Source organism: Paraburkholderia sp. SECH4 (assembly GCF_030511745.1).
In the GTDB taxonomy this organism is placed as follows: domain Bacteria; phylum Pseudomonadota; class Gammaproteobacteria; order Burkholderiales; family Burkholderiaceae; genus Paraburkholderia; species Paraburkholderia madseniana.
On sequence record NZ_JALOCP010000009.1, the window covers coordinates 1 to 56,423 of the forward strand.

The 56,423-nt window shown below is 60.2% G+C and carries 57 protein-coding genes (1 of these 57 running past the window's edge); 34 read left to right on the forward strand and 23 right to left on the reverse strand.

Annotated features, from left to right (window positions below):
* The first annotated feature begins 397 nt into the window (after window positions 1–397).
* Window positions 398–820 carry a Tn3 family transposase gene (locus M0D67_RS14625; protein WP_266238975.1) on the forward strand — a complete coding sequence of 141 codons (423 nt, stop codon included), beginning with the start codon at window positions 398–400 and terminating at the stop codon, window positions 818–820.
* A gap of 142 nt (window positions 821–962) precedes the next feature.
* Here M0D67_RS14625 and M0D67_RS14630 read toward each other — a convergent pair whose 3' ends face one another.
* Window positions 963–1,472: a DUF1269 domain-containing protein gene (locus M0D67_RS14630; protein WP_266238976.1), complete on the reverse strand. Its 510-nt coding sequence runs from the start codon at window positions 1,470–1,472 to the stop codon at window positions 963–965.
* On the opposite strand from M0D67_RS14630, the gene M0D67_RS14635 reads away from it, so the two are divergent.
* The 3 genes from M0D67_RS14635 to M0D67_RS14645 all read left to right on the forward strand — a co-directional run bounded on the left by M0D67_RS14635 (window position 1,471) and on the right by M0D67_RS14645 (window position 3,064).
* Entirely contained in the window at window positions 1,471–1,914 is a 444-nt protein-coding gene (locus tag M0D67_RS14635; RefSeq protein WP_266238977.1) for a cytochrome b, read from the forward strand. The two genes, M0D67_RS14630 and M0D67_RS14635, sit on opposite strands and share 2 nt — an antisense overlap.
* Before the next feature lie 360 nt (window positions 1,915–2,274).
* A complete protein-coding gene (locus M0D67_RS14640) occupies window positions 2,275–2,616 on the forward strand; it encodes a DUF4148 domain-containing protein (protein ID WP_266238978.1) in 342 nt (113 codons plus the stop codon).
* Window positions 2,617–2,683: 67 nt separating this feature from the next.
* The gene (locus tag M0D67_RS14645; protein ID WP_266238979.1) at window positions 2,684–3,064 is read left to right on the forward strand and encodes a DUF4148 domain-containing protein; all 381 of its coding nucleotides are present in this window, start codon (window positions 2,684–2,686) and stop codon (window positions 3,062–3,064) included.
* A 206-nt stretch (window positions 3,065–3,270) separates the two neighbouring features.
* Here the strand turns inward: M0D67_RS14645 and M0D67_RS14650 are convergent, their stop codons facing one another.
* The 4 genes from M0D67_RS14650 to M0D67_RS14665 all read right to left on the reverse strand — a co-directional run bounded on the left by M0D67_RS14650 (window position 3,271) and on the right by M0D67_RS14665 (window position 5,354).
* Window positions 3,271–3,870, reverse strand: coding sequence for a lytic transglycosylase domain-containing protein (locus M0D67_RS14650; RefSeq protein ID WP_266238980.1), 600 nt, complete (start codon window positions 3,868–3,870; stop codon window positions 3,271–3,273).
* A gap of 136 nt (window positions 3,871–4,006) precedes the next feature.
* Window positions 4,007–4,243, reverse strand: a complete 237-nt coding sequence (locus M0D67_RS14655; RefSeq protein ID WP_266239136.1) for a hypothetical protein — start codon at window positions 4,241–4,243, stop codon at window positions 4,007–4,009.
* A gap of 597 nt (window positions 4,244–4,840) precedes the next feature.
* A complete protein-coding gene (locus M0D67_RS14660; protein ID WP_154559172.1) occupies window positions 4,841–5,050 on the reverse strand; it encodes a hypothetical protein in 210 nt (69 codons plus the stop codon).
* Window positions 5,043–5,354, reverse strand: coding sequence for a hypothetical protein (locus tag M0D67_RS14665; protein ID WP_266238981.1), 312 nt, complete (start codon window positions 5,352–5,354; stop codon window positions 5,043–5,045). Before M0D67_RS14665 ends, M0D67_RS14660 begins: the two co-directional genes overlap by 8 nt.
* A 331-nt stretch (window positions 5,355–5,685) precedes the next feature.
* Between M0D67_RS14665 and M0D67_RS14670 the strand changes: the two genes are divergently transcribed.
* Both M0D67_RS14670 and M0D67_RS14675 read left to right on the forward strand, forming a co-directional pair.
* A complete protein-coding gene (locus M0D67_RS14670; protein ID WP_154559174.1) occupies window positions 5,686–5,994 on the forward strand; it encodes a hypothetical protein in 309 nt (102 codons plus the stop codon).
* A 53-nt stretch (window positions 5,995–6,047) separates the two neighbouring features.
* Window positions 6,048–6,890 (forward strand): transposase, encoded by an 843-nt coding sequence (locus M0D67_RS14675; RefSeq protein WP_266238982.1) that lies wholly within the window; start codon window positions 6,048–6,050, stop codon window positions 6,888–6,890.
* 66 nt (window positions 6,891–6,956) lie between these two features.
* Here the strand turns inward: M0D67_RS14675 and M0D67_RS14680 are convergent, their stop codons facing one another.
* The 3 genes from M0D67_RS14680 to M0D67_RS14690 form a co-directional block, all read right to left on the reverse strand.
* Complete coding sequence (locus M0D67_RS14680; RefSeq protein ID WP_266239137.1) at window positions 6,957–7,829, reverse strand: ABC transporter substrate-binding protein; 873 nt, start codon at window positions 7,827–7,829, stop codon at window positions 6,957–6,959.
* Window positions 7,830–8,041: 212 nt separating this feature from the next.
* Window positions 8,042–9,004, reverse strand: a complete 963-nt coding sequence (locus M0D67_RS14685) for a substrate-binding domain-containing protein (protein WP_266238983.1) — start codon at window positions 9,002–9,004, stop codon at window positions 8,042–8,044.
* 34 nt (window positions 9,005–9,038) lie between these two features.
* A complete protein-coding gene (locus M0D67_RS14690) occupies window positions 9,039–10,409 on the reverse strand; it encodes a leucine-rich repeat-containing protein kinase family protein (RefSeq protein WP_266238984.1) in 1,371 nt (456 codons plus the stop codon).
* Between the two features lie 213 nt (window positions 10,410–10,622).
* Between M0D67_RS14690 and M0D67_RS14695 the strand changes: the two genes are divergently transcribed.
* The 6 genes from M0D67_RS14695 to M0D67_RS14720 all read left to right on the forward strand — a co-directional run bounded on the left by M0D67_RS14695 (window position 10,623) and on the right by M0D67_RS14720 (window position 14,432).
* Window positions 10,623–11,261, forward strand: a complete 639-nt coding sequence (locus M0D67_RS14695) for a methylated-DNA--[protein]-cysteine S-methyltransferase (protein ID WP_266238985.1) — start codon at window positions 10,623–10,625, stop codon at window positions 11,259–11,261.
* 161 nt (window positions 11,262–11,422) lie between these two features.
* Window positions 11,423–11,749 (forward strand): helix-turn-helix transcriptional regulator, encoded by a 327-nt coding sequence (locus M0D67_RS14700; protein WP_168435605.1) that lies wholly within the window; start codon window positions 11,423–11,425, stop codon window positions 11,747–11,749.
* A complete protein-coding gene (arsB, locus tag M0D67_RS14705; RefSeq protein WP_266238986.1) occupies window positions 11,746–12,825 on the forward strand; it encodes an ACR3 family arsenite efflux transporter in 1,080 nt (359 codons plus the stop codon). Before M0D67_RS14700 ends, arsB begins: the two co-directional genes overlap by 4 nt.
* A 20-nt stretch (window positions 12,826–12,845) precedes the next feature.
* A complete protein-coding gene (gene arsC / locus M0D67_RS14710) occupies window positions 12,846–13,268 on the forward strand; it encodes an arsenate reductase (glutaredoxin) (RefSeq protein ID WP_266238987.1) in 423 nt (140 codons plus the stop codon).
* On the forward strand, window positions 13,268–14,032 hold the full coding sequence (arsH, locus tag M0D67_RS14715; RefSeq protein WP_266238988.1) for an arsenical resistance protein ArsH: 765 nt from the start codon (window positions 13,268–13,270) through the stop codon (window positions 14,030–14,032). Before arsC ends, arsH begins: the two co-directional genes overlap by 1 nt.
* A gap of 94 nt (window positions 14,033–14,126) precedes the next feature.
* Window positions 14,127–14,432, forward strand: coding sequence for a panthothenate synthetase (locus tag M0D67_RS14720; protein WP_154559182.1), 306 nt, complete (start codon window positions 14,127–14,129; stop codon window positions 14,430–14,432).
* A gap of 96 nt (window positions 14,433–14,528) precedes the next feature.
* Here the strand turns inward: M0D67_RS14720 and M0D67_RS14725 are convergent, their stop codons facing one another.
* Window positions 14,529–15,386, reverse strand: coding sequence for a GNAT family N-acetyltransferase (locus tag M0D67_RS14725; protein WP_266239138.1), 858 nt, complete (start codon window positions 15,384–15,386; stop codon window positions 14,529–14,531).
* Window positions 15,387–15,629: 243 nt separating this feature from the next.
* Between M0D67_RS14725 and M0D67_RS14730 the strand changes: the two genes are divergently transcribed.
* Complete coding sequence (locus tag M0D67_RS14730) at window positions 15,630–16,232, forward strand: phosphatase PAP2 family protein (RefSeq protein WP_266238989.1); 603 nt, start codon at window positions 15,630–15,632, stop codon at window positions 16,230–16,232.
* An 18-nt stretch (window positions 16,233–16,250) separates the two neighbouring features.
* On the opposite strand, the gene M0D67_RS14735 is transcribed toward M0D67_RS14730, so the two are convergent.
* From M0D67_RS14735 to M0D67_RS14745, 3 genes are all read right to left on the reverse strand, one after another.
* Entirely contained in the window at window positions 16,251–17,243 is a 993-nt protein-coding gene (locus M0D67_RS14735) for a helix-turn-helix domain-containing protein (RefSeq protein WP_266238990.1), read from the reverse strand.
* Between the two features lie 55 nt (window positions 17,244–17,298).
* A complete protein-coding gene (locus M0D67_RS14740) occupies window positions 17,299–18,885 on the reverse strand; it encodes a S9 family peptidase (protein ID WP_266238991.1) in 1,587 nt (528 codons plus the stop codon).
* Window positions 18,886–19,150: 265 nt separating this feature from the next.
* Complete coding sequence (locus tag M0D67_RS14745) at window positions 19,151–19,858, reverse strand: dienelactone hydrolase family protein (RefSeq protein ID WP_154559186.1); 708 nt, start codon at window positions 19,856–19,858, stop codon at window positions 19,151–19,153.
* Between the two features lie 226 nt (window positions 19,859–20,084).
* Between M0D67_RS14745 and M0D67_RS14750 the strand changes: the two genes are divergently transcribed.
* From M0D67_RS14750 to M0D67_RS14770, 5 genes are all read left to right on the forward strand, one after another.
* A complete protein-coding gene (locus tag M0D67_RS14750) occupies window positions 20,085–21,050 on the forward strand; it encodes a hypothetical protein (protein ID WP_266238992.1) in 966 nt (321 codons plus the stop codon).
* 138 nt (window positions 21,051–21,188) lie between these two features.
* Entirely contained in the window at window positions 21,189–21,587 is a 399-nt protein-coding gene (locus tag M0D67_RS14755) for a hypothetical protein (RefSeq protein ID WP_266238993.1), read from the forward strand.
* 118 nt (window positions 21,588–21,705) lie between these two features.
* The gene (locus tag M0D67_RS14760; protein WP_308112576.1) at window positions 21,706–23,814 is read left to right on the forward strand and encodes a response regulator; all 2,109 of its coding nucleotides are present in this window, start codon (window positions 21,706–21,708) and stop codon (window positions 23,812–23,814) included.
* On the forward strand, window positions 23,811–25,823 hold the full coding sequence (locus tag M0D67_RS14765; protein WP_266238995.1) for a response regulator: 2,013 nt from the start codon (window positions 23,811–23,813) through the stop codon (window positions 25,821–25,823). Before M0D67_RS14760 ends, M0D67_RS14765 begins: the two co-directional genes overlap by 4 nt.
* Complete coding sequence (locus M0D67_RS14770) at window positions 25,820–26,452, forward strand: response regulator transcription factor (RefSeq protein WP_054040705.1); 633 nt, start codon at window positions 25,820–25,822, stop codon at window positions 26,450–26,452. Before M0D67_RS14765 ends, M0D67_RS14770 begins: the two co-directional genes overlap by 4 nt.
* 715 nt (window positions 26,453–27,167) lie before the next feature.
* Here the strand turns inward: M0D67_RS14770 and M0D67_RS14775 are convergent.
* Window positions 27,168–27,599, reverse strand: a complete 432-nt coding sequence (locus M0D67_RS14775; protein WP_054040707.1) for an Lrp/AsnC family transcriptional regulator — start codon at window positions 27,597–27,599, stop codon at window positions 27,168–27,170.
* A gap of 218 nt (window positions 27,600–27,817) precedes the next feature.
* Here M0D67_RS14775 and M0D67_RS14780 point away from each other — a divergent pair, with 218 nt between their 5' ends.
* On the forward strand, window positions 27,818–28,894 hold the full coding sequence (locus M0D67_RS14780) for an ornithine cyclodeaminase (RefSeq protein ID WP_266239139.1): 1,077 nt from the start codon (window positions 27,818–27,820) through the stop codon (window positions 28,892–28,894).
* A gap of 57 nt (window positions 28,895–28,951) precedes the next feature.
* On the forward strand, window positions 28,952–29,890 hold the full coding sequence (gene ctlX, locus M0D67_RS14785; protein WP_266238996.1) for a citrulline utilization hydrolase CtlX: 939 nt from the start codon (window positions 28,952–28,954) through the stop codon (window positions 29,888–29,890).
* 155 nt (window positions 29,891–30,045) lie between these two features.
* Here the strand turns inward: ctlX and M0D67_RS14790 are convergent, their stop codons facing one another.
* The gene (locus tag M0D67_RS14790) at window positions 30,046–31,767 is read right to left on the reverse strand and encodes a hypothetical protein (protein ID WP_266238997.1); all 1,722 of its coding nucleotides are present in this window, start codon (window positions 31,765–31,767) and stop codon (window positions 30,046–30,048) included.
* Window positions 31,768–31,844: 77 nt separating this feature from the next.
* Between M0D67_RS14790 and M0D67_RS14795 the strand changes: the two genes are divergently transcribed.
* A complete protein-coding gene (locus M0D67_RS14795) occupies window positions 31,845–32,003 on the forward strand; it encodes a hypothetical protein (RefSeq protein WP_266238998.1) in 159 nt (52 codons plus the stop codon).
* Between the two features lie 1,258 nt (window positions 32,004–33,261).
* Here the strand turns inward: M0D67_RS14795 and M0D67_RS14800 are convergent.
* Both M0D67_RS14800 and M0D67_RS14805 read right to left on the reverse strand, forming a co-directional pair.
* Window positions 33,262–35,178, reverse strand: coding sequence for an SMP-30/gluconolactonase/LRE family protein (locus tag M0D67_RS14800; RefSeq protein WP_266238999.1), 1,917 nt, complete (start codon window positions 35,176–35,178; stop codon window positions 33,262–33,264).
* 228 nt (window positions 35,179–35,406) lie between these two features.
* A complete protein-coding gene (locus M0D67_RS14805; RefSeq protein ID WP_266239000.1) occupies window positions 35,407–36,285 on the reverse strand; it encodes a LysR family transcriptional regulator in 879 nt (292 codons plus the stop codon).
* A gap of 115 nt (window positions 36,286–36,400) precedes the next feature.
* Here M0D67_RS14805 and M0D67_RS14810 point away from each other — a divergent pair, with 115 nt between their 5' ends.
* Complete coding sequence (locus M0D67_RS14810) at window positions 36,401–37,279, forward strand: NmrA/HSCARG family protein (RefSeq protein ID WP_266239001.1); 879 nt, start codon at window positions 36,401–36,403, stop codon at window positions 37,277–37,279.
* Window positions 37,280–37,313: 34 nt separating this feature from the next.
* On the opposite strand, the gene M0D67_RS14815 is transcribed toward M0D67_RS14810, so the two are convergent.
* Complete coding sequence (locus tag M0D67_RS14815; RefSeq protein ID WP_093637406.1) at window positions 37,314–37,460, reverse strand: DUF3096 domain-containing protein; 147 nt, start codon at window positions 37,458–37,460, stop codon at window positions 37,314–37,316.
* Window positions 37,461–37,499: 39 nt separating this feature from the next.
* On the reverse strand, window positions 37,500–37,925 hold the full coding sequence (locus M0D67_RS14820) for a hypothetical protein (protein WP_233464773.1): 426 nt from the start codon (window positions 37,923–37,925) through the stop codon (window positions 37,500–37,502).
* Window positions 37,926–38,190: 265 nt separating this feature from the next.
* Here M0D67_RS14820 and M0D67_RS14825 point away from each other — a divergent pair, with 265 nt between their 5' ends.
* The 6 genes from M0D67_RS14825 (at window position 38,191) to M0D67_RS14850 (ending at window position 44,315) form a co-directional block, all read left to right on the forward strand.
* A complete protein-coding gene (locus M0D67_RS14825; RefSeq protein ID WP_266239002.1) occupies window positions 38,191–39,105 on the forward strand; it encodes a LysR family transcriptional regulator in 915 nt (304 codons plus the stop codon).
* Between the two features lie 112 nt (window positions 39,106–39,217).
* Complete coding sequence (locus M0D67_RS14830; RefSeq protein WP_266239003.1) at window positions 39,218–40,408, forward strand: CaiB/BaiF CoA-transferase family protein; 1,191 nt, start codon at window positions 39,218–39,220, stop codon at window positions 40,406–40,408.
* A 13-nt stretch (window positions 40,409–40,421) separates the two neighbouring features.
* A complete protein-coding gene (locus M0D67_RS14835; RefSeq protein ID WP_154559199.1) occupies window positions 40,422–41,378 on the forward strand; it encodes a hydroxymethylglutaryl-CoA lyase in 957 nt (318 codons plus the stop codon).
* A 10-nt stretch (window positions 41,379–41,388) separates the two neighbouring features.
* Entirely contained in the window at window positions 41,389–41,775 is a 387-nt protein-coding gene (locus M0D67_RS14840; protein WP_154559200.1) for a VOC family protein, read from the forward strand.
* A gap of 102 nt (window positions 41,776–41,877) precedes the next feature.
* The gene (locus tag M0D67_RS14845; protein WP_266239004.1) at window positions 41,878–42,825 is read left to right on the forward strand and encodes a D-2-hydroxyacid dehydrogenase; all 948 of its coding nucleotides are present in this window, start codon (window positions 41,878–41,880) and stop codon (window positions 42,823–42,825) included.
* Window positions 42,826–42,857: 32 nt separating this feature from the next.
* Window positions 42,858–44,315: an MFS transporter gene (locus M0D67_RS14850; RefSeq protein ID WP_171925931.1), complete on the forward strand. Its 1,458-nt coding sequence runs from the start codon at window positions 42,858–42,860 to the stop codon at window positions 44,313–44,315.
* 167 nt (window positions 44,316–44,482) lie between these two features.
* On the opposite strand, the gene M0D67_RS14855 is transcribed toward M0D67_RS14850, so the two are convergent.
* Both M0D67_RS14855 and M0D67_RS14860 read right to left on the reverse strand, forming a co-directional pair.
* Window positions 44,483–46,285, reverse strand: a complete 1,803-nt coding sequence (locus M0D67_RS14855; protein ID WP_154559203.1) for an NAD(P)/FAD-dependent oxidoreductase — start codon at window positions 46,283–46,285, stop codon at window positions 44,483–44,485.
* Window positions 46,286–46,366: 81 nt separating this feature from the next.
* On the reverse strand, window positions 46,367–47,509 hold the full coding sequence (locus M0D67_RS14860) for a sigma-54-dependent Fis family transcriptional regulator (protein ID WP_154559204.1): 1,143 nt from the start codon (window positions 47,507–47,509) through the stop codon (window positions 46,367–46,369).
* Between the two features lie 233 nt (window positions 47,510–47,742).
* Here M0D67_RS14860 and M0D67_RS14865 point away from each other — a divergent pair, with 233 nt between their 5' ends.
* Window positions 47,743–48,057, forward strand: a complete 315-nt coding sequence (locus tag M0D67_RS14865) for a helicase (protein WP_266239007.1) — start codon at window positions 47,743–47,745, stop codon at window positions 48,055–48,057.
* Between the two features lie 90 nt (window positions 48,058–48,147).
* Here M0D67_RS14865 and M0D67_RS14870 read toward each other — a convergent pair whose 3' ends face one another.
* Complete coding sequence (locus tag M0D67_RS14870; RefSeq protein ID WP_154559206.1) at window positions 48,148–48,921, reverse strand: MBL fold metallo-hydrolase; 774 nt, start codon at window positions 48,919–48,921, stop codon at window positions 48,148–48,150.
* Between the two features lie 184 nt (window positions 48,922–49,105).
* On the opposite strand from M0D67_RS14870, the gene M0D67_RS14875 reads away from it, so the two are divergent.
* The 4 genes from M0D67_RS14875 (at window position 49,106) to M0D67_RS14890 (ending at window position 51,670) form a co-directional block, all read left to right on the forward strand.
* The gene (locus tag M0D67_RS14875; protein WP_171925991.1) at window positions 49,106–50,338 is read left to right on the forward strand and encodes an FAD-binding oxidoreductase; all 1,233 of its coding nucleotides are present in this window, start codon (window positions 49,106–49,108) and stop codon (window positions 50,336–50,338) included.
* 124 nt (window positions 50,339–50,462) lie between these two features.
* The gene (locus tag M0D67_RS14880; protein ID WP_266239008.1) at window positions 50,463–51,038 is read left to right on the forward strand and encodes an RNA polymerase sigma factor; all 576 of its coding nucleotides are present in this window, start codon (window positions 50,463–50,465) and stop codon (window positions 51,036–51,038) included.
* A 12-nt stretch (window positions 51,039–51,050) separates the two neighbouring features.
* On the forward strand, window positions 51,051–51,365 hold the full coding sequence (locus tag M0D67_RS14885; RefSeq protein ID WP_154559209.1) for a hypothetical protein: 315 nt from the start codon (window positions 51,051–51,053) through the stop codon (window positions 51,363–51,365).
* Window positions 51,362–51,670 carry a ferredoxin family protein gene (locus M0D67_RS14890; RefSeq protein ID WP_266239009.1) on the forward strand — a complete coding sequence of 103 codons (309 nt, stop codon included), beginning with the start codon at window positions 51,362–51,364 and terminating at the stop codon, window positions 51,668–51,670. The genes M0D67_RS14885 and M0D67_RS14890 overlap by 4 nt, the downstream gene beginning before the upstream one ends.
* Before the next feature lie 13 nt (window positions 51,671–51,683).
* Here M0D67_RS14890 and M0D67_RS14895 read toward each other — a convergent pair whose 3' ends face one another.
* On the reverse strand, window positions 51,684–54,482 hold the full coding sequence (locus tag M0D67_RS14895; protein ID WP_266239010.1) for an EAL domain-containing protein: 2,799 nt from the start codon (window positions 54,480–54,482) through the stop codon (window positions 51,684–51,686).
* Window positions 54,479–55,273, reverse strand: a complete 795-nt coding sequence (locus M0D67_RS14900) for an ABC transporter substrate-binding protein (RefSeq protein WP_266239011.1) — start codon at window positions 55,271–55,273, stop codon at window positions 54,479–54,481. The genes M0D67_RS14895 and M0D67_RS14900 overlap by 4 nt, the downstream gene beginning before the upstream one ends.
* Before the next feature lie 429 nt (window positions 55,274–55,702).
* On the opposite strand from M0D67_RS14900, the gene M0D67_RS14905 reads away from it, so the two are divergent.
* Window positions 55,703–56,423, forward strand: the beginning of a protein-coding gene (locus M0D67_RS14905) for an MFS transporter (protein WP_266239140.1). 788 nt of this gene lie beyond the right edge of the window; the window shows 721 of its 1,509 coding nt (coding positions 1–721); the start codon lies at window positions 55,703–55,705; the stop codon falls past the right edge of the window.

Consider the following 56,423-nt stretch of genomic DNA (forward strand, 5'->3'; position numbering starts at 1 on the left):
CCATCTCCTGCTCCTCAAACGCTCCCGGGTTCTCCGCATCCGGCCCCGGGTGGCGCGCCTTCCGGGTCGCGATCGCCAGTGGATCCGTTCGACGGCCGGCCGCTCGTCTATATCGGTCTACAGACCTATAATAGAAGTCGTCAGACCTAGATGCAAGCAGAGTTTATCCAGGTAAAACCCCCAACATACCCCTGTTCTTTGCCGAATCTTAATTGTAAGATATGAAAATTAAGAAAGTCATATAGGTTTTTAGACCTATATGAAGATGAGTCAAGTCAGGGGCTTCGATGAATACCTGAAGCCGTGCGCAGCGTTTGGCGAGCAGCACGGGACGAACCAACTGGGGCTGGCCGTCGAAACGTCAGCGGCTCGCTGTCTGGATGAACGCCTCGATCGTTTGCACGAAGCGCTCGATGAAACCCGTCGGCTCGTGGCAGCGGGCGAACCGCTTGATGTTGAGCTGAACGACAGAGGGCCCAGGATCTCGCCACTGGATGACGCAACGCTGACAGAAGCGAATGTGCTCAGGCCGCGGGCCTACGACCTGATGCCGCGCGTGAAGATCACGGATCTGCTGCTCGAGGCCGATCAGTGGACCGACTTCACGCGCCACTTCACGCACCTGAAGAGCGAGGCGAAAGCGCCCGAGCGGACGCTGCTGCTGACCGCCATCCTCGCCGATGCCTTCAACCTTGGCCTCGAGAAAATGGCCGATACCTGTGCGGGCACGAGCGCCGCAAAACTTGCATGGCTGGTCGCCTGGTATATCCGCGACGAGACCCACCGGAAAGGATTGGCAGAGCGGGGCAAATCTGCATAGCCTGCCCTTCGCAGCCTACTGGGGCGAGGGCACCACCTCGCAGCGCCGCCCCGCACGACAACGAGCTTTCTGTCGTTCATATTGGTCCGCACATCACGGCGGACCACGTCATTGCGATGGAACCAGATGACATTACGCGGCGTCACGGAAACGCCGGGATCGTCGGGTCCGTTCCCTGGATGTCGGCCTCGGCGTGACGCAGCTTGATCACTTCCTCGATTTCTTCGACGCGATCTTTTGCGACGTCGACCATCATCAGCAGTTCGCCTTTTTCTATAGCCTGTTCAAAGCGCTTGAGCCGCGTATTCGGTACATCGACACCAATCATCGTCGCCGTCCATGCACCAAAGCCGGCGCCACAGAGCGTGATCGCCACGACCGCGCCGCCTGCAATCGTCAGGCCGGCCGGCGGGAACGCCAGTGCGACAAGTCCGGCCAGCGTCCCCGTGAGGCCGCCCATCGCCGCCCCTCTCGCGAGGGCGGGCAACAGATCGCTGCGTTGCGCCAGGGTTGCTTCTGGCAAATCCTCGAGCGGCACATTGTGATTGGCGATCACGTGGATATGTCGCCACTCGACCCGCGATAACAGAAGTTCGTTGATGATCATCTGTGCACTATGCACATTCGGTAATAGCAAATAGATACGTCTCATGTCCTTCTCCCGAACGGTGGCTCACCAGTCCCGAAGCATCGGGAGGGTGTCTTGTCCATACCGGAACTCGAGTGAGGTTATTCCCGAAGGACTGGCGTGCTGGCAACCGACCGGGAATAGATCGCGCGTACTTGCGCCCAGCATTCCGAGGTGGCAAGCGTATTCTGCGAGCGTGTTGCACGGAACGCTGTACGTACTGCTGTTCCTGGTGCCGCTTGCCGGCTACGTGCACCGACTGGCGGGCGCACATCCAGTAAGTTTTTTTGGTTTGGTGGATATGCCGGTCTTCATCGGTCGGGACGAACCTTTGCGTTTGCCGACTGACACGCTGCACCGCGGGTTAGTGCCGACGCTTGCGCTCTTGATGATTGCGCATATCGCCGCCGCGTTGAAACACAAGTTCATCGACCGCGACGGCGTTGCTGGACGCATGGGAATTTGATCTACAGAAACTTCGCGGGAGGCGCCCTCTCCCGGCATCCTTCGAGATTTTCGTCAACGTAGGCTTGCTGGGCGACGCGGTCGCCAATGCATCATTTTTTTCCTGCACCCCTGGTAACTTTGGGAATAAACGGCGCCCGCTCCCTGTATACCGTAGTGTGAGCACGCTTGATGAAGACTGCGGCGTTCCATCCCCTCACATTGAAGCGAACAGAGAAAAGGGGAACGCGGTGTCCAACGTTCTGGATCACTGGGTTCCGGTCGGTTGCGATGCATGTGGTCCGACGGAACCCGGTTGAGTTTTCCGCGCGCTTCATGATGCAGAACCAGCAACTTCCTGTCATTTATATTGGAGTCCAAAGTGAATAAGCGAACCATTATATTCTCCCTGATCTTTGCCGCCGCAGCGGGCGTTGCGATCAACGCGCAGGCTCAAGAAAAGACCCGGGCGCAGGTACGGCAGGAGTTGATTGAAGCGGAACGAAACGGTCTGAATTTCGTGAGTGATACGTCGTACCCAGACGTTGCGCCGATCTTTGAACAGCAGGTCGCGCGGCTCAAGCAGCAAAACAGCGACAGTGGGATGGGTGTTGCAACGTCAGGCACAAGCGATGCCGGCCGCATCAAACGGGGGACGCCTCCTTCAGATCCGTCAGCCTGCGTTGGACCTGTCAGCTTCTGCACTATTTATTCCGGCTCTTGAGCCACACGTCAACGTGCTTCACTAGTTCCCCGGCAAACCGGGGTCTTTGTTGGAAGGAGTCACAATCATGAAAAAGCTCACCCTACTGGCACTGACGCTCAGTGCGGTCGTCATCTCCACATCGACTTTTGCGCAGTCAGCGTCCGTCCCGCTCACCAGAGCGCAGGTACGCGCCGACCTCATCAGGCTCGAACAGGCCGGATACAATCCGTCGGCCAGCGATGACGCGACCTATCCTGCCGATATCCAGGCTGCGGAGGCGAACGTAGCCGGCCAGGACGCTGAACAGCAAGCCGCCACACCCCAGCAGCAAAAAAGCGACAGCGGCATGGGCGCCGAAATGAAAGGCACGAGCGATTCCGGCCACAAAAAACAAGATATGCATCCCTCGAATCCGTCGACCTGCGTCGGCCCTGTCAGCTTCTGCGATATTTTCTTCGGCTCTTGAGCCACACGCCACCGTGCTACGCCAGAAGTGGTTTCATAAACGCCCCGTGCTAACTTCTCGTGTGCCGTGTTAGTTTGCCTGGCACGGCACGACGAGAAAAACTTGCAGAAGAGCAAGGGTACGAAGCTCATGGTTTTTTTCAGATGCTCATGGTCTTTCACTCTTACTTCTTGAACGCCATCAGCCGATCCCAAACCAAGCCGCGACTACAAACCGAGATCCGCTTTCATTGTGCTCATGTGATCCACTACGCGTCGCGCATAGCCCCTGGCGCCGCCGCTATAGCGATATAACGCGTTCTCGAGATTTCCATCCGCCGCTTTTATGTAGTTCTGAAGAATTTCTGACCCGATTTGGACATTCGTGCGCGCGTCAGTCAGATCGGACGTGCGAAGGACGCGGTCTCTGTGCTGAGATGGAAGCACTTGCATGAGTCCCGTGGCGCCAACCACACTTATCGCGAATCGGTCGAAACTGGATTCGACTGCGATCACTGCAAGTAATAAGAACGGCGAGATTGTGTGGCGCCTGGCTGCGTTCAGCACCGCGTGACCGATTTCCAATGCCTCGGGCAACCCAATATGAAAGCGGGCGCTCACAACAGTTGCGATTTCCTCTGTTGTGGGCGTGCCCTCTCGGGGCGCGTCGAAAGTGTGGGTGGGCGTTTGCCAAACCTGCGAATCAGCGCCATAACACAGTCCCGCTAGCGACCCGAAGACCACAATTGCCGCGAAGACAATACCGCGGAAGCGGTGCGCAATAGCGCGTGGCCAATCAATGAATTCTTCGCTCAGGTCCGCAAACATGGTCTATGTTCCTGAAAATTACTACCGCGCACCATGAGCATTCCCCAGGTAGGCACGGGGCTGCATTGACGGACACTTTCGTCGCTGACACACTCAAATGACGGCCGTCCAGCCGTTTGGCAGGCACAGGCATCATTCAATAGAATTTCGTCACCGGACGCGGTGTAGCTGGCGGAAAAACATTCCACGTACCGTCGATGTGCCTGAAGAACAAGAAGGAAACCCGTCGCTCCTGTCGCGACACCTCGACGCGCACGAAGCGCGTGCCGCCGATTGCCATTCGACTGAAGTCGCTCACTCGGGCAGGTGCGGCCGGCGTTGGCCTAAGCCATTTCTCCACCACAGAACGAAGCGATTGCTGCGCGAATCTCACACGCTCCGGTGCGGAATTCAATGTCATTGGGCTCATTTGGCTTGCCTCCATACCGACAGATAGTCCCCTTCCCCCTGGTACGCGAAATTTGCCGGGAACACTACGCCGAGTTCACGTACAGCAGGCCAAGGTTCGAAGATCGGACTTTCGCCAACAATCGACCCTGGTCTTTTTCGATTCATCGAATTTCGATGATGATCATTATGTTTTCCGCTTGTACAGTTTAGACTAGTTCAAAACTTACCCTACGTAAAGTATTGCGGGATTGGGACTATCCCTATGTGGCGGCGCCCTGCGAACACGAGAATCATCAGAGCTTTATCGTGAGCTGTGGGGACCGCACGGCCACGGCGAGCCAATCAAGCGGCAAAAAATGGGGACCTGAACAGGGGCGTTTAACCTCGACTGCGGCATGCAAGTAACGCCTTGATTCCTGGCACAGCATGCACGCTTCGTCTCTGCTCCCTACCCGCCCTGAGCCCACCACGCCGGTTGCCGCAATAACGTGCGAATTATCCAGGCTATGCTCGTCACTAAGCTGGGCGTAGAAGTCGCGGATCAGGTCGGCGTGCCTTGCGGAATATTGAAGTGCCGAAGTCAGTGCGCGACGCCGAAAAATGCTTCCGCACCTTCGGCCGGCGTGAGTCCCACTCTGAAATAGCCCTCAAGCCGTTCAGCCATCCCGTCGTTCAGGGTGAACGGCGGGTGGAGGAAACCGACCGAAACGGCATGGTCGTACCATGCCAACATCCATGCACGCAGACCTGCTTCGTCCGGCGAAAATTCATTCGACAGATCTTCAGCCATGCGCTGCCTCCTTCGCCATTGCCTCGCCGTTCTGCGACAACACGGCGGCGCTCATCGAAGGACGAGCGTCTCCGGGCGGAAACACATGCCAGATCCCATCGCTGTGACGAAAGAAAAACAGCGCGAGCGAACCACCCGGCCGTTGCACTTCGAGGCACACACGACGAGTCCGGCCAGATCGTGAGCGGTGTATCGACAGCACGCGGACCGACTGGCGGCATTCCGTACCAAGCAGCTTTCCAACCAGCCCACGCAACGATTTTTCAGCCACGATGTCCGCACTCCATGATGCAAGTGAAGTCATCGTAAGGTGCCTGAAGCGGAGGTTCCGTCGGGAGCGCCGGATAGTTCATTAAGGAAAGGCTGATTCGCATGTCAGGATTCCCCTAATCCAACCGCTGCGCTGATCAATTCAGCTTCCGTTATTCGGCGGCGAGGCGGCATCCGATCGCATAGTGGGTCAGTTCAGACTACCGTTGAGCCGAATCAACAGGGAAAACACAAGCAGCGCATAAGGATTTCCTGACACGAAGTTCAGCATCGACCGGCCTATCTTTCTTGATGTCCTGACAGCGCCGCGATAACTGTCCACATAGGATGAAGACACATCAATCGTCCTGTTCCCGAGTGTGGCCATGGTTCCGTATTTGTCTGAGCGAGAAAACGCGGTTGAGCATATCAACGCGAAGTGCATCCACCTGTTCGATCTGTGGTGCGAAAGCAGAAGCGTCGTGCCGCTGACGTATCTGTTAAAAGGCTGGCCACTGACGAACAGCGATCCCGAGGCCATCCGGCGCCTCGGCAACGCGCTACGCGATCTCCGACGACACCATCTGCATGACACCAACGCCGCGTCATTTCAGGAACTCTGCGAGTTATCGGATTGCGTCGAAGACCTGCTTGTTCTGTCGGCCATGACAACGTGGGCGATGAACAGCGGGTAGCGCGAACGGGGATATCGAACCCGCGTAACGCAACTGGTATGGGGGGAAACTGCGTGCAGTTCAATGAAATCAGTGACGAAGAGTGGCTTCTGCTGGCGCCCGTTCTGTCGGATGACGCCATCGTTCATGGGCAGCGCGGCCGGCCTCGCGCGCAAGTTCGTCTGGTGGCGAATGCCGTGCTGTGGGTACTGGTGACCGGCGAACCCTGGTCGAGATTACCGAACATCTATCCGTCGGTGCCGACGTGCCGGTCACGGCTCGAAAAATGGCGTACGAACGGCGCCCTTGCGGGAATGCACAGGCTTCTTTCGAGCCGCGGTCGCACCTTCCGTTGCGGTCCGGATGGACTGCTGGAATCGCAGCATATCCAGCCGCGCTCCATCGACCGTCAATCCAGGGACGAGGGCCTTCGCAAGGTGTTCTGGACAAGTCAGGCGTCCTGGCAAACACCGCACGGCGCACGCCGGCCACCCCATGCCGTGGATACGTTCACTCAAGTCGCACAGCAGCTCCAGGATTCTTCGCATGTAGTCCCTGATCGCGTCGAATCCCGCACCCCGATGAACGCCCCTCAATCCATACGCCGGCCTGCCTCGCCATGGATGGGCCTCGCCTCGCAAGGCAAGCGCGAATCCGACCCGCGTGGCTACGTCATATACGTTGCGGCCGATCGGGTGGCGAACGCCCGGTTCCGTGGATGGGCCGAGATCGTGAGGGACGCGCAGCGGGTCGCCCGTTCCGGGCTTATCGGTCCGAGCTTCACGAGCTTCGAGGCTGCGCAGCAGTACGCGTTCGAATGGGCCCGGCGGTGGATCGATGAGGAAAGCGACGTCGCAAGAGATGATGTCAACGCCGTGAAGTGCGATTCGTGGCAACGGAAAGTCCGGTCCGGGTGAGCAACGCATCGGCGCCGTGCCCGTGAGAGTTGCGCAGGCGCAATGGAGCAACAGTCCGCGGCGGCGTCAGCTCATCCAGTAGTCGTGCGGAATTCTGCGGTCCGCTTCTGAGAGGTAGGGATTGTCCAGCCGGAAGGTCTTCCGGAACGCGGGTTTTGTGCGCGCCAAGGCATCCTGAATGTAGGGATGGGAGTTGAACAGTTTCAAATAAGTGCCATCGCGATACGCCTGCACGAGTCCCTTCTCAATCGTCTTCGCCAAGGCTTCGTGGCCCGTCGCGACATAGAAAATAAAATCGGACCGATACTTCAGCATCAAACGATTCTCGACCACCAGATCAGGCTCACGGTGCTGGCGACCCTCGAGTTCGGCGAACGCTTCGACAACACCTCGTGGAAAATAGTCGACGCGCCCGCTCTGGACCATCTGGAACATCGTTTCGTAAGTCGAAGTCTGAACATCCAGACCCGTTGCTTTCAGGATATCGACGTCGATCCACCCTAGCCCCTGGCCACACGTGAATGCCTTCAGATCAGAGAAGCGCTCGACCTTGTCGAAATCCCGTTGCCGGTCTTTTCTTATGACGAACACGCGGTAGCCAATCAGCCCGCGATGGATTGGAAGCCGGACCACGTTCAGTCCGCGTTCGGCCGTCGCTTCCATGCTCGTCCAGTGCAGATTGATCGTATTGTGGCCGTTCGCAAGCTCGGCTAGCGCACGGCCACGTTCCATGACGATTTCGGCCTGCCGCGCCGTGTAGGCGGCATTCGCCGTTCTCATCGCCAGATCCAGGACAGCGAGCGCAAATGCGGCATGCACATCGCCGCCAGGACGAATACGCGGATAGACGATATCGAAGGGTTCTGCCGACACGGCGCGCGCGCCGACTGTGACGCCTGCAGCACCCAGCGCAGCCAGTACAAAGCGCCTGCGATGCATAAATGGTGATTTCCTGACACGGAATGATACGTCCGGATCGACGCATGTTCGCACAGGCTCCCACCTGAACGGCCTCCCATCGTGCCATGCCCGATGCATGCTGGCAAACCGTGTTTTCCCGCTGGTGCGGGAGATTCCTATCGCCGTCTCTTTTGTTGCTTTTTTCAATCCTGGTCGGCGCTATGTGCGCAGCGAGCAATGCATTCTTTACCTCAGTGATTCACGCCAGTCACCAGTTGCAGCGGCGTTTCAATGACCCGCGACAATTCACTCTGCTTCCTATGTTCAGTGACCGCCTTCAACGCCACGTCGACGCCGAACACAGCTTGCCGATCGGCAAACTGGTTCATCGTCGCGAGCACGCGGCCGTCGGCGAGCAGCGGTTTGAGCGCGTCGCTGCCGTTATACCCGGTGACATAGACACCGCCGGTTCTCCCCGCATCGCGAACGGCATCCACCGCCCCCATCGCCATATTGTCGTTGCCGCACATCAAAGCACGGATCTGAGGATAGTCACCCAGCATCTTCGATGCAGCGTCCCGTCCTTTCCCGTAGTCCCAGTCGCCTGCTTGTATCGCGACGATCTTCATGCCGGCCGCGTTCATTGCGTCCTTGCTGCCGGCCGTGCGTTGCTGCGCATTGCGGTCGGCGGAAATGCCCTCGATGATCCCGACCTGATCGCCCGCCTTGAGCTGCCCCGCAAGATAATCACCCACCTGCCTTGCGCCGTTGCGATTGTTCGGACCGACGAACGGCACGGAGATGTGGGCGGCATCCTGCGACGCATCATCGAGCGGGTTATCGATCGTGACCATGATGATGCCGGCCTTGATCCCCCGCGCCACGATCGCTGTCAGCGCCTTCGAGTCAGTCGGCGCGATGACGATCGCGTTCATCTTCGCTTTAATCAATTCGTCGACCATCCGGATCTGCACGGCAGTGTCGTGCTCCGTTGCCGTGCCGCGAATGGTCAAGCCGAACTGCGGCGCGAAGTGCTTCTGATAATTCTGCGCAGCGTTCGCCATAGCTACCGTGAACGGATCAGTCACCGACTTCAACACGAGGGCGAGCTTCAGTTTGCCGCCCTGCATGGCATCGACACGAGCCGTACCTGTCAGGCCTGCCGCAGCAAGCGTGCCGGCAACCAGCACGCGGCGGCGCATCCTCTGCGTCATTGATTTTCTCTCCTTGGACCACACAGACGAAGGATCAAACCGCCGCCAACGCTGCCGCGTCCCGATCGTCTGCGCCCGTTAGCTGCCGCAAAACGGCAGCGATTTCGTCGAACAGCGGCCGGCTGCCGATCTCCTCGCTCAGGCAATTCTCTCTCAACGCTACCAGCCGCGCCGCAATATCCGCTTCCGTGTCGACCCAGTCGCATCGGTCGATCAACTCCTCGAGCAGACAACCATACGCCCTGACTTCCAGCCGCTGCAGCGCGGAGCGGAAGTCTCGATCATCAGTCGCATAGAACGACGCCGCGCCAAAATCGCCCAACAATGCGCGGCCCTGCCCACAGTGCAGAATATTGTGTGCGTACAGATCACCATGCATCACACCTTGCCGATGCAGATGACACGCTGCCGACGCCATGCCGTATGCAATGCGTAACACCGAGGCCAACTCGAAGCGCGTGTCGGCATCGTAGACGTCGCGCGTGCATGACTCGAGGCTCGGCGGTCCGGCAAGGTTCGTGAATTGCGGGTCGATCAATTCCATCACCAGGCCATGCGCGCCCGCCGGATGGTCCTTCACCTTGCCCACCACCGGAATCAGATTCGGATGATCGCCGGCACCAATGCAGGCCGTCATCTCGCAGTCCGGCAATCCATCGCTAGTCACGGCGCCCTTGAACAACTTGACGGCCACAGGCCTCTTCGCATGTTCATGACGAGCAAGAAGCGCGGCACGATAAATGACACCGGAGGCGCCCTCGCCTAACCGCTGTTCGAGTCTCAACTCATCCCATCGAATATCGGCAATCGGCGTATCGGTAAGCGCCGCCGTCTCCAGCGCTTCGCTGAACGGATTGCCGGCGAACGCCAGCCAGGAAAGCCGTGGCAAACGCAACAGCCACGCAGGCAGCCCGCTGAGTTGATTCGCCGCGAGACGCAGCAGTTCGAGCCGCGAGCAGGCGGCCAATTCCTCGGGCAGTGTGCGCAACCGGTTACCGGCAAGCATCAACTTCTGAAGTTGCGTGCAGGCGCCGATTTCCGCAGGCAGTGCCTCGACCTCGTTGTCGGTGAGAACCAGCCAGCGCAGCAGCGGCGGCAGCGATTGACCCGACACCTTGCGAATGCGGTTCGCCTTGAAGCCGACCATGCTCAGTTGCGAACACTGCCCGAGGACTTCCGGCAATTCGGTGAAGGGGTTGTCAGACGCAAAAATGATGCGCAGCTTGCGCAGCCGTGACAAATCATCGGGCAGCCTCGAGAGTGCATTGCCCGATAGATCGAGAATTTCCAGCGTATCGGCCAGATCGAAAATCTCGCGTGGAAATTCGCTCAGCCCGCACGCCAGTTTGAGTCGGCGAGTACCCGCCAGTTGTCCGGCTCGCAGTTGTTCGAGGGTGGTTGTCACAGTCGTAGAGAAGAGTTCCGGTTGCCAGTGAGCGATGCGCCGAGGGTATCAATTCTACTGAGTCGCGGGCCGCGCGCGGAATTGGATAGCAAGATCCGGCGTGACCTCTGCGAGGGCGAGGGTTAAGCTGTCAGGTATCGGAGCCATGGCAGAGCGCGTTCGCAGCCTCGCATGAAGCCATCTCAGTCTCCAGCCAGTCAGGAACCCAGCAAAGTGACATACGCATACAAGTTAATGAATTCGCCCGTCGGCGAGCTGAAACTCGTGGCAAACGGCAATCGGCTCGCCGCCATTCTGTGGGAAAACGACAAGCCGAACCGGGTGCACCTGCCGGAAATGATCGAGGCGGATGAGCGCCCGATCCTGATTGAAACCGAGCGGCAATTGAACGAATATTTCGCAGGGACGAGAGACCGGTTCGACCTCGAACTCGACTTCCAGGGAACGGACTTTCAGAAGAAAGTTTGGGCGGCGCTCCTGACGATCCCGTTCGGCGAGACGCGCAGCTATTCGGACATCGCTACGCAAATCGGGAACATCAACGCGGTGCGAGCCGTGGGCGCGGCGAACGGCAGAAATCCGATCTCCATCGTGGCGCCGTGTCATCGCGTGATCGGCGCGTCCGGCGATCTGACCGGCTTTGCCGGCGGACTGGCGAACAAGATGTTTCTTCTGTCGCTCGAAGCCGGGCAGACTTCGCTGGAAGCGGCTGCGGATTCGAATGCCGCTGCGACTGCCACAGCGGCTGCTGCTTCAAGCGCGACTCCGGGAACGGTCGTCCGGGAAGCGCCGGTGAAACCAGCACGCCCGGCGCCGAGCCGTGGGACGCAGCACTCGTTGTTCGGCAACTGAGCGGATTAGATGGAACGGTCGTGACATCACGAGGCGGCGTTCAACGCCGCCTGATGCGCCACATCACCTAATGCAACCAAGCCTCGCTCGCCTATGCGCTCATCGGTCATATCATTTCAACAATACTTGAAATGTGAAAACGATCAGCGTATCGTTCGGCCATGGACTCGAACCTTGTTGTACGCGCCCTTGGCGCGCTCGCTCATGAATCGCGGCTGGCGATCTTCCGTTTGCTGGTCGTCGCTGGGCCGGATGGCATGGCCGCCGGTGAAATCGCGCAGCAGCTCGGACTTTCCCCATCAAGCCTCTCCTTCCACCTCAAAGACCTGTCACATGCCGGGTTGGTGACACCCCGGCAGGACGGGCGCTTCATCATCTATTCGGCGAATTTCGACGCAATGACGGGCCTCATCGGCTTCCTGACCGAAAACTGCTGCGCCGGCGCACCATGCGCCGCGAGCGACCTCCCCGGCTGCTGCGAAAAATGAGCACCACCAGCACAGTGGCGCGCGGCGCACGGCCGGCGATTGGATTCTTCGAGCGTTACCTGACCGTCTGGGTGACGTTGTGCATCGTATGCGGCATCCTGGTCGGGCAACTTCTTCCGCAACTCTTTCAGGCGATCGGCCGCATGGAAGTTGCGCAGGTCAATCTTCCAGTTGGCGTGCTGATATGGGCGATGATCATTCCGATGCTGGTCAAGATCGATTTTGCCGCGATGACGCAGGTGAAAAGCCAGTGGCGTGGCATCGGCGTGACCTTGTTCGTAAACTGGTTCGTCAAACCGTTTTCGATGGCGTTGCTCGGCTGGATTTTCATTCGGCATGTGTTCGCACCATGGCTTCCTGCGAATCAACTCGACAGCTATATCGCCGGTCTCATTCTGCTTGCCGCCGCGCCCTGCACGGCGATGGTGTTCGTCTGGTCGCAACTCTGCAAGGGCGACCCGTATTTCACGCTATCGCAAGTGGCGCTCAACGACGCCATCATGATCGTGGCATTCGCGCCGCTCGTTGCCCTCCTGCTAGGTTTGTCGGCGATTTCGGTGCCATGGGACACGCTGATCGTTTCGGTCGGCTTGTACATCGTCATCCCCGTCATCCTCGCCCAATTTCTACGCCGCCATCTGCTCGCCAAGGGCGACGCGTATTTCCAGCAGGCGGTCGCGCATCTCGCGCCCTATTCGATCAGCGCGTTACTGGCAACCCTCGTATTGCTGTTCGCCTTCCAGGGGCAGGCAATAGTCAAGGAACCACTGGTCATCGCGATGCTCGCGGTGCCGATTCTGATTCAGGTGTTCTTTAATTCCGGCCTCGCCTATCTGCTCAATCGCCGGCTTGGCGTCGCGCATTGTGTTGCAGGTCCGTCGAGTCTGATCGGCGCAAGCAATTTCTTCGAGCTTGCGGTGGCCACGGCGATCAGCCTGTTTGGATTTCATTCGGGCGCGGCGCTTGCCACGGTGGTCGGCGTGCTGATCGAAGTGCCGGTGATGCTGCTGGTGGTCGGCGTCGTCAATCGTTCGCAGCACTGGTACGAGGCAAAACACAGCGTTAAAGGACAATGAGGACAACGAGGACAACGTGTATGAGCGTTACGATCTATCACAACCCGGATTGCGGCACCTCGCGCAATACGCTCGCAATGATTCGCAATGCCGGCATCGAGCCGGAGGTCATCGAGTATCTGAAGAACCCGCCTGATCGGGCCACGCTGAAGGACCTGATCGAACGCGCCGGGCTCACCGTGCGCGCCATGCTGCGCGAGAAAGGCACGCCGTATGCCGAACTCGGCCTCGCGGAGGCGTCCTTGAGCGATGAGCAATTGCTCGATGCGATGCTGGCGCATCCGATCCTCATCAATCGCCCAATTGTGGTCACCCCGCTCGGCGTGCGTCTATGCAGGCCGTCCGAGGTCGTTCTCGATATCCTGCCCGCAGCGCAACAGGGGGCGTTTATCAAAGAGGACGGTGAGCAGGTGATCGACAGCGCAGGACGGAGGGTTCGTTGATGCCCGGGAATCTGCCTAACGTCAGCGCCCCACATTTCCACGCGCCGGATCTGCAAAAACTCGAACCGCACGCGGTTTCGCAGCACGCCCCGCGCATTCTGCTGCTGTACGGGTCGTTGCGTCCCACTTCGTTCAGCAAACTGCTCACCCTCGAAGCCGAACGCATCCTGCGCCAATTCGGCGCTGAAACACGGATCTTCGATCCGCACGGTCTGCCGGTCACGGACAGCGTAGCGGCCGACCATCCGAAGGTCGCCGAACTGCGCAAACTGTCGGAATGGTCGGAGGGACAGGTGTGGTGCAGCCCGGAGCGTCACGGTACGCTCACGGCGGTGTTCAAGAATCAGATCGACTGGCTGCCGCTCGAAAGCGGTGGCGTGCGCCCCACGCAAGGACGCACGCTCGCGGTGATGCAGGTATGCGGCGGTTCGCAATCGTTCAACGCCGTCAACGCGTTACGCGTGTTGGGCAGGTGGATGAGAATGGTGACGATCCCCAATCAGTCGTCGGTGCCGAAGGCGTATCAGGAATTCGACGCCGACGGCCGGATGAAACCCTCCGCCTACTACGATCGCGTCGTTGACGTGATGGAGGAGTTGTACAAGTTCACGTTGCTGGTGCGCGACCGTTCGGACTACCTGACCGATCGCTACAGTGAACGCAAGGAAGCGCATCCGGAACCGGCGAGCGCGTTGGCGGCCAACGCGATGGTTCATGAAGCAGCGGGCGCCAATGCCGACACCGACGACAGCGAAACAGAATGAGGACGGCGGCACTCGGCAGTGCTAACCCTGGCGCTCGCAGCGCATAAAGCTCCTATCCTTAAGATGCCCTTTGGGCATCAACCAGGAGGATGACATGCGCATGCTACTCAACGTACGTATTCCGCACGAACCGTTCAACACGCTAGTGCGCGATGGCACCGCCGGCGAAGTGATAGGACGAATACTTGAAGACATAAAACCGGAAGCCGCCTACTTCACCGAGCAGAACGGAACACGTGGCGCGGTACTCATCGTGAACCTCGACGATCCATCGGGAATTCCCGCACTCGCAGAACCATTTTTTCTGAAGTTCAACGCCGACTGCGAGTTCCGCGTCGTCATGTTGCCGCAGGACCTGATGAAAGCAGGACTGGAGAATCTCGGCTCAAAATGGAAGTAGCGTATACGTTCGTATCAAACGATGGACTTGCCGTCTGCGGTTCATAAGACGCACCCCAGACGGCAACGTACGCAAAGGCGCCGACGTGCGCTCCGATCACCCGAGTTCGAATGACGTCACGCCAAATACCTGTTCGATTTGAAGAGCGGGCGGGTCCTGCGTATACATCCGCGCGGTTTCAAAGACGCTTGTCATGCCATGCCGCTCGGCCAGCGCGACGGCAGCGGCATTGGTCTCCGGCACATCGAGGACGATGACCTCGCCCGGCATGCGCGCCGCCAACGCATCGAACAGATCGCTCGCGATCTCGTCGCTATCGGCGAAGAGCGGACCGATCTTGCATCCCGTTCTGCAACGACGCAGTACGCCGTATCCTGCAACCTGACCGTCACGAACTGCGGCCAGCGCCGTGGCGTCCGGTTGGCCCAGCCATGTCGCGAGAAAACGCTCACGCGCGGCGGGAAAGCACTGGCGATCGTAGTCAAGCAGCCGTTCGAACGGCAGCGCCGACGCATTCAAAATGTTCGAACCCGTCGCGTTCTGGACGGATGCCTGAACGACACCCTGAAAGCGAATGTTGCGATACGCAAGCCGAAAGCCGGACTTTCTGTAATTCGCCTGCTGAGCGACGACGCCGTCTAACCCAACATTGCGGTTACCCAGATAATCCATGCCGTGCTGCCAGACGCGCATGCCGAAGCCTCTGCCGCGAAACGCCGGCTTCACGATATACAGGCCGATAAAGCCGAAGTGCTCGCCGTAAGCGACCGCGGAAATGCAGGCAACCGGTTCGCCGCGCCACGCTCCGATGAAAAAACCGTTAGGGTCCCCGGCGCGAAAGCATTCGGCATCGTGCAGGCCGGGGTTCCATCCCTCCACCGCAGCCCATTCGACCGACAGCGCTGCTTCGTCGGCCGACATGGTGCGTACGATAAAATCACGGTGCTCGTCCAGGTTCATCACGATCGCCTCGCTCACTGCGCCTGAAGCATAGCGGCTACCGCAGTGGCCGCCACCTGGCTTCGTTTGATGTTTGCCTATGCCGGCGGCATGTTTGCCGACATGCATCGACAGATTACACGGCCCGGCGCCGGACGATTCTGTCAATCGTTTCCGCCCGCGCCTAAGCTTCCCCTAAGCCTGGCCCGCTAAGATCGGGGGCGCGATTCATCACACGTCCCTCAAAAACCTCACCGCATGAATACACTCGAAGCGTTCAATCAGGCGCTCTTTCTGATGATCAACGCCACGCCATCGACACCCGCCTGGCAAATCGACATGGCGCGAATGATTGCCGATTACGTCATTTATCTCGTGCCGCTGTCGCTGATCGCGATATGGCTCTTCGGCGATGCGCGTCAGCGTGAAGTCGCCGTGCGTGCATTTTGCGTAGCCATGCTCGCCCTCGGGCTCAGTCAGATTATCGGTCTGGTTTGGCCGCACCCTCGGCCATTCGTGATCGGAATCGGCCATACGTTCCTGGAGCACACGCCCGACTCGTCGTTCCCCAGCGACCACGGGACCCTCTTCGCCACCATCGCGCTGACCCTGTTGCTGGGCGGCGTGAGGCGCTACGGCATGGCGATCCTGCTGTCCGGACTTGCAGTGGCTTGGGCGCGCGTGTTTGTCGGCGTCCACTTCCCGCTTGACATGGTTGGCGCCGTCGCCGTGGCGTGCGTGGCGTTCCTGCTGATCGCGCCGCTGTGGCGAGTGGGAGGCGCGACGATGACACGCAGCCTTGTCACGGTGTACCGCAAGCTGCTGGCGTGGCCGATCGAGCGCGGCTGGTTGTCCTCATAGGGCGTTGTGAAACCGCGTCTACCGGGTCAGCGCCCGAAAATCACTCGGCGACATCTCGTACGCACGACGAAACGCGCGATTGAAATCCGACGCGCTATTAAAGCCCACGCCATAGGCGATCTCGACGATCGCCTTCCCCGGGTAGCGATGCAGTTCATCGGCCGCCTCACGCAGCCGCCGGTTGCGAATATAGGCAGCCAATCCACCTTCGGGTTCGAAGAGACGATACAACGTGGGCCGGGAAAGTTGCGACGCGGCGAGCACGCTCTCCGGCGTGAGATCCGCCTGCCCCAGATTGGCTTCGATATAGCGGCGCGCCGTCGCGAACATAGCGGTGCGAGCGGCCGTGCGTGCGTTGCCGGTTAGACGCGCCTCCTTGCCGAAGGCTGCAGCAATCAACAACGCGCAGGTGCGCATCGCGCGATACGCTTCGTGTCCATTCATCTTGTGCAGGTTCTGGGTAAGGTCGGCGAGATGGCCCGGAATCATGCGCGCGAGCGGCGAGTGGTATTCGATCGCGCTGCCATGAATCGACTCCGCTTCCGGCAGGACGGATTCCACCAGCGCACGCGGCAGAAAAAAAGCCTGCACACGGCACGCGCTACGCACCATATGCATCGGCTGGTTCATATCCAGCGCGAGAATGCCCGGCCTCGTTTGCAGCGCCTTGCGCTTCGGATACAGACCCGTTCCGGTCTCGATGCTGCCCTCGACGGCCACATGAAAAACGAACTGGCGGACCGAATCGGTTGAAATCCGCGCAACGGATCGCGCCTGCGATACCGGGTCTGTACGGCAATCCATGAACGTCAGATCGGCGGCCTTGTAGCTGTCAATCGTGCCGCTGAAACCATCGGCCAGTTGCCAGCGCGAGATCGGCACGTCGAGAAAGTGGCCCAGACGGTCCCGCCACGCGGGCAGTTGCTCGCGCGGCGCTTCGCGGTGCGTATCAAAGTGACTGTGAATGCACGCCGAGGGCGCCGCGTCCCCAGCCACGGAATCGGTCGTCAAAGCATTCCCCCGCGCAGTCTTGTTGTCTGCACATGATAGCCGCAGGCAGCAGCGCTCAAAAGTTCGTGAAGAAGGCCCGGGCGGCGACCATGCAGAACGACGCGACCAATTCACCGTGATAGGCCTGGAGCACAGCCGAGGCGCCACCGTCAGTCGCACCACCCGCTACGGCCTGATTCGCGAGCGTCGCCTTCGCACTCGCGAAACCCTGCTTGATGGGCGCGTACGGATCGTTAGGCCCGGAGATCGGAGAGTCCACGTCCAGCACGGACGTGAGCCCTGCCGGTACTTTGGCGTTCTGCCAGTAGGCCTGCTCGATGCGTGCGTTGAAGAAAAACACGGTGGGATCCGAGCCGCCGCCGCACAGCAGAACCGGCGCGCGCGGCAGCCAGTTGCGCAAGTCATTGCGCTTGAACGCCTGGCGCAGCGGATGCATGGGATTCGCGGCCGGCGTCAAGGCCACCGTGCTGTTGGGAAACGCGCCATCGGGATTGGCCGCAGCATCGTCCAGAAGACTCAGGCGATAGGCGTTGCGCACGAGATTGGCGTTGCCGAATCCGGCAGCAAACACCGGCGTCAGCGAGGGCGGTACGAGGGGCGGCGAAGTCGGCGGCGTCATCGAAGCATATTGCGGCGCAGGCGGAACGCTGCTGAAGAGTTGCGTCGAGGGCAGTTTCCCTTTCGAAAACAGCGTATCGAGCGGCTGCAGGCTCGGCAGGAGATTCTCGATACCCGGGGCATAGGCCGCTTCATAGAAGTCGCCGGGCTTGCGGTAGATGTTCTCGTAGGCATGCTGGTAGCCCGTCACGACCAAGGTCGTGAACAGCGTCGACCCCAGGTTCACCTCGCCTTCGATGAGCGCGTCCGCAGTGGCGGCAAGCGCATACGGACCCGATCCTGGTGCGGATGCCGTGACCTTGACACCGGCCGCCTGCAAAGCACGATGCGTCGCGAGAGCCACGAAGCCGCCTTGCGAATAGCCGGTGACGAAAAGCCTGCCGTTCTCGCGCGTCTTTCTCTCCGGCTTCACTCCACTCAGTACGGCCCGCGCTGCACGCAGCGAATCGACCACATCGGCGGATTGCTGGTCGGCATTCAGATAGGGGTGGTATGTGAGGTCGGAGCCGGCATAGCCCGCATAGTTAGTCGCCACCACGATATAACCCTGGGCCGCGTACATGGCGGCCACGCTAATGCCCTCCCCGGCGCCGTCGCCGTTGCCGGGATCGGTTTGGGTGATATCGGCGATGTTGTAGTTGCGGTACGCGGTCGTGCCGTGTGCGTAGAGCATCAGCGGACGCGGCCCGCTACATGCCGCCGACCGTCCGCCCGGAATCATCAATGCGCCACTGGCGGTGGTGGGCTCGCCCGCGCCGCCGATGGTGCGGTAGCGAAAGGTCACGATCTCCACCCCGCAGGCGGGTCTGCCGGCGATCTGCGCGAGTTGCTGACCGGATGCGTTCGATGCAAGCACTTTCGAAAACGCTGCGGCGCTGAGCCGAAGCGTGACGCGCTGTTCGAGTAGCTGGCCCCGGGCCTTGCATCCCTCGTCGCAACCGGAACTGGCTTGCACATAAGCACTGCCGCCCAACGTGAAACATGTCAGCAGCACGAGGGCCGCGTTCCGCATCGCTACAGGCATGTGAGGCTCCGTCTTGTTGGCTCTTCTTGGCGCTTGTTGGTATTACGGCGATTGGGCTGCCTTACATACAGAGTGAGAGGAGTATAGGTAAACAGATTGGCACGCCGCCAGCCTCATCCTTCACTAATATTGCAATGGAATGCCTCATGAGGTGTCCGGCCGTCAAGCCCGGTCGGCATGAGAAACGCCGACCGGCCTCGCCGCTGGCTGACGAGAACAGGTCGCGGCTTGCGTCCACCTTTCAATGTGGGTCCGTGCTTGCCGCTTACTTCCAGAGCGTGCGGCCGAAGAAGGTCAGCGTGCGGTCCCAGGCCTGCTGCGCCCAGACCGGATCGAACTGGGTCCTGGAGATGCGGCCCGGCCCGACTGCCGTTTCGTTCGCGAACGCGTGGTACGCAAGATAGCGATGGAACTCGACGTCGACGTTGGCCGCACTGAGCTTGGACTCCAATGCATCGACCGTTTCAGCCGGGAAGAATTCGTCTTGCGTCGCCCAGTGACCGAGAACCGGAACCTTGATTTTCGATGCGTCGATGTACTCGAGCGGGGGGCAGCCGTACCACACCACCCCGGCCGATACCTCAGGGATATTACATAGCGCAAGCAAAGTAAGCGCGCCGCCCATGCAATAGCCGGTCACGCCGACGTTCGCCGAGTGTTGCTTCAAATACTGGACGGCGCCCCGCACGTCCTGCGTCGCGGCATCGCCGAAGTCGAGTGCGCTCAGCAAATGGTTCGCCTCCGCCTCTTCAACCGTCGACTTGCCGCGGAAGAGATCGGGCACCAACGCCAGATAGCCGGCCTGCGCGAGCCGGTCCGCCACGCCGCGAATCTGGTCGTTCAAACCCCACCATTCCTGAATCACGACGATGGCAGGCGCGCCCTCCAGTTTCTGTGGCTTGGCCAGATAACCCTGGACGTCTTTGCCGTCAGGGCGGTTAAACGTGATCATTGATCCTGCAGTCCGTTGCATCAGTTGCTCCTCGAAGTAGCCGAAGCCGCTAGCATAGCGCCAGAGTGGCAGGTTCTGCTGAGCGCCCGGCAAGCTGATCAATACGACCTGTACGCCCCGACTTTGCGGCGATGATCTCTTTCGTCACCTCATTGCGATCCATGGTCCAATTCTTTATTGATTTTGGCCAAAGCGGCCCCTCGAACCCATACTGCGGCTTACTCGTCGTTTCCGGTTCAGGCTACTCATGTTCGTCCTCGATCACCTTGATGGAATCCGCCGGTTCAGATCCCGCGGACGCTTCAAACTATCAGTGGTGCTCTCCCTCATTGCCTGCGCCCTATTGAGCCCGGCCTTCGGCAGCGCCGGCGCGTCCGGCCCGTCGACCGTCGCCCTGACTCATGTGCGGATTCTTCGCCTATCCGGGGACGTGGTGAGAGAGGGCCGCTGGGCCTTTCTTATCACCGCGCTGAACCACACCGTAGCGGCCTACGGCCCATACGTCATCGACGCCTATTTTTCACCGATGTCGGCCCAGCGCGAGGTCGACGAGGTGATATCCGGCCGCCTCATCAATGTCCTCGCGAGCGAGCCCGGACACCCGGAACTCGACGCCGCGGCGATTCCGGTGCCGATCCCCATCGACCGTGGCCTGCTCGGCTATCGCGTGGCGCTGATCAATGAAGGCGAACAGGCGAAGCTCGACAGCATCCACGACCTCCAGGGTCTTCGCACACTCAGCATTGGCCAGGGTCAGGGTTGGGGCGACGTCCCCATCTACCGCGCGGCCGGCGTTCCACTCGTCACCGCAAGCCGCTACGACCTGCTTTTTCCGATGCTGGCTGACCACCGCTTCGATATGTTCCCGCGCGGCGTGGTCGAGATCACGCGTGAAATCAAGGCCTTTCAGCCGAGCTACCCGAATATGAGGATCGACTCTCACCTCCTGATCCGCTACCCGTACGCGCAGTTCTTCTATGTCAGCCAAACTGAGCCGCTGCTGGCGAAGCGGATCCGCGACGGCCTCGAAGCCATGCTGAAGGACGGGAGTTTCGAGGCGTTATTCCGCGAACACTTCGCGCAAGGCATCGCCGATCTGCACCTCGAGCGCCGCGTGCTGATCGATTTGAAGAATCCCTTGCTCCCGTCATGGGTGCCTCTCGATCGCAAGGAACTCTGGCTCGATCCGTTCGACGGCAAGAAACGGAATTGATGCGCGGGACGATAGACGTTAAGGATTTCCTGACCCAAAAATCAGGAAACCACCAGTCCATAGTCCGGACTACCTGACGGCAACACTCAAGCGCGGCGTTTAAAGTGGTTCATTACATACCATCGCCGGATCCCCGTTATGACCGACTACTTTTTGCCGCGCGAGAATACAGTCGAACGCATCGACGAACTGTGCATACGTCTATTCGAGCTTTGGTGTGAAGAAAGAAAACTGGTACCGCTCGCCTATCTTTTGCACTGCTGGCCGTTGACTGGTCACGATACGGTTGCGGTCAAGCGTCTGGCTGACGCCATGTCGGACCTGTGCCAGTTTCAGACGGCGAAACTCAGTACTCGTGAGTCGACCCTGATCCGCGAAATAATCGGCAACGCCCGCGAAATCATTGGCGAGTCATTGCCGCGTGGCGCCACTGCCGCGAACGGTGCGGGCATCATGTGGATGCGAGTGCGGCTCGCGAAGGCAGCGGTTCAAGTGCCGGCGTTCGCCGCAGCGGACTTCCTCGACGGCCCCTTATAGACCGCGATTCGGCGACGAGTGCAAAATACACAAACAAGAAGCACAGCACTCGCGGGGAAATATGGTGGCGAATAGCGTTGGTTCACTCTTTGCCTCGCCCGGCCGATTCAGGCACAGCGTGGTTTTCCGGCTGCTGGCCACCGTGCTGCTGTTCAGTTGCGCGGTCACGTTATTGCTGACCGCACTACAGCTCTATCGCGACTATAGCCGCGGCGTCGAACTGATCGAAACACGTCTGTCAGACATCGACCGAAGCAATCGCGACAGCCTTGGCGAGGGTCTGTGGCAGCTCAACCGCACTGAACTTCAGCTCCAGCTGAACGGCATCCTGCGGCTTGCCGACATGTGCGCCGCCGAGGTCCGCGAGACCGGATCGAGCGAGACGCCACTGGTCGTGACGGCTGGCGAGCGCAGGACAGGCGCCGTGATATCCCGCGAATTTCCGATCTTTTATCGCATCCACGGCGCCCAGCAGAAGATCGGCACACTCTATGTGCAAGCGACGCTTGCCAACCTCTATCAGGCGTTAGCGCAAACCGCGCTGGTCATTCTGGTCAGTCAGGCGACCTATACATTCATCGTTGCGCTGTTCACCATCTACATCTTCTCGCGCCTCGTTACCCGGCATCTCGCCACGATTGCCCGACTGGTCGGCGAATACGACTTCCGTGCGGCGCCAAAGCCGTTCGTCCTGCCGCGCCGTCAGCCGCGCTGGCCAGACGAGCTCGATCGCGTGGTAGCCGCGTTCAACAGCATGGGCGCGCGGCTGCATGACGCCTATCTCGCCGAACGCGACGCCACTGCGCAGCGGGAAGCGCGGCACCTTGCCGAAGCCGCCAACCGGGCCAAAAGCGAATTCCTCGCGAACATGAGCCACGAACTGCGTACGCCGCTGAACGGCATCCTCGGCTATACGCAGATTTTGCTGCGCGACGGCAGCCACAGCGAGCGCCAACGCAACGCGGTCGAAGTAATCCACCGCAGCGGCGAACATCTGCTCACGCTGATCGACGATACGCTCGATTTCGCGCGCATCGAAGCCGGCAAAATGCGCATCGAAATGGCCGACGTCCCGCTGCCGGGCGTCCTCGATACGATCAGCGACATTATCAACGTGAAGGCGGAGCAAAAACGCCTGCGATTCCTATGCGACCTGGCCCCCGACCTGGGCGGCGCAGTGCGGGCAGACGAGCGCCGCTTACGGCAGGTGCTGCTTAATCTGCTGGCGAATGCGGTCAGATTCACGGACACAGGCTGCGTCAGCCTGCAAGTCGGCCTTGCGCCCTCAGGCGCGGTGCGCTTCTGCATACGTGACTCGGGAATCGGCATCGCGGCCGACAAGCTCGGCGTGATTTTCGAGCCTTTCGAGCAGGCCGGCGGCCCCGAACGACGCGCCGGTGGCGCCGGGCTTGGCCTTGCGATCAGCCAGCAGTTCGTGCGCGCAATGGGTAGCGAAATCCACGCGGAAAGTACGCTCGCGCATGGGAGCGTCTTCTGGTTCGATCTCGCGCCGGCCGTCGTCGATGTGTCCGCGGCGCATACCGACGCGGCAACGCCGGCCGCGCGGCGCGTGACGGGCTACACCGGTCCGCGCCGCAAAGTGCTGGTGATCGACGACGAGCCCGTCAATCGGGCGGTCCTGGTCGAGCTTCTGGGTCAACTGGGCTTCGACACCATCGAGGCCGCCAGCGGGCACGAGGGACTCGCGAAGGCGCGCAGCGAGGCGCCGTCGCTCATCATGACCGACATCCTGATGCCTGAAATGGACGGGCTCGAAACAACGCGCAGATTGCGTCGATTACCGGGACTCGGCGATATTCCGATCATCGCCGTGTCGGCGAATCCTTCCTGGAGCGACGAGAAACGAAGCACCGACGCAGGCGCGAACGCCTTCCTTTCCAAACCCGTCGACTTCGACCGGCTGCAGGCCCATCTGGCGGATTTGCTGGCGCTGAAGTGGACTGACTCGCCAGCGCCTCGCTCGCCGCAACCTGGCGCATCGCGCACGCCCTCTCCCGCGTTGCCCGATGACGAACTCAACAACCTGCATCATCTCGCCCGTCTGGGCGATATGCGTGCCATCGCCGAATGGGCCGACAGGATGGCGGCCCTCGACGAGCGCAATCTGGTATTGACAACAGAGTTGCGTGCACTCGTTAAAGGCTATCAGTCAAAGGCCATCCTGCTGCTCGCGGAGGAATATCTCGAGAGGAGGCCCAAGCCATGAACGACACAACGATCGCGGCAGAGCCGGCCACCATTCTGGTCGTGGACGACGCACCGATCAACATCGGTGTCGTGGCCGACAGTCTTGAGGATAAGGGCTTTCGCGTGTTCGTTGCGCTCGACGGTGAGGAGGCGCTCGAACGCGCGCAATTTTCGCAGCCCGACCTGATCCTGCTCGACGTGAAAATGCCGGGCATCGACGGCTTCGAAACCTGTCGCCGGCTCAAGCGCAATGAGCAGACCCGTGAGATTCCGGTGATCTTCATGACGTCGCTCGCCGATACGGACGACCTCGTCGAAGGATTCTCGGTGGGTGGCATCGACTACGTCACCAAACCATTCCAGATCGCCGAAATGTTGGCGCGCATTCGTACCCACCTCACGCTGCGCGCCATGCACAAGGCACTCCGATCGCGGAACGAAAGTCTCTCGAGCGAGGTGGCGGTTCGGCAGCAGGCGCAAGAAGCCCTCTCCCGCGTGCGCGACGAACTCGAAGACCGCGTCGCCGAACGGACCGGCCAACTCGCGCGCGCGAATGCAAGCCTGCTGGTCGAGATCGACGAACGCATACGGACCGAAGCGAAACTCGTGTCGAGCGAAGCGCGCTTTCGCACGATCGTCGAGACGAGCCCGGTGCCGTTGTGCATTACGTCCATGGACGAAGGGCGGGTCCTTTACATGAACGGGCCGTTCCGCTGGCTGTTCGGTTTCGGCGCGGACGATCACGGCGTCACCTACATGGGCGACTTCTATGTCGACCCGACGGAGCGCGACAGAACGGTCGAACTCCTGCGCCACGAAGGCGGATTCACCAACAACGAAATCCAGTTCAAGAATTCGGCGGGTGAGCGCTTCTGGGCAGTGGCGACCGCGCGCATTGCGACGTTCGCCGACGCCCCAGCGATCTATGTCGGTCTCAACGACGTCACCGCGCGCAAACAGGCTGAAGAGAAATTGCGCGCGAGCGAAGCCAGTCTGGCGAACGCCCAGCGGCTGGCCAAACTTGGCGACTGGGAATGGACTGCGGCCGCCGGAGTGACGCACTGGTCGTATGAGATGTACCGGATTCTCGGTTTCGAGCCGAACGGCGTGCGGCCCAGCTATCGAACACTGCGCGCGGCGATTCACCCCGAGGACCGGGCCGCTGTACGACAGGCCGTGCGTGCGGTGATCGCCGACCGGCAGCCGCATTTTCTCGATTGCCGCCTGACCGGTGCGGACGGCGAGCCACGCATCGTGCAGCTTCACGTCGAAGCGGCGCATGAAGGGCCCGGCTATCCGCTCAAGCTGGTCGGTACGATTCAGGACATGACGGAACGCAAGCGAGTCGAACAGGAACTGCTCGAGTCGCGCGAGCGGTTGCGCGAGTTGTCCGCGTACATGGAGGCGGTTCGCGAAGAAGAACGAAAGTGGATCGCCATGGAAATTCACGACGAACTCGGGCAATTGCTGACCGCGCTGAAAATGGACGTGTCGCTATTGCGGATGCGGCTCGACAGCGATTCGGAAGCAGCCAGAAAAACCGAGGACATGCGTGAACTGGTCGAGAAGACCATCTGGATGGTCCGCAATGTGGCCAGCCACCTCAGACCGGCTGCGCTAAACTTTGGCATCCTGTCGGCGCTCGAGTGGCTCGTGGACGACTTCGTTCGACGTAATCGCATGCCGTGCCAGTTGTCGATCCTTGGCAGCGAACCGGTTCTGCCGGACGCGCATGCAACGGCCGTGTTCCGCATCGCGCAGGCCTCGTTGACCAATGTTGCGCGCCATGCCGGCGCTTCGCGCGTCGATGTCACGCTCGCCGCAAGCAACGGCGCATTGACACTCCATATCAGCGATAACGGATGCGGCTTCGATCTGCCCGTTGCACGCCGGCGCTATTCCTACGGACTGCTCGGCATGAGCGAACGCGCGCGGCTGATTGGCGGCACGTTGCAGATCGAGAGCGCGCCCGGCGCAGGCACAACCGTCTCTATTCACATCCCGCTCAGGACCGAGAAAAGCACATGATAAAAATCCTCATTGCAGACGACCATGCGATCGTGCGAGGTGGCCTGAAGCAGATCATCGCGACCACCACCGACATGATCGTCGCCGACGAAGCGGCCGAAGGCGCCGAAGTGCTCGAGAAACTACGCGCCCGGTGTCCCGACCTGTTGCTGCTCGACATGACCATGCCGGGCATTAGCGGCATCGACCTGATCCGGCGCATCAGGGCCGAGTACACCGCCCTGCCCGTGCTCGTGTTGAGCATTCACAACGAGGCCCAGGTCGTCTCGCGCGCGCTGCGCGCCGGCGCAACCGGCTACCTCACCAAAGACAGCGATCCGGAGATCCTGCTTGCCGCGATTCGCAAGCTGGCCGAAGGCGGCAGATTCATCGATCCGAAGCTGGTGGACTCGATGATCTTCGGCACTCACTCCGGCGATACCCCACCGCACGACATGCTGTCCGATCGGGAATTCCAGGTGTTGCAAGCTTTGGCCGCTGGAAAGAGCATCAACGATATCGCTGAAGCGTTCGCGCTCAGCGCGAAGACCATCAGCACACATAAAATGCGCCTCATGCAAAAACTGGGGATCACTAATAATTCGGAATTGATTCGCTACGCGATCAGACATCACATTAGTACGGAATAAAATTCAATTAAGGAAATCCCTAGACGAACATCAGGACTCTCCGATCTCGAATTCGGCGACGGCCGATCAACAAATTTTTTTTGATGTCCTTATGCTTCGCCAAAGCTTTTCGTTTATGATCTCTCCCCAACGAAGTCGGCACTCTAAAATAACCCTCTTCTGAGAAAGCACGCCGCCAAATTGTTAAATCCTGGTATGTGGCAATAATGCCCGCGCCTTACACTGCAATCCGTAAAATTGACTGATTAACGTCTCTCAGGTTCTGGCATGCAATCCTCGGACGCCAGAGTCTTTCCGGCCGACACAATGTGTCGGCCTTTTTTTTGCCGATTACTTATTGAAATATAAATCCGGCTTATTCTCCAAGTTATTAATTCAACAGAGAAACTAGTTCTTCCGCAAACCTTTGCAGGGTTAAACCCTTTGCGAATAAGTGCCGTTATACGGACTAGATAGCAGGCACTGTCATGACCGACAGACCGAGGTGTCAGAGCTAAAAGAAAAGGATCGATTAACTTTCGCGAATAAGATATCCGAATTATATTTGTATGAACAATAGACGGATGCCGGCGGAAGGCTACGCGACGCGGCAATCTGTTGACAGGTATCTGCGTCGTCGCATGGAGAAGTTCGAAATGACGTTTGTCGCAGGGTGACGCGAATCGCGCATGGAGCTCGCATGAAGTCGACAAAGCGCGCGGACGCTCCTGGCCGCTCACATCTTGTGCGTCGATAGAAAGATGCTGGTCTCGGTACTCGCGATTCCGTCGATCAAGCGGATCGCACCGAGCACCCGATCGAAGTTCTCCAGCGAGTCCGCCCGCAACTCCGCGACGAGGTCCCACCGGCCATTGGTGCTGTGAATCGTTGCGACATTGGGATGGCCACGTAGCACCTTGAGCACGTCAGCCGCACGGTTGCCTTCTACAGCAATCGACATCAGCGCCCGAATCCGATGCGCCTCGGCCGCCGGTTTCAGCCGCACCGTATAGCCCACGATCACACCACTTTCCTCGAGGCGGGTGAGCCGGTTCTGCACCGTTGCGCGCGCCACGCGCAGTTGCTTCGCCAGTGTCACCACCGACATGCGTGCGTTGTCACGCAACAGAGAAATGAGCTGCCTGTCGATGTCATCGAGATTGATCATGGTGGTTACCTGAGTGCCCGGCGACGGCGCTCCGCCATCCGCACGCTACCTGGCGAAGCCTTCATGCGGAAATGTACAAAATGCCATTTCAGGTGCGCATTTTGCCATTTTATCCGTGAAATTTGCGAAGTCTGCTGTCTTTTTGTTGGCGAGGTCCAAAGGAATAATTCCGTCATTGCTCCCGCACCGGAGCCCACATGAATCACGGAGACATGACCATGACCCGCTTTCTCGACGTACCCGCCACGTACCGACTCGTCGCCGATATCGGCGTGCCGCGATTCCTGAGCGAACTCGCCGACACCATCCGCGCGGACTATCTTCGATGGCGCGAATTCGATAAGTCGCCACGTGTTGCATGCCACTCCCAGGCAGGCGTCATCGAATTGATGCCGGTCGCCGATTCGAACCTGTTCGCCTTCAAATACGTGAACGGCCATCCGATCAACGCCGAACGCGGCATTCACACCGTGATGGCGTTCGGTGCGCTCGCATCCGTCGATACGGGCTACCCGTTGTTCCTCTCCGAACTCACCCTGACCACCGCCTTGCGCACCGCGGCAACGTCCGCGCTCGTCGCAAGAAGCCTGGCCCGCCCCGACTCGCGACGCATGGCCTTGATCGGCAACGGCGCGCAAAGCGAATTTCAGGCGATCGCGTTTCACACACTGCTCGGCATCACTGAGATTCGCGTGTTCGATGTCGATGCGCGCGCAACCGATAAACTGGCGCTCAATCTTGCCGCGTGGCCGGCCCTGCGTATCGTCCGCGCGACATCGACAGCCGACGCGGTGCGCGGCGCCGATATCGTCACGACCGTCACCGCCGACAAAACCTATGCAACGATCGTCACGCCGGACATGATCGAGTCCGGCATGCATCTGAACGCAGTCGGCGGCGACTGCCCCGGCAAGACCGAGTTGCATGCGGACGTGCTGCGTATGAGCCGCGTGATTGTCGAATATGAACCGCAGACGCGCATCGAAGGTGACATCCAGCAACTCCCGGTCGATTCGCCCGTCACCGAACTGTGGAGCGTGCTTGCCGGAGAGGTTGTGGGGCGGGAAAGCGCGGAGCAGGTCACCGTGTTCGACTCTGTCGGCTTCGCACTCGAGGATTACTCGGCGCTCCGCTATCTCCACGCACTGGCACAGCGCCACGACGTGGGCGTCGATGTCGCGCTGATCCCGACAGTCAGCAATCCCAAAGACCTTTTTGGCGGCCTGATACAGACTGCAGCCACGCCGGCCGCCTTCACCCCGGCACCCGCCGACGCATTCGCCTTCGCGCGCTGATCGAGCCCGTCATACGGCCGTTTTGCCTCATCTTTCCGCAACCCGCTAACGAACCCCATGAGCCTTCTGTCGATGCAGGCGCCCGCCGCCGTTGTCATGATTCGCCCTCACCGTTTTCATCCGAACCCGGAAACGGCTACCGACAACGCCTTCCAGCGTGCCGGCCACGCCCTTGATTTCACAGAAGCGACAGCGCTCGCCGCGGCAGCACGCGACGAAGTCAGTGCTGCGTCTGCCAGTCTGGAAGCGGCCGGCGTATGCGTTCATGTGTTCGACGATTGCGGGAAGAACGAGACACCCGATTCGGTCTTTCCGAACAACTGGTTCTCGACGCACGCGGGCGGCCACGTGGCACTCTTTCCGATGCACTCGGTCAACCGCCGGCGCGAGCGCAGGCACGACGTGGTCGAAATGCTCAAGACCGAGTACCGCGTGCAGGACGTGATCGACTATTCCGGGCTGGAGCACGACGATGTCTTTCTGGAAGGCACGGGCGCCATGGTGCTCGACCATGTCGCACGCGTTGCGTATACGGCACGTTCACATCGCGCCGACCCGGTGGCGCTCGAGCGCTTCTGCACGCATTTCAACTTCGAACCGATGTGCTTCGATACCGCCGACGCGGACGGCCGGGCGGTCTACCACACCAACGTCATGATGAGCGTTGCAACCGAATTTGCGTTGATCGGGCTAGACCTTATTCGTGACGAAAAACGCCGCGGCGAGGTACACACGCGCCTGCTGGAGAGCGGCCGGACTATTATCGCGCTCACGCACGCGCAGATCGGCAATTTTGCCGGGAATGCACTGGAATTGTCGGGGAAGGACGGCCGCGTTCTAGCGTTGTCAGAACGGGCGATGTCGTGCCTGACGGCACAGCAGAAAACGCTCATCGAGCGGTCCGCGCAATTGCTACCGTTGCGCGTGCCGACCATCGAGCTGGCTGGCGGCTCGGTGCGCTGCATGCTCGCAGGGATCCACCTGGCTCGACGTTAAGGCACTCGTTGCCGTAAAGCCGGTGCCAAGCTGGTGCTTGCTGATCGTTGCGTTTGCAACGGGTTAAGCGTTCGGCTCCTGACTGGAGAACGGCCAGAACGGGTTGATCAACGCGCCGCCGCTCCCACCAGCGGCGCATCGATACGACTCAGCCCTTATTGGCCCGTATACCCGACCGGAACAGTCGCATTGGCCTTGGCGACCGTCGCGTTGTTCGAGACGATGTACTGCGGCACCTCGGTGAGGGTCAGCGTGACTTTGCCGTTGGTATAGGCCAGCGTGCTGGTATTGCCGTAACCATCGATCTTCGTCACATTGCCCGACGTGCCGGCCCCGTCGACCTGAAGCGAATAGCTCGTCGAGTAGGTCTGGCTATAAAGGCCACTGCTCGCGGGCCACTGCGCGTTGCTATGCGCCCATGCAGCAGTCACCACCTTGCCGTTGCCAAGCTGCTGGAACGCATACGCAAAGGTTCCAGACGGCGTACCCGTGACCCGGCCCAATGTGTTCGTGCCGTCCAGCACACGTGTCATCGTCGCGAAGGCCATCGCTTCGGGTTTCGGTGAGAGGTTCGCTGCACCATAAGCACCTTGCGCGTCATTCAGGTCGAAGAACGAGCCGTATCCCACTTCGCCCGGATAGTCAGGACCATAGAAAAGCGTCGTCAACTGTGCGCCACCACCAAGCACAATGATGTGCGACCGCACGCCAACCGCAGCGTGGGCGAACAACTGGTTCTGCGACGGCACCGTGGGGCCGTAGTTGAGACCCGGATCGTAGCTCGTGCCTGCTTCGGTGAAGAAGAGCTTCATGTTCGGCTTACCCGCCTGCATCACCGAACGCAACTGCGTCATCTGGTTGTCGAGCGCGTTCGCCTGGTTCGCCGGATCCGGATCGGAGTCCTGCAATTCAGGCGGATGTGCCGGATAGGTGCCCGCGTTCCAGTAGCCATGCGTTGAGACTGCGTCGATGTAATTCCATAGACCGAGCGCACCGAACTTCTGCAGATAGCCGGTGGTACAGGTGTCGCAATTCGCAGGGAACGGGTTGCCGGTACCCATCACGACGGCATTCGGATCGGTCGAGTGAATGCCCTGATACGCGGCCTTGTACATCGCGACGAAGTTCGCGTCGCTATCCGCCCAGCCGAGGCTCGGTTCCCACGTCACCTGATAGTAGTTCTTTTGCTGGTTCGGGTAGTTGGCAGCGCGAATCAGGCTCGTATCGGTACCGACCTTGGCCATGAAGCTCTGGAACTCAGGCATATTCGACGGCGCGTAGTAGCTGTCGTTGAATTGGCCCGTCTTCGAATCCCATGCAGGCAGTCCATCGAGACGCACGATGCGCATCTGATCAGGGTTGGCCTTATAGAACGGATCGAGGTCGTTCACGTTCGGCGTGTACGTGTTGGGGCCATTGGGTTCCATGGCCGATACCTGACGGTCGTCGATGGTCCACGAGATGCCCAGATCATGCAGCGCGGCGATGTTGCCGTTGAAGCCCTGCATGCCGAAGCGGTGCTGATCCTGATGGGCGTACGTTACGGTACCCAGTACCGACGTCAGGTTCGGCAACACGCCGAACGTTGCAATACCCACCGGACGCGTTCCGGTGTTGGGCAATGTGCCGCCGTTCGAGCGCAGCGTCGCTGTCAGCGCGCCATAGCCTGACCAGGTCGACGTGCATGGAATCGCGTTGGTTTGCACGCCAGAGCTAACCGCAAAACTACCCTGCGCCTTGATCGCGCCGGTCGAGTCCGCCACGGACCAGACGACCGTATCCGCGCTCGGCGCGTTCGTCGTAATCGCGAGCTTGAACGCTGCGTTGTTCTGGAAAATGCGCATGCCGTCGGTGGTGGGCGTGTCGGCGCTGATCACGCCGTTGGCGGTTCCGCCGGCAGTGTGCGTGGGCGTGCCGCACGAGAGGGTCGAGCTTCCCGGGGTCGGAGTCGGCGTTGGCGTTGGCGTTGGCGTTGGCGTTGGCGTTGGCGTTGGCGTTGGCGTTGGCGTCGGCGTTGGCGTTGGCGTCGGCGTCGGCGTCGGCGTTGGAGTCGGAGTCGGAGTCGGAGTCGGAGTCGGAGTCGGAGTCGGAGTCGGAGTCGGCGTTGGGGTAGCGGCAACCGCTCTCACCCAGCATGATTTGTCGTACCCGTATGCGGGATCTGTCTGCGAGGCCGCGCCGACATAGCATCCGACGCCGTTGCTAAAGGTAGCGGGGGCCGACAGCATGACCGACGGCGAGGTGGGCGGAACGGCACCAAACACCACAGAGCCTGTTCCGAGGAATTTGCAGGTGTCGTTCTCTTGCGCGCACAACGTGTATTGCAGTCCTGCGACGGTGATGGTGCTCGTAGCAGCCTGCGCGTTCTCTGCGCCAAACCATGCAAACACTGTTGCTGCCGCAACTCCCAAAAGTTTGAAGTTTCTCGTCATTGTCTGTATGTATCGCTAAAAAGCAGGTTGTCCCCGAGAATTGAGCAAGATCGATCTAAGCCGTCCCGCTTTGGCGTTCTTTGAGTACTGAGAGAGTTGAAGCGGTGAACGCGATGATCGCGTTCATTGCTGATGAAGCTGGCGCTTTCGATGTGCCGGTATCCACTGGCAGATACCGTTACGCATTCGTAACGCGCACTGAGCGCCGCCTGGCGACAGTGCGCTCAGCATTTTGATCTGTCACCCTTCAATAGATAATAATTACGTCATCCTTACTATTAACCAAGAATGTTCGCGTGATGAAGTTCTATCAATGATTGACGGCGAACCCGGCTTCCTCGATGTCAGTCGAGTGAAATCCAGGGCGTGACAAGGCCCGTCCGGAACCTAAAACTAATTAGGTTTCGAGCCCAATTCCCGAAAAGGAAAAACTGTGAAAACCGCTGACAGGTAGCGTTAAAGTCGCTCGACTCATTCGCAACCCATTCGTATGAGAGACGCTGGTCCAGCGCCGCAAAAACGCCTACCCACGCAACCTTTACTTGACCGATGCCGTTCCCGGCGCGTGCCCGGCATTACTTACTGCCAGTGTATTGGCAGACGAATTATAAACGTTTCATCTGTGTAACGTGGGCACGACCAGGGACGATAAGTAGTAGTTCAAAGAATCTTATGGGAAACGCTCCAGACGATTTTCAAAAGCAGAGGAAACGGAAAATCTCTGCCTCACTGGGGGCGGAAAACGCAGGTCTTTGACTTTCCTTCGAAGAAAAATAAATCGACCTGAGCAAAGAATAAGCGGCTCGTTTTTATATTATTAATATCAATACGTCCACGTACCAAATGCATAGGCAGAGAGAACTGAACGATGCGAATTCAACGAAGCGTGGAACGCGCACCGCATCTTTTTCGTCTGATCATAGCCTCGAAGCAAACCGATCATGGCGTCCAGCGATAAACAACAATGCTGGAGCCGTTGTAGTTGTCTTTCGTGATCACGTACTCGCCGGCCGATCTAAGGTATGCCCTCAGGCCATACATCGAATCCACGTCGTTGCCCACATCCACCGTGCCCGCACTCGAGTTGATCAAGGTCGTATCGAGGTTACCCGTGGTGAGATTGAAGGCGTCGATGTTGGGCACCGTATGCACGTAGCCGACGAAAAGATAATTTCCGACGGCCGTGATCGACTTCGGGTTGGCACTGGTGAGGTTGATCACTGGATTGGGCTTCGTGGTGTTGCCCGCGCGCCAGCCGTGATACACCTCGATCCTCGATTGAATCGCCGTCCAGTCCCAGCTCCCGGCGATGCCTTGCGCGAGAATCATGGTGTCGCTCTCCGGCAGATAGATGATGCGTGTCAACGGCCGGATGCTCTGCGGAATGGAGATGGCGATGCCGGGTCCCCATGTCGGTTTGCCGGTGCCATCGAAGCTGACCAGCGGGTAGTGATAGATGTGATTCGTTCTGTCCAGACCGGCCCATACGTCCCCTCTGCTATCGATGCAGAATCCACCCGTGATCTGTCGCATTGTATTGAACGCAGGACCTGGAATCGACGCATCCGGAATCGCGATATAGCCGCTCGCCGCATTGAAATGGTAGAAGTAAAAGATGCCAGGGTTCTGACCGGACGCGACGAGGATCCGATTTCCACCAACGCTAACGAGCTGACCGAAATGCTCGTCGCGCTGCGTATCGTTCATGTTGAGACGTGGATCGGACGGATAGCTGAACGGGTCGACGGTATTCGCGACGAAGGCACCACCCGCGGTGCCGGTGTAAATGTTGGTGCCGCCATAGAAGTAGGCGCCATCCGTAACCGGGTCCGGTGCTGCGACCGCCTCGAAGTTGAGGGACTGAAGTTTCCATTGCAGGTTGCCGGCACTGTCATACGCGTGAATGTCGGTGCTGCCGTTGCGACCGAGGTCCCAGCCGCCGCCCCACGGGTTGTTGAGCACATACAGGTTGCCGGCTGCGTCTTTTCCGATGCCGACAACACGGGTGAAGCGCTTGTCGCCAACCTGGCCTTTGATGCCTGCGGTGCTATCGAGATAGCCGCCCTGAATGCCGAACGTGCCGACCAGAGTCGGCGTGCCCGAGATGTTGTAGAGCTTGATATTCATGTCGGGACCCTGGTCGCCAACCATGAGCTGTCCTGACGATGCGTCGAAATACAGCGCTGACGGTCGCGAAGTCGCGGGCATCTGGATAGTGCTCAGCGGAGCACCGGCCGGACTGAATTCAACGATCGCGGCCGTGCTTTGCTGCGCTACCCAGAGATTTCCCGCGCCATCCAAAGCGAGTGCGCCGGGACCGGAGATGTTGATGTCCTGCTGCCACACGCCGTCGGTGGTGTAGACCCGGACGCGATTGCCCGGGAAATCGCTCGCATAAAGGAGAGTGCCGGTCGTGGCGAGCCCGGTGATGACATCGGCGTGCTTGACCGCGTTCCAGGCGCTCACGGGGATGAGGACATCGCGTTTTTGAGTCGCTCGGTTGTATCGCCCTACTGCACCACTGCCGTACACGGTGCTGTACTGCAAGGCCGCGAAAATCGATGTGGCATTCCCCGTAATCGCCCCACCCTGAAACTCGCTGTTGATTCCAATAGAGCCGATGCTCTTGCCGTTCTGATAGATCGCGACGCCACCCTCGTTTTCATCCCATAGGGAGGCCGTATAGATCACGCCTTCAGGCGCGACCCACATCGAACGTGCAGCGTTGCCCACGTGCGCGGCTTGCGTTCCGAACGTGTTCGCCAGCCAGTCGGTGGTGTATTGCGCCTGACATGCCGGCGCAATCACGGTGATCAGTGCGCCAAGCAGTGCAGCACGAATTCGTTTCTTAAGCATGAGCGATGCTCTCCTGACAGTTGTCCTCGATAACGTAAATCACCGCAAATCACCGAATGAAATGTGAAAAATTCAGTAAGCATATTTGTTGCCGGCCATTCGCAAGTTCGCGAGTATCGCTCAAGTTTTTGACATTCCGTAAATGTTCGACTTCACCGTTTTCGGATTCTTCACGGTGGTAATTGCCGACCCGTTCTTCGCGGCGAAAGATCCGATAACGTCGGCCCATCAGAACCTGGCTGAGTCGGGTTTCAGCATGTCCATAAACGCCCGCACCTTGGCGCTCAGCAAACGTCGCGAACTGTAGAGCGCCCAGATTTCCACGGGCGGGCCCGCCTCCACGCCCCAACAAACCAGCAGTCCTGTAGACACGTCCTGTTCAACCAGCAAGCGCGGCAGGAGCGCTGCGCCCACACCCTGCAGCACGGCCTCGCGCACCATCAGCAGCGATGACATTCGCAGCACCGGCATCGGCTTGATGACCCTCACGCCGCCTTCCGTGCGCATGTTCCAGAGCAAGTCGGAATGCGCCGCTATCGACACGACCGCCGGCACTTGCAGCTCGTCGGCTTCGCCTGCGGGCATCGACGGTATCGACAAAGTCGGCGAAGCGACCACGAGGCGCTCGTCACCGAGAATGCGCCGCCCAACGAGCTGCTCGTCACGCGGTGGATTGATACGGATGACCAGGTCGTAACCGTCCTCTACCGGATCCGCGACGCGGTCTTCCGCGATGACTTCGAGCTCGACCTGCGGATAGGCCAGCGCAAAGCGTGCAGCGATCTGGCACAGCAAGACATGCGCGAACACGACCGGCGCGCTGATGCGCAAGCGTCCACGCGGCACCGGCGCACGCGACGCGACCGCTTGACCCGCCTCCTGAATCTCCGTCATGAGCCCCTGCGTGCGTTCGTGGAGTGCGAGACCTTCCTCGGTCAGACGCAGCCTGCGGGCGCCCCGCTCGATCAGCCGCACGCCGAGGTCTTCTTCCAGCTCGGCCACGCGCCGCGACAACGTGGCCTTGGGACGGTCGAGCGCGCGACTGGCCGGCCCGAAGCCGCCATGCAGTGCAACGGCGTTGAAATCCGCCAGCGACGTCAAATCCATGATCGTTCCATTTATGAGACGAGATGTCTTGATTCTGGCACTTTCGGCCACCCAATGGAACGACTATTGTTCGTCTCACGGACTCACGCAGTCCATTCAACCCCAGGAGAAAATCATGACAGTCCTCGTAACTGGCAGCACAGGCGTAGTCGGCAAGCAGGTTCTCGACCATCTGAACGGCAGCGGCGCCGAAGTGCGGGCACTGACGCGCTCACCGGAAAAAGCGCAATTCCCCGCTGGCGTCACCGCGGTCAAGGGCGACCTGTCCGACATCAACGCAGTGCGGCGCGCACTGAACGGCGTCAGCACGGTGTTCGTGCTGGCCCCCAACGCCGCGGACGAACTGACACAGGCACTGCAGACGCTGAGCGTCGCGCGGGAGGCCGGTGTGAAAGGCATTGTTTATCTGTCGGTTTTCAAGGGCGCGGAGTATGTCGATGTGCCGCACTTCACCGGCAAGCACACGGTCGAGCGCATGATCGAACACTGCGACCTGCCGGCGACGGTGCTGCGCCCCGCCTATTTCATCCAGAACGACGTCCGTCAGAAAGACCCGTTACTGACGCACGGTGTCTACGGCATGCCGATTGGCAGCAAAGGAATTTCCATGGTCGATGTCCGCGATATCGGCGAAGCCGCGGCACGCGAACTCCTGCGCCGCGAGCGCGCCGCCAATCCGCTACCGCGTGAAACGTACGAACTCGTCGGTCCTGACGCGCTGACTTCGGAAGGCATCGCTGCGATCTGGGCCGAGGCGCTGGGACGTCCGGTCCGCTACGGCGGCGACGATCTCGATACCCTCGAACAGCGTCTCAAGGCGGTCGCGCCAGGTTGGCTCGCCTACGATATGCGCCTGATGATGCGCCGGTATCAGCAGGACGGCGCAGTCGCTTCGAAGGCGGAAGTCGATCGTCTGGCTGCGCTGCTCGGGCGGCAGCCGCGATCCTACCGGGACTTCGCAGTTGCCACCGCCGCCGCGTGGGCGAAGGGCTGATTGATCAGGAGGGGCGAAAAAGAAGGACGTGCGTTCAACGAATGTGGCTTCCGAAAAGCCCCAGCAGTCCAATCACGATCAGATAGATCGCGACGATGTAGTTCAAGAGGCGCGGCACGACAAGAATCAGAATACCGGCGATCAATGAAACCAGCGGACCCGCATTGGTGAGCATATGCATGATTGTCTCCTCGCTCCTCGTGCGTGCACTGCACAGACATCAATGCCCGTTGCAGAAAACGGCGGTGAGAAAAAGTGGAACGACGTCGCGAATGACCGCATCGCTGCCGGCGCGTCGTACGCTCGCCTCAACCGACGCGGCAGAGCCGGTCACCACCACGCCGTATGTCGGGGGCGTAACCGGCTGGCCGCTGCCTTGTTTGAAGATGGGATCGTTTTGCTCATACCCGAAGACGGCATAGACATGAAAGCCGAATGCCGTCAGGTTGCTGCCGCGCGCGGGACGAAATGCGTTGACCGAGTTCGCTTCAATGCGCATTGGCTTTGCATCGATCGACTGCTCGTCCAGAAGCGGAGCAATGAAATCATGCGGGCTCGACTGGCAGTCCAGTTTTGCATCGAGCGCATAGGCATTGCACACGGGTGCAGAGAATCCCACGCCCAGCGACGGAATGGCGATCAGCATGCGGAGAACGGACAGTTTCATCGGAATAGCGCGATCGTTCTGCTGGATTGCCCGCAAAGCCCGAGGACATGAGGCAGCAGATCGTTGAGACCCCAGAATCGTACGGCTGACCCGGCAAGTCTGTACGCTGACGCTCAGATCCGTCAAGGCCGGCGAACGGGAGCGGCGTGTGGCGAAAGAGGATGTCGCCGTGAGGCAAGCCTACTATGATGCGTGGGCCGCTTCACTTTCCGTCGACTTCCAGCGCGCTAAACGCCACACACCCATGACCAGCTCCTCACATTACGACCTGCAATCGCTGCGCCTTTTCATCGTCGTAGCAGAACTCGGCAGCCTGACAAAGGCGGCTGAGCGCACCTGCATGACGTTGTCAGCGGTCAGCAAGCGCATGGCCGACCTGGAGCGCAGCATCGATTGCACGCTCATGCTGCGGCAGCCGCGCGGCATCGAGCTGACTGCCGCCGGCAAGGGTCTGCTCGCGCATGCCCGGCAAGTCGCCGACCGCGTGAACCGCATGGCCAACGAGATGAGCGACTACGCCGCCGGCGTGCGCGGCCACGTGCGAGTCTGGGCCAACACGTCATCGGTCATCCAGTTCCTGCCTCACGACGTGCAGGCTTTTCTGTCCGACAACCCCAGCGTGAAGATATCGCTCGAGGAGCGCTTGAGCGACGAAATCGTCGCGGCGATCCGCAGTGGCGCCGCCGACATCGGCATCTTTGCGGACAACGTGCTGGCGCCAGGTATCGAGAAGGCCGCCTATCGTCAGGACAAGCTCGTGCTGCTGGTGCCGAACGGCCATCCCCTCGCGTCCCTCGAAGAAGTCGCCTTCGCCGATACGCTCGACTTCGAGTACGTCGGCCTGAACGAAGGCAGTTCACTGCTCGCGCGGCTGCTCGATGCAGCATTCAGCGCAGACCGGGCCCTCAAGCTACGCATCCAGGTGCACAGCTTCGACGGCATCTGCCGGATGATCGAGCACGGGCTCGGCATCGGCGTATTGCCCGAGGGCGCCGTACGCACCGAAATTCTCGCGACGGGCCTGCGCGCCGTGAAACTCACCGACGCGTGGGCGCATCGCACCTTGTGGATCGGCACGCTGTCGCGCGAAACACTGTCGCCCGAAGCATTGCGTCTCCTCGACTTCATGTCCGGCCGAACGGACGGCACAGACAGTTAATCCCACGACCCTTTCCAGATGGGAAAGGGTCGTTGAGAATCCATTGATTTTCAGCACGCGCGGGTTGTCGCAAAGTGAGCGTCAAGAGAACGACGTTTGCAAGGAGACAACCATGACGAAGCCGCTAGAAGGCGTTCGCGTGCTTGAAATGGGCCAGCTCATCGCCGGTCCCTTCGCTGGAAAAATGCTCGCCGAGTTCGGCGCGCACGTCATCAAGATCGAACCACCCGGCTCGGGCGACCCGCTGCGCAAATGGCGCCTGCTGCATGAAGGCACGTCTGTCTGGTGGGCGGCGCAATCGCGCAACAAGGAATCCGTCACGCTCGATCTTCGCTCGCCCGAAGGTCAGGACGTGGTTCGCCAACTGGTCGCGCAAAGCGACGTGTTGATCGAAAACTTTCGTCCCGGCACGCTCGAAAAATGGGGCCTCGGCTGGGAAGAACTGCATGCCTTAAATCCTGGTCTCGTGATGCTGCGCGTGTCCGGCTATGGACAGACCGGTCCCTACCGCGACCGTCCGGGTTTCGGCGTCATCGGTGAAGCGATGGGCGGCTTGCGGCATCTGAGCGGCGAAACCGGCCGCACACCCGTGCGCGTGGGCATTTCCATCGGCGATTCTCTCTCGGCTTTGCACGGCGTAATCGGCATCCTGCTCGCGCTGCGCCATCGCGATCAGAACGGCGGTGCGGGTCAGATGATCGACGTCGCGCTCTACGAGTCGGTCTTCAACATGATGGAAAGCCTGCTGCCCGAATACTCGGCGTTCGGCGCCGTGCGTCAACCGGCGGGCAGCAGCTTGCCCGGGATCGCGCCGTCGAATGCGTATCGCTGCAGCGACGGCAAATATGCGCTGATTGCAGGCAATGGCGACAGCATCTTCCGGCGTCTGATGGAACTGATCGGCCGCCAGGATCTGGCCGACGATCCCGCACTCGCTCAAAACGATGGCCGCGTAAAGAACGTCGAGCGGCTGGACGCCGCGATCGCCGACTGGACCCTACACCGCACGCTCAACGACGTGCTGGCTGCGCTCAATGAAGCCCGCATTCCCGCCGGAAAAATCTACGACGTCGCCGACATTGCGAGCGACCCGCATTACCACGCACGCGACATGATTCTCGACGCCCAGCTCCCCGATGGCACGCCCGTGCAACTGCCAGGCATCGTCCCGAAGCTGAGCGCGACGCCGGGCACGGTGAACACTCCCGCGCCCACGCTCGGCCAGCACACCGACGAGGTGCTGGAAAACCTCGGCATCGACAGCACGACCCGCGACGCCTGGCGCGCACGCGGCATCATCTGAACAGGAGCACCGAATGAGCAGCAAGCGTCTGTATATCCAGGAGGTCGCCACCCGTGATGGCTTCCAGAACGAGGCCCGCTTCGTCGACACCGACGCCAAGATCGAACTGATCGATCGTCTGAGCGCGTGTGGTTACGCCAAGATCGAAGTGACCTCGTTCACCTCGCCAAAAGCGATCCCCGCCTTGCGTGACGCCGAAGCTGTGATGCAACGGATCGCGCGACGTGAAGGCGTCGTCTATACCGTGCTCGTTCCGAATCTGCGCGGCGCAGAGCGCGCGCTGTCGTGCGGTGTCGATGAAGTCAATCTCGTGATGTCGGTCAGCGAGAGTCACAACCGCGCGAACTTGCGCATGAGCCGCGAGCAATCGTTCGCCCAGTTGCGCGACGTGATCGGCGTGGTCAGGCAAACGAAGGTGGCGATCAACGTGTCGCTGTCCACGGCGATGGGCTGCCCCATGGAAGGCGATATCGACCCAGCAGAAGTGCTGGAGTGGATGCAGCGCTTCGCCGACCTCGGTGTGCATGGCGTGACGTTGTGCGACACCACCGGCATGGCTTACCCGTCGCAGGTTGGCGAACTGTGCGCCGCCGCGCGCGAGCGCTTCGCCGCGCTCGAACTCACGCTGCATTTTCATAACACGCGCGGCATGGCGCTCGCCAATACGCTCGCCGCGCTGGATGCCGGCATCGATCGCTTCGACGCGTCGCTCGGCGGACTCGGCGGATGCCCCTACGCGCCAGGTGCGACGGGCAACGTCTGCACTGAGGAACTCGTGCACATGCTCGAGCTCGACGGCTACGACACCGGCGTGGATCTCGCCGCCGTGCTGTCCGCCTCCGCCCTGCTTCCCGGATTGATCGGCCACGACGTGCCGAGCCAGTTGCTCAAGGCCGGACGGCGCCTGGACCTGCACTCGATGCCTTGCATCGCGGCTGACGGCCTGCCGGAACAACGCGCATTTTCATAAGGAAAAGGACATGGCACTCATCGACCACCTCGATCACCTCGTACTCACCTGCGTCGACTTCGCTGTAACGAAGCGGTTCTACACCGAGGTCATGCAGATGCAACTCGAGACGTTTGGCGAAGGACGGATTGCATTTCGCTTCGGCAATCAGAAGATCAACGTCCACGTGCGTGGTGCCGAATTCGAACCGAAGGCCCATGTTCCCGTACCGGGCGCGCTCGACCTGTGCTTCATCGCCACCGTGCCGCTCGACGATGTGATTGCGCATCTGGCCCGCTGCAAATGGCCGATAGTCGAAGGTCCGGTTGCGCGCACCGGCGCTACGCAGAAGATTCGCTCGGTGTATGTGCGAGATCCCGATCTGAATCTGATCGAGATCTCCGAACTGATGGCGTGATGGAATGACACCCTGCTATCCACGATCCGCCGACTTTCACTTGCCGTTCAGCGAACTGAACAGCGTGGCTTTGCGGCCCACGCTGCCCAAGGCGGGGGTTCAATGAACATCGTCCTGCTCGACAGCGGCACGTTGCCCACGCCGCTCACCGCGCCGGCCTGGGCGAGCGAATGGTCCGTTCGTCCGGCCACGCGCGCCGCCGACGTGGTCCATGCGCTCGAAGATGCCGCCATTGCTATCACGAACAAAGTGCCCATCCGCGCGGCCGATCTGCAACGTCTGCCGAAACTGCGCTTTATCTGCGTCGCCGCGACGGGCTTCGATTGCATCGATATCGACGCCTGCCGCGAGTCCGGCGTGATCGTGTCCAATGTGCCGGGCTATTCGGCACAGAGCGTCTCCGAGTGGGCGCTCGCGTCGATCTTCGCATTGCGGCGCAACCTGTTCGCTTATCGTGAAGCCGCTCGCATCGCCTGGCCGGCGTCGCCGCATTTCTGCGTGCACGATGCGCCGATTCTCGATATCGCCGGTTCGACGCTCGGCATTGTCGGGCGCGGCGCGATCGGGAATGCGCTCGCACGGCTGGCCCGCGCGGTTGGCATGAACGTGATGTTCGCGGAGCATCGCGGACGACAAACCGTTCGCGAAGGCTTCACACCATTCGACGACGTGGTCCGGTCCGTCGACGTTTTCTCGCTCCACTGCCCGCTTACGGAGACAACACGCAACCTCATCGACGCGCCCACGCTTCGCGCCATGAAACGCGGCGCGCTGCTCGTGAACAGCGCCCGCGGAGGTCTTGTCGATTCGACGGCGCTGGTCGAAGCCCTCATGAGCGGCCACCTCGGCGGCGCCGCGCTCGACGTACTCCCGCAGGAACCGCCCGATCCGCATGAGCCCCTGCTCACCTGTGCGCATCCCAACCTTATCGTCACCCCGCACATCAGTTGGGCGGCGACGCATGCCGCGAACCGGCTCAATGCCGGCATCGAAGCAAACCTCGCTGCGTTCCATGCGGGCGCGCCGATCAACGTGGTGAACGGCGCATAAGCCGACCCGAAAGCAAAGAAACGGAGACAAACATGAACACCAGGAATCTGGACGTGGGCGGCAGTGCGGCCGCCCATTCGCGCATTGCTTCATCCGAACCGGACAAAGCCGACGATACACCCGCCCTTCATGCCAAAGCCACCACCCTGGGTGGCTGGATGGATAACATGCCTGCGGGCTCGCTGCATCGATTTGTGGTGTGGGTGATCGGCATAGGCTTGTTCTTCGACATGTTCGAAATTTTCCTTGTCAGCTCGATCGGCGCGGCGTTGCAGGGGGAATACGGTATCGACAGACACAGCACGGACTTCAAGCTGCTGCTCGCTTCGGCGTTTATCGGCATGTTCTTCGGTGCATTTTTTCTAGGCAGCATGGCCGACCGAATCGGCCGGCGCAAGGCCTTCCTATTCAACCTGATCTGGTACAGCGGCTTTTCGCTGATCGGGGCATTCTCGGTCAACGCCGAGATGCTGGTGATCTGCCGCTTCCTCACCGGCATTGGCGTAGGTGCGATCTATCCCGTTGCCGATAGTTTTTTGTCCGAGATTCTGCCCAAGGAACGTCGTGGGCGAATGGCTGCATGGGCGTACACCACCTCATATATCGCCGTGCCATTGGTTGGATTTCTGGCGCTTTGGCTCAATCCTCTTCACTTTGGCGCCGTGGCCGGCTGGCGCGTTATTCTGGTTATTGGCAGCCTGGGCGCTGTGCTGGTTCTGCTTGTGCAGCATAAGTTGCCCGAAAGCCCGCGTTGGCTACTCGCGCAGGGCCGCGTCGAGGAGGCCCATGCCATGCTTCGGCGCTTTGCCGCCAGTGCCGGCGTGACAGTGTCGGTCATCTCACCTGAAACGACCGTCAAGCGGAATCCAATGACCTTGGGCGAGCGCATTGCCTTGCTGCGCCGCCCTCCCTATAACAAGCGCTACCTGATGTTGACCATCTTCCATCTGCTTCAGGGATTTGGTTACTACGGTTTCGGCACACTCGCCAGCACCGTGGTGAAAAGCCGTGGCTTTGACGTGACGGACGGAACGCTCTTTATCGCCTTGTCGTTTCTCGGCTACCCAGTCGGATCGTTGCTTTCGATTCCGCTGCTCAACTGGATTGAACGCCGTACCCTGGTTATTGGCGCCATTTTGTCCATTGCAGTTTTTGGCCTGGGTTTTGCCTATTCCAACACCTCGGCGCTGATTGTTCTCTTTGGTGTGTTGACAACATGTGCGTCGAACGTGTTCAGCAATGCGTACCACGTCTACCAATCTGAGATCTTTCCAGCCAGCGTGCGCTCAACCGCCATCGGCAGTACTTACTCGTTGTCCCGCATCGTGAGCGGCATGCTGCCTTTCATCTTGCTCCCTGTATTGAACCAGCAAGGAGCAGGCGCCATGTTCGGCATCATCGCGGCGGCGCTGCTAGTCGTGGCTGCCACGCTGCGGATCTTCGGCCCTCGCACTACACGACGCAGCCAGGACGAAATCAATCCAGGTTGAGCCGCTTGTCGTGTTTCGCACGTGCCCGGCCCGTACTGCTTCATCTCTGAAGGCGACGCGCTGATCAACGTCAGTGGCAACCGTATTGCGTCGATGCGCGTCGCTCCCCCATCCGGCCGTCTTAACACTGGGCCGTAAGGAGCGCGCGCATCAACGACACACCAACGTCAGGAAAGGTGATGCACTTCCTGCAGGCCATAAACCGGCGTCGCAATTCCCTCCATGCGCGCCTTCAATTGCAGAGATAAATACTGCGAGTAGTGGCGCGACTGATGCAGGTTGCCGCCATGAAACCACAAGGCAGGCTGCTGCGTGGGCTTCCACATGTTGCGTTGCTCGCCTTCCCACGGCCCCGGATCTTTCGTCGTATTCGAACCCAGCCCCCACACCTTGCCCACTTTATCCGCCACTTCACGCGAGATGAGATCGGCGGCCCAGCCGTTCATCGATCCGTAACCGGTTGCATAGACGACGAGATCCGCCTCCAGCTCAGTGCCGTCGCTTAGCAAAACAGAGTGCTCTTTAAGTTCGACCACATCTACACCACTCTTCAACTTGATCTTGCCATCCGCCACAAGGTCGGCGGCGCCAACATCAATGTAGTAACCCGACCCGCGCCGAAGATACTTCATGAAGAGCCCCGAGTCGTCATCCCCGAAGTCGAGCATGAAACCGCGCTTTTCCAGTCGCGCGTAGAACTCGGCATCGCGCTCCCTGATCGCATCGCACACGGGTTTTTGAAACGTGTGCAGGATCTTGTACGGGATCGACGCAAACGTCAGATCGGCTTTCGACGTCGTCATGCCAGACGCCACCGCGCGCTCGGAATAGAGATCACCAAGAGCAAGTTCCATCAGCGAATCTGACTTCACGATATGCGTGGACGACCGCTGAACCATCGTGACGTCGACGCCCGCTTCCCACAACGCCGCGCAAATATCATGCGCCGAATTATTGGCGCCGATCACGACCACTTTCTTGCCCTTGTACGCATCGGGTCCCGGGTGTTTCGACGAATGATGCTGCTCGCCCTTGAACACATCCATGCCTTTGAACGAGGGAATATTCGGCTTACCCGACATGCCCGTGGCAAGCACAAGCTGCTTCGGCCGCAAGGTCAGCGTCTCGCCGTCGTGCTCGACCTCGACCACCCATTCCGCCTTCGCTTCGTCATAGCGCGCGGACTTGCAAATAGTCGATCCCCAATAGTTCAATTCCATGACCTTGGTGTACATCTCGAGCCAGTCGCCGATCTTGTCCTTGGGTGTGAAAACCGGCCAGTTATCCGGGAACGGCAAATAAGGCATATGGTCGTACCACACCGGATCATGCAGACACAGTGACTTGTAGCGGTTACGCCACTGGTCGCCAGGACGGGGATTCTTATCGACGATGATCGTCGGCACACCCAGTTGCCGCAGACGCGCGCCCAGTCCAATTCCACCCTGCCCGCCACCCACGATCAAACAGTAGGGCTGCTCCGCTCGACCCAGCGCCTGCGCTTCGGCTTCCCGACGCTCCTTCCAGCTCGTTCGGTCCATGCGTGCGCCGTGTTCCGCACCCATCGGACGACGGTTGCCTTTGGGTTCCTCATGGCCTTTCAGCTCGCCCATGGTGGTCAGCAAAGTCCAGATCAGGCCATCCTTCACGCGGATAAAACCGCTGCCGCGGGCAACTTCCGTTTCGAAGGTGATCCAGGCCTGGGCTACACCGCCGGCTTCGGTCGGCACTTCATTTTCGGCGATCCGCAGCCTGGTCGGCTTGATGGCGCCGAGTTGCGCATCGAGCATGGCGCCGATCTGGTCGCGGCCCTCCATGGTTTTGATATTCCAGGTGAACGCAACCAGATCGCGCCAATAGCACTCAGGCTGAAACAACGCGACGGCCGCAGCGGTATCACCGCGTTTAAGCGCTGACTCCAGGGATTCCAGAACATTTCCGATAATCTTGCTTGCGTTATTTTCAGGCATGGTTGCTCCTCCATTCGATACGGATTGGTGAAACGTCGAAGTAATACGCGGGTTCTTTGCCCGCTGGATAAGCGTGGACCGCTAGCGCCGGTGAGGCGGGACAATGCCGAACTTCGCGATCCGTCTGTAAAGCGTCGCGCGCGACATGCCCAAGGCTTTGGCTGTCTCGTCCGGATGCCATTTCGCATCCGTCAGGGCGGCGACGATGCGATTACGCTCAAGGGCGTCGATATCGGTGAGTGTGGGTTGCGCCTGAGGCGCGGGATTGCGGGGCTTCGGCGCAGCTTGCCGTTGTGCGCGAATGACGGGCGGACGAACGCGGGCATAGAGCGGCGAGCCGTTGCCCGCGAATTTGATCGTGACCATGTCGCGGCCTGGTCTGACATCCAGAAGACGCTCGGCGCGGACATCGAAGAGCTCGGAGACAGGTCGCGGCAGCCGATCGAGGCCCGGCACGCACTCTTTTGCCCGGCGATTTGCCGCAATTGCGTTTCCGTGCGCATCGAATGCGATCAGAATTTCCGGCTGGGCCTCCACGTAGTGACGATTGCGGTGCGCCAGCAAAACCCAGTAATGCGTGGTCGCGTTGAGAAAGAAGCTGTCCTCGATCAACACTGCGCTATGACGCACGATGTGGTTGATCAGACGCTGGCTTTCGCGTTCGTCGGGCGAGCGAATCGCCGATGCATCCAGCACGCCGATCAGTTCGCCTTCCAGCCCGAAGATGGGCGAGGCACTGCAGGTCAACGTGGTAAAGGCGGCCCGAAAGTGATCGGTCTTATGAACCGTGATCGGTTGGGAATCGAGCAGCACCGTCGCGACGCCGCAAGTTCCCTCTTCCTGCTCGGACCAGCAGGAGCCCAAATACAATCCCGCTCGTTTGAAATCGTGGCGACGATCCCGGTCAACGCGATAATCGATCGTCACGCCCTGCGCATCGGTGAGCATCACGCAGTAGTCCGCTTCGCGAACCGTCTCATGCAGACGCGAAAGGCATTCTCCCGACGCCCGTAAAACCGATTCTTCCCGATGCTGTACGTCGCGCAGTTCGGGCACGGTCAGAATCCGCGGCCCCTTTGTCAGGTCAGGATCGAGATGATATTGCTCGAGCGAGCGCCAATACGACGAAGTCAGCCGCGTAGCATCGCCGCCGCGATCAGGCATTCGGCCTTCGATCAACCTGCGGATCCGATCGATGTGTCTCACTTGCGGAACATAGGGCATGAATGTCTCCGGTCGGCTCGGCGCGCATCGTCATTCAGTGGCACGCTTAGGATGACTTTTAACATGCGGGTTCCGGAACAGCACATTGCAGTGCACCATCATTCCGGATGAGACTTTTGTCTCAGTCTGTTTGTCGTTGTGGGGACTGAGCGTAACCCGATTTCCAGAGTGAGGAAAACGGGGATGCGTTACGCCCACTGCTAGAATACTTGCCCTTTTCCTTGGAGACGCACATGTCCTGGTTCATCTATGAAGTGCCCGAATACAACGAAGACGGGGCGCGCATCGAACCGTTCAGCGACCTGCGTAGCCGTGTCCTGAAAGTAAGTGGTCAGGCAATGGCCGACGAACTGGAAAGCGTCCGCGAGAACGCCGCGACGACGGCGAACACGCCCGCCCACCCGCTGCGCACCGCGGAAAATCCTCACGTATTCCCGATCCCGTATGCCGACTCCATGATCCTGGTCGGGTTCATCTTCGAACTGAAACGGGAGTCCCGGCATCTGGTGGTGTCACCGGTGGAAATGCCCTGGCTGAAAGACGCGTAAGACGGGCTGTCGAGTTGGACCGTGCGCCAACCGTTTGCTGGCGCGCGAAGTCCGGCAGGTCACGCGCCAGTTTGTCGAGCCGGCCAGTGATCAGGTGCGTTTAGCCAGATAGGCGTCGACCAACTCAATCAGCCGTTCTCGCCCGAAGCTCCCGTCGTGCCCGGCGTGAACCACTTGCACGGGCAATTCGCGCAGCCGCTTCATAGTGCGCACATAGGTCGGAATATCCGCGCCACCTATCTCATCCAGCAGCGGGCCGTCGTAAATCGCATCGCCCGAGAACAGCGTGCCGGATGCCGCTTCCCATAGGCCAATGCTGCCCGGTGAGTGGCCGGGCAGATGCAGGACCTCAAAATGCCGGTTGCCGAGATCGACGATGTTCCCTTCCTTGACGATCTCCGTGACCGTTGCGGCCCGCACGCAATAGTCGGACATCGAGTAATCGGCGCTGGGAAGGGCCGTGATCAGATCGCCGTCGAACGGATAGCCTGCTTCGCGATACCGGCGAATGGCTGCGTCGCCCAATACCGATGCCAGAAGGGTGCCGCGCTCGCGCGGCGCACGCAGGTTGTCTGCCTCCAGCTCGTGAACCAGCGTGTGTTCAAACTCATGATGTCCGCCGATATGATCCGAGTGCGTATGCGTCGCAACGGCGGTGACGTCCTTCTGCAGCAGGTGCTTCGCGGCATCCTGCAGACTGGCGATACCCATCCCCGTGTCGATCATCAGATCCCGGTCACGGCCACGCACATGCCAGATATTGCAACGCATCAGCGGGACGACATGAGGTTCCCAAAGCAGCGTGATGTCGTCGCTGATGCGTTTGAGTTCGAACCATCGGTCGGCAATTGGTAATCGAGTCATGCGAGGTCGCTCCACGAGTGAGAGTCGTTACTCTGACACACTCTGCATCAACGGGCGGCAGTTGGTGGCATAAATGCCTCCGTCCCACGTCGCTCTGCCCTTCCTTTTCAATGAGTCCGGCCATGTAGAATTCGCTGCAACGGCGCGGCTGGCGTAACCCGCAACAGGTAAATTCATGACCACAATAAAATTCGATACCGTTGTGCTCGGCGCAGGCATTGTCGGCGTGAGCGTTGCCGTGCATCTCCAGAAACGCGGCCGCAGCGTCGCCCTGGTCGACCGCAAGCAGCCCGGCAACGAAACGTCGTTCGGCAACGCCGGGCTGATCCAGCGCGAAGGCGTGTACCCCTATGCCTTTCCACGCGACCTCGGCACCCTGCTTCGGTACGCGCGCAACCAGTCGCCGGACGTTCGCTACCATGCCGACGCCATACTCAAGACCGCACCATTTCTTTGGCAATACTGGCGCAATTCTCACCCGGCCAAACACGCCGCCATCGCGAAGTCGTACGCGACGCTGATCGAGCATTGCGTGGACGAGCACCGCGCGCTGGCGGCCGAGGCCGGCGCGAGCGCGTTATTACGCCCCACCGGCTGGATCAAGGTGTTTCGCACCGAAAAAGCATGGGACGCGGAAACCCGGGTCGCTGAACGGTGGCATCGGGAATATGGCGTCGAGTTCGAATCGCTGGATGCGGGCCGCCTGCAACAGAAGGAGCCCGATCTCGACAAAGCGCTGACGGGCGGCTTGCGCTACTCGGCATCCGATTCCGTGAGCGATCCCAACGCACTCGTTACCGCCTACGCGAAGTATTTCGAAGCGCTGGGGGGACGGATTTTCATCGGCGATGCGGACTCGTTTCGCGAGGGTTGGGCGGTCGATACGCAAGCGGGAACGATCACGGCTTCATCAGCGGTAGTCGCATTGGGGCCGTGGTCGGATCGCCTGAGTTCGCGGCTCGGGTATCGCTTGCCGCTCGCCGTCAAACGCGGGTACCACATGCACTACGCACCCGAGGCAGGGGCTCGCCTGAATCATCCGGTTCTGGACGTCGAGAAGGGCTACGTGCTGGCTCCCATGGCAAAAGGCATCCGCTTGACCACGGGAGCGGAGATCGCGCACTGCGATGCGCCCAAAACGCCCACGCAGCTCGCCGCGGTCGAGCCGATTGCGCGTACGCTGTTTCCATTGGGCAAGCGTCTCGACGAAGAACCCTGGATGGGACGGCGCCCCTGCACGCCCGACATGATGCCGATTATCGGGCCCGCGACACGTCACAAAGACTTGTGGTTCGCGTTTGGTCACGCGCACCACGGGCTGACGCTAGGCCCGGTTACGGGCCGGCTGATCGCCGAGATGATGACCCACGAGGAGACGCTCGTGGACACCCAGCCGTTCAGGGTGGAGCGGTTCTAGAATCTGGCCGCGCAGCGAACGGCCGATATCACCGTCTTCGGACCAAACACCCCTGCCACCGGCGTAGTAACGCCATTTTTCGCGGCGCCCACAATATTCCTGATCGTGAACCGTCTACAGACGTATGGAACCGCCGCGCACCCCGAAATCGATGATCGAACGAGATACCGACATCACTGCAACTGTGTTGCGTGAGCGTACGAAGCTCGGGAATTTCATCCGGCGTCGCGTGCACGATCAGGGCGACGCTGAAGACATCTTGCAGGATGTCTTTCACGAGTTCGTGCAAGCCTACCGTCTCCCTGCGCCGATCGAACAGGTTAGCGCGTGGCTGTTCCGCGTGGCGCGCAACCGCATCATCGACCGCTTTCGCAAGCGCCGGGAGCAACCGCTGGCCGACATGGTCGACGCCCCCGATGACGTCGAGTATCGACTGGATCTCGCCCTCCCGGCAACGGACGCCGGCCCGGAAGCCCTCTATGCAAGGTCGGTGCTGCTGGAAGCCCTGCAAGACGCGCTCAACGAATTGCCGGCGGATCAGCGCGATGTGTTCGTCGCTCATGAACTGGAGGGGCGCAGCTTCAAGGAGCTCGCCTCCGAGAGCGGTGTCGGCGTGAACACGCTATTGGCACGCAAGCGTTACGCGGTCCTGCATCTGCGCGTTCGCTTGCAAGCCGTGTATGACGAACTGGATATCTAAAGGAGCAGATAGATGAGTTTCAAACTGAGATGCTTCGGCAAGGCACTGCTGGTTCTGGTGGGCATCGCCGTGCTGGGATGGATGGTGATGGCGCTATGGAATTGGGTGATCCCGGCGCTATTCATCGGCGGCCGTGCGATCGATTTTCCGCACGCGATGGGCCTGCTGATTCTAAGCCGGATTCTGTTTGGCGGATTTCGAGGACGCGGCGGTTGCCACGGACGCCGGCATTGGCGCCGCTGGGAACGGATGACGCCCGAGGAGCGCGAAAATTTTCAGAAGAACCTGTCGTCCGTTGACGGCAAGCGCCCGGAGGATCGCGCATGAGCACCGCTTCGACATCCACATCCGCATGCAAACAGGCCGCCGGCGTGATTGCTCCCGTGGTCAATCTGAAACGGTGCGAAGGCAAGGGCGATTGCGCGGTAGTCTGTCCGGAGAACGTTTTCGACATCCGCCGGATCGATAAGGCCGACTATCAGCAATTGGGCGCGCTGCACAAATTCAAGCTGCGCATGCACGGAATGAAAGTCGCGTACACGCCAAACGCCGATGCGTGTCGGGCATGCGGCTTGTGCGTGACCGCATGCCCCGAACGTGCCATTACGTTAGCCAGGATCGGGGGGCCATAACCATACCGATTGATCAGGTTACCGTACCCGACCCGACGTTTCTCCCGTCACTCCCCGTCGACCGAACTTCCCTCCGGCTGCGGGAGCTGAACAGGTTCACAAACTGCTCGAAACCCTGAATCGGCAGCGGCTTGCAAAAGAGAAACCCTTGATAGGCGTGGCATCCTGCAACTGCCAGGAAATCTCGTTGCGCTTCAGTTTCGACGCCCTCGGCGATGACACCCAGGTTAAAACTTCGGGCCAGCGCCACGATCGTTCTCGCGATGTCAGCGTCGTTGGAGTCGACCAGGATGTCGCGCACGAACGACCGGTCAATCTTTAACTGGTCCAAGGGCAATCGTTTCAGGTAAGACAGCGAAGAGTAGCCAGTCCCGAAGTCATCCAGCGAAAAGGTCACGCCTCGAGCGCGAAGGGCGGTCATCTTTTCGATAATGTCCTGCACGTTCTCAACGAGAACACTCTCGGTCAGCTCGAGCTTCAACCTGTCCGCCCTCGCCCCAGTCCGGTTGATGACGTCGAGCACAGTGTCTACGAAGTCCGGCTCGCGAAATTGCCGGGCGCTGACGTTCACGGCCATCGACAGATGCGCCATCGATGGCCGCGTCGCCCATACGGCCAACTGGGTGCATGCGGACACCAATACCGTTCGCCCCATCTCGAGAATCAGCCCGGACTCCTCCGCGAGCGGGATAAACTCGCCTGGCGGTATCAGGCCGCGCTCAGGATGCTCCCAACGCACCAGCGCTTCCGCACCGGTTATGTGATTGCCGTCAACGACCTGCGCCTGATAGTGAAGAACAAACCGGTTCTCCTCGATGGCGTTGCGCAGCCCCACCTCCAGCTCGGCTCGCTTCAGCACCGCCGTCTGCATCGCGGGGTCGAAGAAGCACATGGCATTGCGGCCGCGCTCCTTCGATTTATACATGGCGAGATCGGCCTGCTTGAAAAGCTCGTCGGTGGACGTCTGGTCCCCATTGAATACGGTGACCCCTATGCTGGCGGTGCTTCGGAACCGAACACCGTTGAGCTCGTAGGCGTTCCCCAACACGGCGAGAATTTTTTCTCCCACCGCGACGGTTTCCATGGTCGCCTCGGCCTCGTCCAGATTCAGATTGCCCAACACTACAACGAACTCGTCGCCACCGACCCGGGCAACCGTGTCTCCCTCATTGACGCTGCTCGACAGGCGATACGCGACCTGTCGCAGGAGCAGGTCGCCCTTGTCGTGCCCAAGCGTATCGTTCAGCGTTTTGAAGTGGTCAAGATCGATGAACATGAGGGCGCCGCAAACCCTGTTCTGCCGGCTGGTTACCATTGACTGTCTCAGCCGATCCAGAAGAAGCGCGCGATTGGGCAGACGCGTCAGCGTGTCATAGAAGGCAAGTTCCCGGATTTTCTCCTCCGACTTCTTGCGCTCCGTGATGTCGCGGCCGCTGGTCCGAAAACCAACGAAGTCACCCCTCTGATTGCTGATCGGCACCCAGGAGACCGACAGCCAGAGGAGCGATCCATCCTTGCGCACGCAACGAAACTCGAGATCGTCGCCGCGCGAACCCTGAAGCCCCTTTTTGAATTCCGGCGCAACGCGCGGGATGTCCTCCGGATGGATGAGCGTGCGGGCGAAATCAGGCATTGCCATGCATTCGGCAACCGTGTAGCCCGTGTAGTACTCAACCGAGGGATTGATCCAGCGCGGTGTGCCGTCCGGTCCCCACCAGATTTCCAGGTTCACCGTGCAGTCGGCAATGGCGCGAAATTTCTCTTCGTTCTCGCGCAACTCCCGCGTCATCGCCGAAGCGAGGCGCATGGCACGCTCCCGCCCTGTCATCATGAGCCAGGTCAGAAGCGCCAGCAGCAGACTCAACCCCGTGCCGGTTCCGGCAATTAGCACCTCCGCATTACGCCCTAACCGGGATCGAAACTCGTCGGAGGCGCTCATCGACAGCATCCAGTCGTGTCCGTCCACAACCAGATATTCGTTTGCGGAGATGAGCGCGGGCGCATGCCGGTTGTTTGCTTCTGAAGTGCGATGCAGCAGCGCTGCCTCCAACGGCTCCACGCCATCGTAAATCGCCAACGAGACGCCACGGGGCTGTTCGCCGTAGAGACTGGCCATCACATCGTGCATACGGAACGATGCGTAGACCCAGCCGACAATGTTCGCCCGACGCTGCGCGACGTTGTCCTGCGTTTTGCCGGAAGCGTAGATCGGAAGATACAGGATGAAGCCGGGCCGGGGGTCCGCATCCATGTCGACCGAAAGGCGCACCTTTCCCGAGAGAACCGCGAGGCCAGAGTCGCGGGCTTTCTCCAACGCCGAGCGCCGCACCGGCTCGCCCCAGGCGTCAAAACCGGGCGAGCTGCGTGCAAGGCCAACAAAGGGCTCGCGCTGAACGACCGGGGCATAGTCCTCGCGCAGCCCGTCGGGATAAATCGTGTAGTCTGGAACGCCGCTCTCGCGCATGTCCGCTATGTGGGCCGCCTTACGCGCCGCGGGCACCCATTCGACCACACCCACGGCGTGGACCCCGGAAAAGTTCGCGTCAAGATTGAGCGCGCTCACATAGCGCCGGAACCTGTCGCGATCGATCATTCCGTTCGCGGCAAACAGGCTCTGCACGCCTCGCAACATCAGCTCGTAGGTCGCCATCCGCTGTTCGACGCGGCTTACTACGTCACTCACGGTGTAATCAAACTGGGTGCGAAGCTCTTTGCGAGTCGCCTGCCGTTCGTGATCCCACACTGTCCACGTCACGCCAAGCGACGCGGATAACACCAGCAATGGCAGCAGGACAGAGCGCAGCCGGATCACGGCGACGCCTTGAAGTTGACCATGGACTCGGCCAGCTCCGGCCTGAAGTACTTTTCGAAAATACGGCGCACCGTTCCATCAGCACGCATTTCATCTACCAGCGCTCGCCACTTCTCCCGCTCGGCGGCCGGGAGTGCTTTCTTCGACATGATCAGACCGTGCGGCACCGAAGGATCGTTGAACTCAACGATCGTCGTCACGTCGCGGATCTTTTTCTCGTCCAGCGCGGGGTAATCGAAGGGCTCGATAATCATGCCCTGAATCTGTCGAAGAATAAGCGCCTGGTAAAGCGGTTCGAGCCCGCCCGCGAGGCTTACCCGGTTTTCCGACGTCAGTCTGTCGACCAGTTCGTTGGCCGAGGTGCTGTAGCGGAAACTGCGGATCACGCCGAGCTGGGCGCGTTTATTGTTTTCGAAGTCCGCGACGTTATGGATACCGGCGTCCTTGCGCACGAGCAGATAGTATTTATTACTGAAGTACCACGCAAACGAAGCATATTGATTGCGTTCGTCATTCGCGATTCCAGAAAGACTGAAGTCGAGTGCGCCCGACTCGATCAGTTTCCAGATACGTGCGCGTGACATCAGACTGACCTTGATCTGGCAACCGCTACGCCGGATCAACTCATCGGCGAAGTCTTTGTCGATACCGGTATCGGTGTCGAGCGAATAGAGCAGCCCATGGTCGTGCAATGCAAGCGTAAACGGCCGGGAACAATCCGGCCCGCCTGCGAACGCATGGCTGACGAAACACACTGCAAACAACACCCCGCCAAGCCAGTTTCGAATCACAACGCCTCCGTAGCGTAACAACGCCCAGTTAAGTTCTTATCCGTGATCACAATCCGACGGCATGTCCAGTCAGGCTTTTTTCTAAAGACCTGACTTTTATCACATATTCCGGGATGTTTTACCGCTTCAATGCGTCGCCGATGTGCCGCGAGCGCGCAAGATTTTCCTTCGCAAAACTTCCATACGCATTGTCGGCACCGTGCTGTCGTTCTTGAAGGCCTCCTGGCGACTTCTTGCCGTTGAGAATAGTTTTATGTAAGGGGAAACCCGTATAATCGCCGGGCGAGAGGTCAGACAACTATAAGACACAATAGTGGTCAAGACCCTGGCCGCGCCCTGCCGCGCAGCGCCTACCCTGACAAGCCCTTCTTTCCCAGCCCCGTGAATCCGACTGAGACTGCCCTGCCTTTCCGAAACGCCCTGCTCGCGATGCTCGGCATCGGCCTCGTCAACATGCTGGTCGCACTCGACCAGACCGTCGTCAGCACCGCGTTGCCCTCGATTGTCGCCGAACTACATGGCTTCGAGTACTACGCGTGGATTGCCAGCGCGTACCTGTTGGCGTCGGTGGTGACGGTCCCCGTGTTCGGCCGTCTCGGCGACTATTTCGGCCGCAAGCGTTTCGTGATCGCCGCGGTCATCACGTTCACGGTGGCGTCGGTGCTCTGCGGCGTGGCGAACGACATGCTGTTCCTCGTCATCGCGCGTGGTCTGCAAGGGGTCGGCGGCGGAATGATGGTAGGCACGGCGTTCGCGTCGATCCCGGATCTTTTCCCCGATCCGCGCGCACGAGTGCGCTGGCAGGTGGTGATGGCGGCCGCCTACGGAATCGGCACCGCGGCGGGTCCGTCGCTGGGTGGCTGGATGAGCGAGCACTGGGGCTGGCGCTCCACCTTCCTGATCAACCTGCCGGTCGGCGCCGCGGCGCTCTATTTCATCTGGGCGCATCTGCCCAACTTCCAGCGGCCGCACGAGGGCGAGGTCAAGATCGACTGGCTTGGCGCGGCGCTGGTCGCCATCGTGTTGGGCGGCCTGCAGGCTTTCATCGAAGCCGTGCCGAAAGACGGTCTGACGGCCGGCAACCTGGCGCTGGCGGCTTTCGTGATCGTGGGCGCCATCGCCTTGCTGGTGTGCGAGAAGCGCGCCACGC

What these genes read in the sequence shown, in the direction of transcription:
- M0D67_RS14650 (WP_266238980.1), bottom strand. Translation starts at nt 3,870, where the DNA reads ATGTTTGCGGACCTGAGCGAAGAATTCATTGATTGGCCACGCGCTATT.
- M0D67_RS14730 (WP_266238989.1), top strand. Translation starts at nt 15,630, where the DNA reads ATGAATACACTCGAAGCGTTCAATCAGGCGCTCTTTCTGATGATCAAC.
- M0D67_RS14775 (WP_054040707.1), bottom strand. Translation starts at nt 27,599, where the DNA reads ATGATCAATCTCGATGACATCGACAGGCAGCTCATTTCTCTGTTGCGT.
- M0D67_RS14820 (WP_233464773.1), bottom strand. Translation starts at nt 37,925, where the DNA reads ATGCTGATCGCCATTCCGTCGCTGGGCGTGGGATTCTCTGCACCCGTG.
- M0D67_RS14765 (WP_266238995.1), top strand. Translation starts at nt 23,811, where the DNA reads ATGAACGACACAACGATCGCGGCAGAGCCGGCCACCATTCTGGTCGTG.
- M0D67_RS14890 (WP_266239009.1), top strand. Translation starts at nt 51,362, where the DNA reads ATGAGCACCGCTTCGACATCCACATCCGCATGCAAACAGGCCGCCGGC.
- M0D67_RS14825 (WP_266239002.1), top strand. Translation starts at nt 38,191, where the DNA reads ATGACCAGCTCCTCACATTACGACCTGCAATCGCTGCGCCTTTTCATC.
- M0D67_RS14645 (WP_266238979.1), top strand. Translation starts at nt 2,684, where the DNA reads ATGAAAAAGCTCACCCTACTGGCACTGACGCTCAGTGCGGTCGTCATC.
- M0D67_RS14855 (WP_154559203.1), bottom strand. Translation starts at nt 46,285, where the DNA reads ATGCCTGAAAATAACGCAAGCAAGATTATCGGAAATGTTCTGGAATCC.
- arsC (WP_266238987.1), top strand. Translation starts at nt 12,846, where the DNA reads ATGAGCGTTACGATCTATCACAACCCGGATTGCGGCACCTCGCGCAAT.
- M0D67_RS14810 (WP_266239001.1), top strand. Translation starts at nt 36,401, where the DNA reads ATGACAGTCCTCGTAACTGGCAGCACAGGCGTAGTCGGCAAGCAGGTT.
- M0D67_RS14685 (WP_266238983.1), bottom strand. Translation starts at nt 9,004, where the DNA reads ATGACGCAGAGGATGCGCCGCCGCGTGCTGGTTGCCGGCACGCTTGCT.
- M0D67_RS14630 (WP_266238976.1), bottom strand. Translation starts at nt 1,472, where the DNA reads ATGAGACGTATCTATTTGCTATTACCGAATGTGCATAGTGCACAGATG.
- M0D67_RS14880 (WP_266239008.1), top strand. Translation starts at nt 50,463, where the DNA reads ATGGAACCGCCGCGCACCCCGAAATCGATGATCGAACGAGATACCGAC.
- M0D67_RS14870 (WP_154559206.1), bottom strand. Translation starts at nt 48,921, where the DNA reads ATGACTCGATTACCAATTGCCGACCGATGGTTCGAACTCAAACGCATC.
- M0D67_RS14670 (WP_154559174.1), top strand. Translation starts at nt 5,686, where the DNA reads ATGGTTCCGTATTTGTCTGAGCGAGAAAACGCGGTTGAGCATATCAAC.
- M0D67_RS14635 (WP_266238977.1), top strand. Translation starts at nt 1,471, where the DNA reads ATGTCCTTCTCCCGAACGGTGGCTCACCAGTCCCGAAGCATCGGGAGG.
- M0D67_RS14815 (WP_093637406.1), bottom strand. Translation starts at nt 37,460, where the DNA reads ATGCATATGCTCACCAATGCGGGTCCGCTGGTTTCATTGATCGCCGGT.
- M0D67_RS14835 (WP_154559199.1), top strand. Translation starts at nt 40,422, where the DNA reads ATGAGCAGCAAGCGTCTGTATATCCAGGAGGTCGCCACCCGTGATGGC.
- M0D67_RS14805 (WP_266239000.1), bottom strand. Translation starts at nt 36,285, where the DNA reads ATGGATTTGACGTCGCTGGCGGATTTCAACGCCGTTGCACTGCATGGC.
- M0D67_RS14700 (WP_168435605.1), top strand. Translation starts at nt 11,423, where the DNA reads ATGGACTCGAACCTTGTTGTACGCGCCCTTGGCGCGCTCGCTCATGAA.
- M0D67_RS14680 (WP_266239137.1), bottom strand. Translation starts at nt 7,829, where the DNA reads ATGCATCGCAGGCGCTTTGTACTGGCTGCGCTGGGTGCTGCAGGCGTC.
- arsB (WP_266238986.1), top strand. Translation starts at nt 11,746, where the DNA reads ATGAGCACCACCAGCACAGTGGCGCGCGGCGCACGGCCGGCGATTGGA.
- M0D67_RS14740 (WP_266238991.1), bottom strand. Translation starts at nt 18,885, where the DNA reads ATGCCTGTAGCGATGCGGAACGCGGCCCTCGTGCTGCTGACATGTTTC.
- ctlX (WP_266238996.1), top strand. Translation starts at nt 28,952, where the DNA reads ATGAGCCTTCTGTCGATGCAGGCGCCCGCCGCCGTTGTCATGATTCGC.
- M0D67_RS14860 (WP_154559204.1), bottom strand. Translation starts at nt 47,509, where the DNA reads ATGCCCTATGTTCCGCAAGTGAGACACATCGATCGGATCCGCAGGTTG.
- arsH (WP_266238988.1), top strand. Translation starts at nt 13,268, where the DNA reads ATGCCCGGGAATCTGCCTAACGTCAGCGCCCCACATTTCCACGCGCCG.
- M0D67_RS14745 (WP_154559186.1), bottom strand. Translation starts at nt 19,858, where the DNA reads ATGCAACGGACTGCAGGATCAATGATCACGTTTAACCGCCCTGACGGC.
- M0D67_RS14850 (WP_171925931.1), top strand. Translation starts at nt 42,858, where the DNA reads ATGAACACCAGGAATCTGGACGTGGGCGGCAGTGCGGCCGCCCATTCG.
- M0D67_RS14840 (WP_154559200.1), top strand. Translation starts at nt 41,389, where the DNA reads ATGGCACTCATCGACCACCTCGATCACCTCGTACTCACCTGCGTCGAC.
- M0D67_RS14830 (WP_266239003.1), top strand. Translation starts at nt 39,218, where the DNA reads ATGACGAAGCCGCTAGAAGGCGTTCGCGTGCTTGAAATGGGCCAGCTC.
- M0D67_RS14755 (WP_266238993.1), top strand. Translation starts at nt 21,189, where the DNA reads ATGACCGACTACTTTTTGCCGCGCGAGAATACAGTCGAACGCATCGAC.
- M0D67_RS14845 (WP_266239004.1), top strand. Translation starts at nt 41,878, where the DNA reads ATGAACATCGTCCTGCTCGACAGCGGCACGTTGCCCACGCCGCTCACC.
- M0D67_RS14865 (WP_266239007.1), top strand. Translation starts at nt 47,743, where the DNA reads ATGTCCTGGTTCATCTATGAAGTGCCCGAATACAACGAAGACGGGGCG.
- M0D67_RS14885 (WP_154559209.1), top strand. Translation starts at nt 51,051, where the DNA reads ATGAGTTTCAAACTGAGATGCTTCGGCAAGGCACTGCTGGTTCTGGTG.
- M0D67_RS14800 (WP_266238999.1), bottom strand. Translation starts at nt 35,178, where the DNA reads ATGCTTAAGAAACGAATTCGTGCTGCACTGCTTGGCGCACTGATCACC.
- M0D67_RS14750 (WP_266238992.1), top strand. Translation starts at nt 20,085, where the DNA reads ATGTTCGTCCTCGATCACCTTGATGGAATCCGCCGGTTCAGATCCCGC.
- M0D67_RS14770 (WP_054040705.1), top strand. Translation starts at nt 25,820, where the DNA reads ATGATAAAAATCCTCATTGCAGACGACCATGCGATCGTGCGAGGTGGC.
- M0D67_RS14665 (WP_266238981.1), bottom strand. Translation starts at nt 5,354, where the DNA reads ATGACTTCACTTGCATCATGGAGTGCGGACATCGTGGCTGAAAAATCG.
- M0D67_RS14780 (WP_266239139.1), top strand. Translation starts at nt 27,818, where the DNA reads ATGACCCGCTTTCTCGACGTACCCGCCACGTACCGACTCGTCGCCGAT.
- M0D67_RS14720 (WP_154559182.1), top strand. Translation starts at nt 14,127, where the DNA reads ATGCGCATGCTACTCAACGTACGTATTCCGCACGAACCGTTCAACACG.
- M0D67_RS14660 (WP_154559172.1), bottom strand. Translation starts at nt 5,050, where the DNA reads ATGGCTGAAGATCTGTCGAATGAATTTTCGCCGGACGAAGCAGGTCTG.